This is a genomic window from Roseobacter weihaiensis (assembly GCF_020622345.1).
GTDB classification, from domain to species: domain Bacteria; phylum Pseudomonadota; class Alphaproteobacteria; order Rhodobacterales; family Rhodobacteraceae; genus Roseobacter; species Roseobacter weihaiensis.
The window spans coordinates 1-47,974 of sequence record NZ_JACNMO010000033.1 but is presented as its reverse complement, the minus strand read 5'-3'; the positions used below and the strand labels follow the sequence as shown (position 1 = coordinate 47,974).

Annotated in this window: 48 protein-coding genes, 1 tRNA gene and 1 pseudogene; 27 read left to right on the top strand and 23 right to left on the bottom strand. The window is 59.0% G+C overall.

The window, feature by feature from the left end:
• Positions 1 to 382: 382 nt before the first annotated feature.
• The 3 genes from H7847_RS23870 to H7847_RS23860 all read right to left on the bottom strand — a co-directional run bounded on the left by H7847_RS23870 (position 383) and on the right by H7847_RS23860 (position 3,056).
• The gene (locus tag H7847_RS23870; protein WP_227271999.1) at positions 383 to 1,384 is read right to left on the bottom strand and encodes an IS110 family RNA-guided transposase; all 1,002 of its coding nucleotides are present in this window, start codon (positions 1,382 to 1,384) and stop codon (positions 383 to 385) included.
• A gap of 691 nt (positions 1,385 to 2,075) precedes the next feature.
• Positions 2,076 to 2,152, bottom strand: a tRNA-Met gene (locus H7847_RS23865).
• Between the two features lie 73 nt (positions 2,153 to 2,225).
• On the bottom strand, positions 2,226 to 3,056 hold the full coding sequence (locus H7847_RS23860; RefSeq protein ID WP_227272002.1) for a glycosyl transferase: 831 nt from the start codon (positions 3,054 to 3,056) through the stop codon (positions 2,226 to 2,228).
• Positions 3,057 to 3,333: 277 nt separating this feature from the next.
• Here H7847_RS23860 and H7847_RS23855 point away from each other — a divergent pair, with 277 nt between their 5' ends.
• The 3 genes from H7847_RS23855 to H7847_RS23845 all read left to right on the top strand — a co-directional run bounded on the left by H7847_RS23855 (position 3,334) and on the right by H7847_RS23845 (position 8,905).
• Positions 3,334 to 4,059, top strand: a complete 726-nt coding sequence (locus H7847_RS23855) for an ImuA family protein (RefSeq protein ID WP_227271998.1) — start codon at positions 3,334 to 3,336, stop codon at positions 4,057 to 4,059.
• On the top strand, positions 3,950 to 5,494 hold the full coding sequence (locus H7847_RS23850; RefSeq protein ID WP_227271997.1) for a Y-family DNA polymerase: 1,545 nt from the start codon (positions 3,950 to 3,952) through the stop codon (positions 5,492 to 5,494). The genes H7847_RS23855 and H7847_RS23850 overlap by 110 nt, the downstream gene beginning before the upstream one ends.
• A gap of 81 nt (positions 5,495 to 5,575) precedes the next feature.
• Positions 5,576 to 8,905, top strand: coding sequence for an error-prone DNA polymerase (locus tag H7847_RS23845; protein WP_227271996.1), 3,330 nt, complete (start codon positions 5,576 to 5,578; stop codon positions 8,903 to 8,905).
• 309 nt (positions 8,906 to 9,214) lie between these two features.
• Here H7847_RS23845 and H7847_RS23840 read toward each other — a convergent pair whose 3' ends face one another.
• The gene (locus H7847_RS23840) at positions 9,215 to 9,667 is read right to left on the bottom strand and encodes an Lrp/AsnC family transcriptional regulator (RefSeq protein WP_227271995.1); all 453 of its coding nucleotides are present in this window, start codon (positions 9,665 to 9,667) and stop codon (positions 9,215 to 9,217) included.
• Positions 9,668 to 9,769: 102 nt separating this feature from the next.
• Between H7847_RS23840 and H7847_RS23835 the strand changes: the two genes are divergently transcribed.
• From H7847_RS23835 to H7847_RS23825, 3 genes are all read left to right on the top strand, one after another.
• On the top strand, positions 9,770 to 10,450 hold the full coding sequence (locus H7847_RS23835) for an AzlC family ABC transporter permease (protein ID WP_227271994.1): 681 nt from the start codon (positions 9,770 to 9,772) through the stop codon (positions 10,448 to 10,450).
• A complete protein-coding gene (locus H7847_RS23830) occupies positions 10,447 to 10,737 on the top strand; it encodes an AzlD domain-containing protein (protein ID WP_227271993.1) in 291 nt (96 codons plus the stop codon). Before H7847_RS23835 ends, H7847_RS23830 begins: the two co-directional genes overlap by 4 nt.
• Positions 10,738 to 11,063: 326 nt before the next feature.
• The gene (locus H7847_RS23825) at positions 11,064 to 13,526 is read left to right on the top strand and encodes a methyl-accepting chemotaxis protein (RefSeq protein ID WP_227271992.1); all 2,463 of its coding nucleotides are present in this window, start codon (positions 11,064 to 11,066) and stop codon (positions 13,524 to 13,526) included.
• 238 nt (positions 13,527 to 13,764) lie between these two features.
• Here the strand turns inward: H7847_RS23825 and H7847_RS23820 are convergent, their stop codons facing one another.
• Positions 13,765 to 13,986 carry a hypothetical protein gene (locus H7847_RS23820; RefSeq protein ID WP_227271991.1) on the bottom strand — a complete coding sequence of 74 codons (222 nt, stop codon included), beginning with the start codon at positions 13,984 to 13,986 and terminating at the stop codon, positions 13,765 to 13,767.
• 595 nt (positions 13,987 to 14,581) lie between these two features.
• Positions 14,582 to 15,886 carry a glycosyltransferase family 2 protein gene (locus tag H7847_RS23815; RefSeq protein ID WP_227271990.1) on the bottom strand — a complete coding sequence of 435 codons (1,305 nt, stop codon included), beginning with the start codon at positions 15,884 to 15,886 and terminating at the stop codon, positions 14,582 to 14,584.
• A gap of 104 nt (positions 15,887 to 15,990) precedes the next feature.
• Here H7847_RS23815 and H7847_RS23810 point away from each other — a divergent pair, with 104 nt between their 5' ends.
• The gene (locus tag H7847_RS23810) at positions 15,991 to 17,769 is read left to right on the top strand and encodes a hypothetical protein (RefSeq protein WP_227271989.1); all 1,779 of its coding nucleotides are present in this window, start codon (positions 15,991 to 15,993) and stop codon (positions 17,767 to 17,769) included.
• Between the two features lie 38 nt (positions 17,770 to 17,807).
• A complete protein-coding gene (locus H7847_RS23805) occupies positions 17,808 to 18,173 on the top strand; it encodes a GtrA family protein (protein WP_227271988.1) in 366 nt (121 codons plus the stop codon).
• Between the two features lie 97 nt (positions 18,174 to 18,270).
• Here H7847_RS23805 and H7847_RS23800 read toward each other — a convergent pair whose 3' ends face one another.
• Positions 18,271 to 18,882 carry a class I SAM-dependent methyltransferase gene (locus H7847_RS23800; protein WP_227271987.1) on the bottom strand — a complete coding sequence of 204 codons (612 nt, stop codon included), beginning with the start codon at positions 18,880 to 18,882 and terminating at the stop codon, positions 18,271 to 18,273.
• A 446-nt stretch (positions 18,883 to 19,328) separates the two neighbouring features.
• Here H7847_RS23800 and H7847_RS23795 point away from each other — a divergent pair, with 446 nt between their 5' ends.
• The 10 genes from H7847_RS23795 to pqqE all read left to right on the top strand — a co-directional run bounded on the left by H7847_RS23795 (position 19,329) and on the right by pqqE (position 26,759).
• Positions 19,329 to 20,048, top strand: coding sequence for an ABC transporter ATP-binding protein (locus H7847_RS23795; RefSeq protein WP_227272001.1), 720 nt, complete (start codon positions 19,329 to 19,331; stop codon positions 20,046 to 20,048).
• A complete protein-coding gene (locus H7847_RS23790) occupies positions 20,045 to 20,836 on the top strand; it encodes an ABC transporter permease (RefSeq protein WP_227271986.1) in 792 nt (263 codons plus the stop codon). The genes H7847_RS23795 and H7847_RS23790 overlap by 4 nt, the downstream gene beginning before the upstream one ends.
• 4 nt (positions 20,837 to 20,840) lie before the next feature.
• Positions 20,841 to 21,212, top strand: a complete 372-nt coding sequence (locus tag H7847_RS23785) for a hypothetical protein (protein WP_227271985.1) — start codon at positions 20,841 to 20,843, stop codon at positions 21,210 to 21,212.
• An 8-nt stretch (positions 21,213 to 21,220) separates the two neighbouring features.
• Positions 21,221 to 22,807: a sensor histidine kinase gene (locus H7847_RS23780; protein WP_227271984.1), complete on the top strand. Its 1,587-nt coding sequence runs from the start codon at positions 21,221 to 21,223 to the stop codon at positions 22,805 to 22,807.
• A gap of 9 nt (positions 22,808 to 22,816) precedes the next feature.
• Positions 22,817 to 23,497: a response regulator transcription factor gene (locus H7847_RS23775; protein WP_227271983.1), complete on the top strand. Its 681-nt coding sequence runs from the start codon at positions 22,817 to 22,819 to the stop codon at positions 23,495 to 23,497.
• A 106-nt stretch (positions 23,498 to 23,603) separates the two neighbouring features.
• On the top strand, positions 23,604 to 23,711 hold the full coding sequence (gene pqqA, locus H7847_RS23770; protein WP_227271982.1) for a pyrroloquinoline quinone precursor peptide PqqA: 108 nt from the start codon (positions 23,604 to 23,606) through the stop codon (positions 23,709 to 23,711).
• Between the two features lie 24 nt (positions 23,712 to 23,735).
• The gene (gene pqqB, locus H7847_RS23765) at positions 23,736 to 24,629 is read left to right on the top strand and encodes a pyrroloquinoline quinone biosynthesis protein PqqB (RefSeq protein WP_227271981.1); all 894 of its coding nucleotides are present in this window, start codon (positions 23,736 to 23,738) and stop codon (positions 24,627 to 24,629) included.
• Complete coding sequence (gene pqqC / locus H7847_RS23760; RefSeq protein WP_227271980.1) at positions 24,630 to 25,379, top strand: pyrroloquinoline-quinone synthase PqqC; 750 nt, start codon at positions 24,630 to 24,632, stop codon at positions 25,377 to 25,379.
• A 1-nt stretch (position 25,380) separates the two neighbouring features.
• A complete protein-coding gene (gene pqqD / locus H7847_RS23755) occupies positions 25,381 to 25,656 on the top strand; it encodes a pyrroloquinoline quinone biosynthesis peptide chaperone PqqD (protein WP_227271979.1) in 276 nt (91 codons plus the stop codon).
• Positions 25,653 to 26,759 carry a pyrroloquinoline quinone biosynthesis protein PqqE gene (gene pqqE / locus H7847_RS23750; protein WP_227271978.1) on the top strand — a complete coding sequence of 369 codons (1,107 nt, stop codon included), beginning with the start codon at positions 25,653 to 25,655 and terminating at the stop codon, positions 26,757 to 26,759. The genes pqqD and pqqE overlap by 4 nt, the downstream gene beginning before the upstream one ends.
• A gap of 42 nt (positions 26,760 to 26,801) precedes the next feature.
• Here the strand turns inward: pqqE and H7847_RS23745 are convergent, their stop codons facing one another.
• Entirely contained in the window at positions 26,802 to 27,779 is a 978-nt protein-coding gene (locus H7847_RS23745) for an HpcH/HpaI aldolase/citrate lyase family protein (protein ID WP_227271977.1), read from the bottom strand.
• A 101-nt stretch (positions 27,780 to 27,880) separates the two neighbouring features.
• A complete protein-coding gene (locus H7847_RS23740) occupies positions 27,881 to 28,483 on the bottom strand; it encodes a response regulator transcription factor (RefSeq protein ID WP_406676037.1) in 603 nt (200 codons plus the stop codon).
• Between the two features lie 231 nt (positions 28,484 to 28,714).
• Here H7847_RS23740 and H7847_RS23735 point away from each other — a divergent pair, with 231 nt between their 5' ends.
• From H7847_RS23735 to glyA, 5 genes are read left to right on the top strand one after another with little or no spacing between them, the layout of a single operon-like run.
• On the top strand, positions 28,715 to 29,962 hold the full coding sequence (locus tag H7847_RS23735) for an aminotransferase class V-fold PLP-dependent enzyme (RefSeq protein WP_227271975.1): 1,248 nt from the start codon (positions 28,715 to 28,717) through the stop codon (positions 29,960 to 29,962).
• 34 nt (positions 29,963 to 29,996) lie between these two features.
• Positions 29,997 to 31,196: a malate--CoA ligase subunit beta gene (locus H7847_RS23730; protein WP_227271974.1), complete on the top strand. Its 1,200-nt coding sequence runs from the start codon at positions 29,997 to 29,999 to the stop codon at positions 31,194 to 31,196.
• Positions 31,193 to 32,080: a succinate--CoA ligase subunit alpha gene (gene sucD / locus H7847_RS23725; protein ID WP_227271973.1), complete on the top strand. Its 888-nt coding sequence runs from the start codon at positions 31,193 to 31,195 to the stop codon at positions 32,078 to 32,080. Before H7847_RS23730 ends, sucD begins: the two co-directional genes overlap by 4 nt.
• A complete protein-coding gene (locus H7847_RS23720; protein ID WP_227271972.1) occupies positions 32,080 to 33,051 on the top strand; it encodes a 2-hydroxyacid dehydrogenase in 972 nt (323 codons plus the stop codon). The genes sucD and H7847_RS23720 overlap by 1 nt, the downstream gene beginning before the upstream one ends.
• A gap of 41 nt (positions 33,052 to 33,092) precedes the next feature.
• Positions 33,093 to 34,379, top strand: a complete 1,287-nt coding sequence (glyA, locus tag H7847_RS23715) for a serine hydroxymethyltransferase (RefSeq protein ID WP_227271971.1) — start codon at positions 33,093 to 33,095, stop codon at positions 34,377 to 34,379.
• A gap of 43 nt (positions 34,380 to 34,422) precedes the next feature.
• Here glyA and H7847_RS23710 read toward each other — a convergent pair whose 3' ends face one another.
• The 7 genes from H7847_RS23710 to H7847_RS23680 are packed head-to-tail and all read right to left on the bottom strand — an operon-like array spanning position 34,423 to position 39,710.
• A complete protein-coding gene (locus H7847_RS23710) occupies positions 34,423 to 35,049 on the bottom strand; it encodes an ABC transporter ATP-binding protein (RefSeq protein ID WP_227271970.1) in 627 nt (208 codons plus the stop codon).
• Positions 35,046 to 35,795 carry an ABC transporter permease gene (locus tag H7847_RS23705; RefSeq protein WP_227271969.1) on the bottom strand — a complete coding sequence of 250 codons (750 nt, stop codon included), beginning with the start codon at positions 35,793 to 35,795 and terminating at the stop codon, positions 35,046 to 35,048. Before H7847_RS23705 ends, H7847_RS23710 begins: the two co-directional genes overlap by 4 nt.
• Before the next feature lie 7 nt (positions 35,796 to 35,802).
• Positions 35,803 to 36,771, bottom strand: coding sequence for an ABC transporter substrate-binding protein (locus tag H7847_RS23700; RefSeq protein ID WP_227271968.1), 969 nt, complete (start codon positions 36,769 to 36,771; stop codon positions 35,803 to 35,805).
• Positions 36,772 to 36,797: 26 nt separating this feature from the next.
• Positions 36,798 to 37,049, bottom strand: coding sequence for a PepSY domain-containing protein (locus tag H7847_RS23695; RefSeq protein ID WP_227271967.1), 252 nt, complete (start codon positions 37,047 to 37,049; stop codon positions 36,798 to 36,800).
• 17 nt (positions 37,050 to 37,066) lie between these two features.
• On the bottom strand, positions 37,067 to 37,504 hold the full coding sequence (locus H7847_RS23690; RefSeq protein ID WP_227271966.1) for a cupredoxin domain-containing protein: 438 nt from the start codon (positions 37,502 to 37,504) through the stop codon (positions 37,067 to 37,069).
• A gap of 34 nt (positions 37,505 to 37,538) precedes the next feature.
• Positions 37,539 to 38,510: a YVTN family beta-propeller repeat protein gene (locus H7847_RS23685; protein WP_227271965.1), complete on the bottom strand. Its 972-nt coding sequence runs from the start codon at positions 38,508 to 38,510 to the stop codon at positions 37,539 to 37,541.
• A gap of 12 nt (positions 38,511 to 38,522) precedes the next feature.
• Positions 38,523 to 39,710, bottom strand: coding sequence for an ABC transporter substrate-binding protein (locus H7847_RS23680; protein ID WP_406676036.1), 1,188 nt, complete (start codon positions 39,708 to 39,710; stop codon positions 38,523 to 38,525).
• Between the two features lie 147 nt (positions 39,711 to 39,857).
• Between H7847_RS23680 and H7847_RS23675 the strand changes: the two genes are divergently transcribed.
• The 4 genes from H7847_RS23675 to H7847_RS23660 are packed head-to-tail and all read left to right on the top strand — an operon-like array spanning position 39,858 to position 42,634.
• Positions 39,858 to 40,355, top strand: coding sequence for a DUF3280 domain-containing protein (locus H7847_RS23675; RefSeq protein WP_227271964.1), 498 nt, complete (start codon positions 39,858 to 39,860; stop codon positions 40,353 to 40,355).
• The gene (locus H7847_RS23670; protein WP_227271963.1) at positions 40,355 to 40,900 is read left to right on the top strand and encodes an SRPBCC family protein; all 546 of its coding nucleotides are present in this window, start codon (positions 40,355 to 40,357) and stop codon (positions 40,898 to 40,900) included. The genes H7847_RS23675 and H7847_RS23670 overlap by 1 nt, the downstream gene beginning before the upstream one ends.
• A gap of 16 nt (positions 40,901 to 40,916) precedes the next feature.
• Positions 40,917 to 41,825, top strand: a complete 909-nt coding sequence (locus tag H7847_RS23665) for a YVTN family beta-propeller repeat protein (RefSeq protein ID WP_227271962.1) — start codon at positions 40,917 to 40,919, stop codon at positions 41,823 to 41,825.
• Positions 41,822 to 42,634, top strand: a complete 813-nt coding sequence (locus tag H7847_RS23660) for a quinoprotein dehydrogenase-associated SoxYZ-like carrier (protein ID WP_227271961.1) — start codon at positions 41,822 to 41,824, stop codon at positions 42,632 to 42,634. The genes H7847_RS23665 and H7847_RS23660 overlap by 4 nt, the downstream gene beginning before the upstream one ends.
• 12 nt (positions 42,635 to 42,646) lie before the next feature.
• Here the strand turns inward: H7847_RS23660 and H7847_RS23655 are convergent, their stop codons facing one another.
• From H7847_RS23655 to H7847_RS23625, 7 genes and pseudogenes are all read right to left on the bottom strand, one after another.
• Entirely contained in the window at positions 42,647 to 43,201 is a 555-nt protein-coding gene (locus H7847_RS23655; protein WP_227271960.1) for a PQQ-dependent catabolism-associated CXXCW motif protein, read from the bottom strand.
• Positions 43,198 to 44,046, bottom strand: coding sequence for a substrate-binding domain-containing protein (locus H7847_RS23650; RefSeq protein ID WP_227271959.1), 849 nt, complete (start codon positions 44,044 to 44,046; stop codon positions 43,198 to 43,200). The genes H7847_RS23655 and H7847_RS23650 overlap by 4 nt, the downstream gene beginning before the upstream one ends.
• Positions 44,030 to 44,539 (bottom strand): c-type cytochrome, methanol metabolism-related, encoded by a 510-nt coding sequence (locus H7847_RS23645; protein WP_227271958.1) that lies wholly within the window; start codon positions 44,537 to 44,539, stop codon positions 44,030 to 44,032. The genes H7847_RS23650 and H7847_RS23645 overlap by 17 nt, the downstream gene beginning before the upstream one ends.
• A gap of 113 nt (positions 44,540 to 44,652) precedes the next feature.
• A complete protein-coding gene (locus H7847_RS23640) occupies positions 44,653 to 46,455 on the bottom strand; it encodes a methanol/ethanol family PQQ-dependent dehydrogenase (RefSeq protein ID WP_227271957.1) in 1,803 nt (600 codons plus the stop codon).
• A 126-nt stretch (positions 46,456 to 46,581) separates the two neighbouring features.
• Complete coding sequence (locus H7847_RS23635) at positions 46,582 to 46,983, bottom strand: c-type cytochrome (RefSeq protein ID WP_227271956.1); 402 nt, start codon at positions 46,981 to 46,983, stop codon at positions 46,582 to 46,584.
• A gap of 35 nt (positions 46,984 to 47,018) precedes the next feature.
• Positions 47,019 to 47,843, bottom strand: a complete 825-nt coding sequence (gene fghA / locus H7847_RS23630) for an S-formylglutathione hydrolase (protein WP_227271955.1) — start codon at positions 47,841 to 47,843, stop codon at positions 47,019 to 47,021.
• A gap of 6 nt (positions 47,844 to 47,849) precedes the next feature.
• Positions 47,850 to 47,974: pseudogene (locus H7847_RS23625) on the bottom strand (S-(hydroxymethyl)glutathione dehydrogenase); the annotation flags it as partial.

Sequence of the window (47,974 nt, the reverse complement as noted above, 5' to 3'; positions counted from 1 at the left end):
CGCAGACCTCAAAGATGGTCTTCGCCAAGTCCAAACCAATACGCACAATTTCCATGATATGTCTCCTTGCTTTGCAAAGGCGCAATCGTCGCCGCTTGAGGGCGGCGGGGTCCATACCATTGGCTCCTGCATAGCAAGAGATTTCTGTGATTGCGACGGTCTGTCAGTACAGTCGTGTGTCCGGCCTGTTTGTGTGGCGTTTGCCACTGGCCCTCCCTCTCATCGCTGCAAGCAGCGACTGCCGGGCAATGGATGGGTTCCGCAAGCGAGGTTCCTATCGGGTTAGCGACCTCGAGGGCCGGGACATTCGTCGGAGTGTCCTTGCTCTTGGTTGACTTAGTTTCGCATCATCACATCAAGCGTCTTGCATCTCTTGGCAGGATCAGGCGATCGGCTGCCGGTATTCCTCTCCCTTGGTCAAGATTGCCCAGATGATCCGGGCGGATTTGTTTGCCATGGCGACGGTGGCGAGCCTGAAGGGCTTCTGGTCGAGCAATTTGGCGGTCCAGATGTCAGCCTTCTCCGGCTTGTTCCTCGCCATGAGCGCCCGTGATGTCATCCCGACAATCAGCAGCTTTCGGATGTACCTGTCGCCTTTCTTTGTAATGCGCCCGAGACGCTCTCGGCCGCCGCTAGATTTGTTCAACGGAGTGAGACCCAGCCACGCGGCAAAGTCGCGACCAGTCTCGAATTGTTTTGCATCGCCGATGGTGGCAACTACAGCCGAGGCTGTGATTGGGCCAACCCCCGGCATGCGCATCAACCGCCGCGCACCTGCGTCCAGCCATGCGTGCTGTTCGATCAGTTTTGTCAGCCCGTCGATCCGAGCATTGAGGCCGTTCAGCTGATGGCACATCACGCCGAGAATGCCATCTGCGATCTCGGGCATTTCTAATTTTGCTTCGGTGCCGTGTTCTCTGGCGAATTTTGAAACAGCCTCAATGCCCGTCGGCAGGATGTGACCAAACTCGCGAAGGATGCTGCGGATCATGTTCACGACCTGGCTGCGCTGGCGGACAACCAGATCCCGCGCCCGATGGATGGCGAGAACCGCCTGCTGGTCTTCTGATTTGATCTCGACGAAGCGCATGGTTGGTCGACGCACCGCTTCGCAGATCGCTTCCGCATCTGCCGCATCTGTTTTGCCGCGCTTCACGTAGGCTTTGACATAGGCCGCTGGCATGAGCCGAACATCATGGCCAAGCTTGCTGAGTTCGCGACCCCAGTGATGCGCTGATCCGCAAGCCTCCATCCCAACCACACATCGCGGCAATGTCTCGAAGAAGGCGATCAGCTTTGCGCGTTTGATCTTCTTGTTTATGATCCGACGCCCCGTGGCCGAAACACAGTGCACCTGAAAAACGTCCTTGGCCATCCCTCTCATTGATTGCGGTGCAATCAACTGCCGGTCAGCGATCCAGGCCCACGGTCTTTACTGTCATTGGGTGGCTCCTTTCCTAGCAGTCGATAACAACTGCACTTTGGCACGTTCGATGCCGGTGGAGCAGGAGCCATCCACCTCATCCGCTATGGGCCGAGATTGCATAGAGGCAATGTATTTGGCACCTACTCAGCAGCTCGAAAGGGCAAGTTGAGATGGCTGTGAGCCCCCCCGCAACCATCTGAATTCTCTAAATCTAACTCATGCCAAAGCATGCAGGCAGCCTTATCCCGTCAATTACGGCTGCTAGTATGCTAAGGTCATTGATCTCGCTGTCCGATGCATCGGCCAGTCGTTTGCGACAAAAAGGCGGTACGAGACTGGTAGGCAACATGGACCAAGGGCCTGCGCTGCGCGACTGGAATATAGGCCCGCTCTTCTGCAACCAACTTCAGCTGAAACAACGCGCCGCCCTGCTTACTGGCAGAGGAAACCTCTGTCGTGCCGATACCTGTTGAGTAAAATCGGGTCGGATCAGTGAGGAGGTTCAACAGCCTTCGGCTTTAACGACGAGCGTACGCGATTCTGCGCTGTAACTCCCTGTAGTTTGATTCCGATATGATTCCGGATGCTCAACATAATATGGGCTCCAAAAACCAAAACGCCACCAACTTATTGAGTTAGCGGCGTTTTTTGGTTGCGGGAGTAGGATTTGAACCTACGACCTTCAGGTTATGAGCCTGACGAGCTACCGGGCTGCTCCATCCCGCGCCAATTCGTAAGCCGTATTATGTCAGCGCTGCAGAAGGTGCAAGGCCATCCGGTAAAAAAAACAGCAGTTCCTTTAGTCTTTGATTTCTGGTGGGGCATAAGTGCTTGAGCGCTCCCAAATCTCTTTCACCCAGCGTGCCGGATGCACGTATTGCCGGATCGATTTTATCTTCTGCTCAGATTTCAAGGCGCGCAGAATATGGGCTAAGGGGGGCAGATGCGGGGTCTCTGCGCTATATTGACCGGCAATCGCATCTGGAGGGTTCAAACCTCCGGCAAAAATGACCACGCGTGTGCCCGGGGGGGCTTTGGGTTCCAGAAAGTAGTTCAGCGGAAAGCTGGGAATACACTCAATCCGGAAATGGCGCACCCAGCCTTTGGGCCAGAACTTGATACCGTTCGGCGCGTTCCGGGTGACGAAATGCTGCTCGAACCGATATGTATCTGCAATGCCTTGCGGATCAGCGGCAAACATCTGTTGCAGAGGAGCCAAAGCGCCCACAGGCATACGATAGACCGACGTCTGCCCCAGCTTGTGCAGAGGTTTGGCCGCATTGCGGGCAACGACGACATCTTCTGGCGCGCCAAAGGTGAAAAACGGGTCCAGCGACCCTGTGATCGTGACATCCAGATCGACGAACAGAAACGGGCCGGTGAGGTCCCCAAGCTCAGAGGCCCAGAGCCTTGATTTTGGCCACTGTCCAATTGTGTTTTTGGGCATGAACCCCGGCATCTCGGGCAGGTCAAAGCAGTCCACCGCCGGATTGACCCCATCACGCGTGTCGGTGAAGGCGACAAATCGAAACGGCGGCGTAATATTTGCCCGAACCATTTCATAGAGGCGGTTGATATAGGGAGCCCCGTATTTTGTGCCCCAATTGATGCATACAATCTGCTTGTCCATGGGCACAGCGCTAGCAGCCATAAGCAACATCATCAAGTTGGGTGATTTTGGCAGTTGGCGGTAAGGCGCCCCACCTGCGAACGACCCGATCTGTTTCCACCTGGCGGCTTTGCAAATGGCAACGGATTGACCATGCAGGCCGGGGCGTTGATCATTGAAGCCTTGAAAGCATGCTTGCGCACCAGAGGACGGTCATTGTGGGCATATGCATTTCCGCTGCCCCCCGATCAGATTCCTGTTTGAAATGAGAACAAAATATGAACATATGGGGTCGTGTATGGAAAACGATTCTTTATATGGGCAGGTTATCCGCCTGCCGCAGCGCAAGCTGCGCAAAGCGCGTACCCCAGAAGCGTTGGGGGCGCGGCCAACGCTGACGGATGTACATCCGGCAAAGCCTGGCGATCTGGCCGGGGTCGGGTTTGTGTTGTCTTTGCTGGCCCGAACCACTGGGCCGATCCTTTGGGTGCAGGATCACGCCTCCCGGCGCGAAAACGGACACCTCTACACCCCTGGCCTGAAAGCGCTTGGCGTCTGTCAACCGGTCCTGCATGTGACCGTCAATCATCCGCGCGACGTTCTCTGGGCGATGGAAGAAGGGGCCAGCTGCGGCGGGCTCTCTGCTGTTATTGGCGAAATCCACGGTGCCCCCGGAGTGCTGGATTTCACGGCGACCAAGCGGCTTGCCATGCGGGCCGAGACCTCTGGCGTATCGGTTTACCTGATCCGCAGCGGCGATCCAGGGGCCTTGAGCGCCGCGCGGGAGCGTTGGCGGTTAGGGGCCTTGCCGTCGCGCCCAAATGCACACGACAGCCAGTCACCGGGCAAACCGCAATGGCAGGCGGAGCTCTTTCGGGCACGGGGTCGCCCGCCGGGGCGGTGGATTGCACAATATGACCCGGACGCCCCGAGAGCCACAGATCGTCTCCGTCTGGTTTCCCGACCTGACGCTGGAGCGGTGGCAGCGGGTGCTAAGCCAGTACCGGACCGTGCCGGGGGATGATGTGCCCGTCATCCTGTCACGCGACGGGCCGCATGGTCCGGTGATCCACAGCATGAACCAAACCGCCCAAGGGCGCGGGATATCGACCGGGGGCCGTGTCGTGGATGCCCAGGCAATCCACCCCGATCTGCATGTGGAACCCGCTGATCTGAACGGCGATCAGGTCCTGATGCAGCGGCTCGTGCATTGGGCGCGCCGCTGGTGTCCATGGACGGCACAGGACGGCACCGATGGGCTGGTGCTGGATGTCACCGGATGTGCGCATCTCTTTGGCGGCGAGGCCGCGCTCCTGCGCGATATCACCCGGCGCTTTGCCATGCAGGGTCTGACAGCACAGGTGGCCATGGCCCCTACGCGGGGCGCGGCACAGGCCATGGCCCGATATGCTCCGGCATATTCGATTGCCGCGCAAGGTGATGTGGCTGCAGATCTCGCCTCTCTGCCCGTGGCCGCCCTGCGTCTTGAGGGGGATATGATCCGTCTGCTGACCCGGTTGGGCCTCAAGACGATCGGCGCGCTGGCCGATGTACCCCGTTCAGCGCTGATGCGCCGCTTTGCCAATATGGCGGCAGATCGCAACCCGCTTGTGCTGCTGGACCGCGCCTTGGGGCGGGCCTCCGGTCCGCTCAATGCCCCGCCGGATCATCGGCATTTCATGGCGCGCGCGCGACTGGCCGAACCTGTGATTGACCCTTTGCCGCATCTGGCAGGGCTGGTGGAGGACCTCTGCGCAGCCCTTGCCGCAGCCGAACAGGGCGCGCGCCAGCTGCAGCTCACCATCTACCGGATCGACAGCGAATACAGAACCGTTCGGCTGGCGACCGCGCAGGCAAGCGGTGACCCCGCCCATCTCCTGCGGTTGTTTGATGGCAAGCTTGACGGGATCGATCCTGGCTTCGGCTTCGATCTCATGACGCTTGAGGCGCTGCGGGTCGAGCCCGTTCCCTTGATACAGGACCGCCTTGATGGCACGCAGGATACGCAGGCAGATGTCGCAGGCCTGCTGGACAGGCTGACAGCGCGTTTGGGCAAGGACAAGGTCACATGGTCCACATGGCATGAAACCCACAAGCCAGAGCGTGTTGAGGGCCGTGTGCCGGCGCTCAGCGGCGCGCCCTGCGACCCGCCAGATTTGAGCCGCGAGCGCCCCCTTCACCTGCTGCGCCCTGCCGAAGAGGTGCAGGTGATCTATGCGGTGCCCGAAGGCCCCCCATCGCAGTTTCACTGGCGGCGCGTGGCCTATAAAACAGTGCGCTACGCGGGGCCGGAACGGATTGCGCCGGAATGGTGGCAGGACCGCGCGGGCACCCGGCTGCGCGACTATTACAAGGTCGAAGTTCAGGATGGCCGTCGTTTCTGGCTCTACCGCGAAGGCGTGATGGAGGACGGGCGGGGCGGCACGCCGCGCTGGTTCATGCACGGGTTCTTCGCCTGATGGTTCAGGTCAAATATAAACCGCCGCTGCGCGCCATCGGCCCCCACTGCGGGCGCCGTCTTGAAAAGGAGAGGCGATAGCATGCCCCTGCAAGAAGGGCATAAGCGCCGGACCTTGGGAGAAGACAACGGCTTTGTCTGGCACCCTCCGAGCGCTTATGTGGAATTCGGTCTGGCGAGCTGTTTTTCGTTTCTGCGCGCGGCCTCGGATGCGGTTGATCTGACCGCGACGGCCAACCGGCTGGGCTATGATCGCATCGGCATCGCGGACCGCAACACGCTGGCTGGTGTCGTGCGGGTACACATCGAGGCGCAAAAGGCTTGCGTCCGCCCGTTGATCGGGACGCGTCTGGTGTTGCTCTGCGGCACGGAACTTCTGGCTTACCCGCAAGACCGCGACGCCTACGGGCGTCTCTCGACGCTGCTCTCCAAGGGCAAGATGCAAACCAGCAGCGGCGATTGGCAGGACAAGGGCGAGACGCATCTGACGCTTGAGATGCTGGCCACACATGCGGAGGGGCTGCACCTGATCGTACTGCCCTCCGAAAACCTTGATCTCTTTGAGGCTAGCCTGTCCCGGCTGCTCCAAGCCCTGCCGGGGATGCGCCATATCGGGGCGTCGTTTCTCTACCGTGGGGATGACCGCGCCCGTATCAACCGGCTGGATGCGCTGGCGCACCGCCATGGGCTGACAATTTTCGCTACCAATGACGTGCTCTATCACGCACCGGATCGCCGCCCGTTGCAGGATGTGATGACCGCCATCCGGGAAGGCGTGACCGTGCCGAATGCCGGATTTCTGTTAGAGCCAAACGCCGAACGCCATCTGAAGTCGTCCGCCGAAATGTGCCGTCTCTTTGCCGGCTGGCCCCATGCCATTGCGGCCACGCGGGCCCTGGCAGACAGGATCACTTTCAATCTGACCGATCTGAAATACGAATACCCGCATGAAATCGTGCCCGAGGGCCGGTCGGCGCAGGAGGAGTTGGAGCGGCTGACATGGGAAGGCGCAGCACGGCGGTATCCGGGCGGCGTACCGGCGCCTGTCGTACAGACGATCGCCAAGGAATTCGCCCTCATAAAGTCAAAGGACATCGCGCGCTATTTCCTGACCATCCGCGATATCGTGCGTTTTGCCCGCGAAGAGGCGGAGCCGCCGATTCTCTGCCAGGGGCGCGGGTCCGCGGCCAATTCCGCCGTCTGCTTTTGTCTCGGCATCACGGCGGTCGATCCTGACAAGACAAATGTGCTGTTCGAGCGGTTCCTGAGCGAAGAACGCGACGAGCCGCCCGACATTGATGTGGATTTCGAACATGAGCGGCGCGAGGAAGTCATCCAGTACATGTACCGCAAATACGGCCGGCATCGCGCCGGTCTTTGCGCCACGGTGATCCATTACCGCCCCCGCTCTGCCATCCGCGAGGTCGGCAAGGCGATGGGCCTCTCTGAGGATGTCACCTCGAAGCTTGCAGGCACCATCTGGGGCAGTTTCGAGGGACAGATGGACGATGACCGCGCCCGCGAGGCCGGGTTGGACCTGTCGGATCCCTATCTGCGCATGGTGCTGAAACTGGCAAAACAGATGATCGGAATGCCGCGCCATCTCAGCCAGCATGTGGGCGGGTTCATCCTGACCGAACGCCCGCTGACCGAGATCGTGCCCATCGGCAATGGCGCCATGCCCGAGCGCAGTTTCATCGAATGGGACAAGGATGACATCGACGCGCTGCAGATCTTCAAGGTCGATGTGCTGGCTCTGGGGATGCTGACCTGTATTGCCAAGTGTTTTGACTTGATCGAAGCGCATTACGATCGACCGCTTGAGCTGGCGACGGTCCCGGTTGAAGATGACATGCCCGACGATCAGCGCCCGACCTATGACATGCTGTGCCGGGGCGACAGTCTGGGCGTTTTTCAGGTGGAAAGCCGGGCACAGATGGCGATGCTGCCCAAACTGCGTCCGCGTAAATTCTACGATTTGGTGATCGAGGTGGCCATCGTCCGTCCCGGGCCCATTCAGGGTGATATGGTACATCCCTATCTGCGCAGGCGTCAGGGGATCGAAACGGTCGATTACCCACGCCCTGGCCCTGAACATCCTCAGGACGAGCTTGAGAGCATTCTCGGCCGAACGATGGGGGTGCCGATCTTTCAGGAACAGGCGATGAAGATTGCCATGGATGCGGCCAAGTTCACCCCCGCGCAATCAAACGAATTGCGTCGCGCGATGGCGACCTTCCGGTCGCGGGGCACGATCGAGACGCTGCAATCCCAAATGGTCGGAAACATGATTGCGCGCGGGTACGACCCAGTTTTTGCCCAGCGCTGTTTTGACCAGATCAAGGGCTTTGGCGAATACGGGTTTCCCGAAAGCCACGCCGCCAGTTTTGCCAAACTGGTCTATGTCTCAAGCTGGATGAAATGCCATTACCCCGCGGCCTTTGCCTGTGCGCTGCTCAATTCCCAGCCGATGGGTTTTTATGCGCCCGCCCAGATCGTGCATGACGCCCGCGATCACAGCGTCGAGGTCCGCGCGGTTGATGTGAATTATTCCGACTGGGGCTGCACGCTGGAGCCTTCCAGGGACGGGTTTGCCCTGCGGTTGGGGATGCGGCAGGTGGATGGGATGCGCAAGGAGGCAGCGTTGAGGATTGTATCATCGCGTGATCGGCCCCATGCCGATCTGGCAGATCTGAAATCCCGCGCGGCACTGGATGCAGGGACGGTTCGCATCCTGGCGGCAGCCGACACAATGCGCAGTATGGGGATCGACCGCCGGCAGGCGCTTTGGCAGGCACAGGCCCTGAAAGACGCCCCCGCATTGCCGATCTTCGAGCACGCACAGACAGCAGCGCACGGCCCCGATCCGCAGGTCACTCTGCCCAGAATGCCCAAGGCCGAACATGTCGTGGCCGACTATCAGACACTGCGCCTGTCGCTCAAGGCGCACCCTATGGCTTTCTATCGCAACAGCCTGCGCGCCCAAGGATTTTCGGCCACATCAGACTTGCCTAATATGAAGCATGGACAACGGGTTTCGCTGGCCGGGCTCGTCCTGGTACGCCAGAAACCGGGCAGTGCCAAGGGCGTTTGCTTCATCACCCTTGAGGATGAGGTCGGTGTTGCCAATCTGGTGATCTGGCCCAAGATGTTCAAATCCTACCGCGCCATCATCATGTCCACCCGCCTGATGGTTGTGCATGGCCGGGTTCAGACGGATGGCCGGGTCATCCATGTGGTCGCCGACGACCTGCAGGACCGCAGCGACCGGCTTGCGGGGTTGTCCGAGGCGCCACTGCCTGAAGTCACCACGCGCGGCGATCATCCGACCCATCCCCTTCACGCTCAGGTTGGGATCAGAGGCCACCCGCGCAATGTCCGTGTCATCCCCAAGTCGCGTGATTTTCACTAACGCCACTGTCTGGGAGCGGCGCGACCGTTTTTCGCAAACACTACAACTGCCCGCAATACGGCGAGTATTTCCACCCCTTTGGCTGACGTTTTACCAGCGCAGGAGGCAGTATATTCCCCATCGGTCCTGGAAAACAAAGGGTATCGATCCCGATGCCCGCCACCTCTTTGAGAGCTTGCAGTGTACCACTTAGAATTTAGCGATTGCCTTGGTCCGCCTTGCAGACCTGAAGCCCCTTGCAAGCCCTGCGCGCCAATTGGAATTGACGTATCGGCCCCTGCTGGGTTGTAGGTTTTTGCTTCTCAAAGCTCAGATCGGCAGCTCAAGCGTGGCTTTTTCTGTTGCCACGACGATGGATGTCCTAAACTTCCTTACATTCTTGTCCGCAAAGAAAAACCGATGGGTGAAGGCCTCATAGTCCGCGATATCCCTAGCCATCACGATCATCATAAAATCGGCATCCCCGGCGATGCAATAGAAATGAGTCACCTGCCGGTCTTCCCGCGCCTTTCGCTTGAAAGCGTCAATCTGATCAAGGCGATCTCTCTCCAGCTCGACAGCAACGATCGCGGTAACGCCAAGGCCAAGCTGTTTGGGATCAAGGACGGCGACCTCTTTCTGGATCACACCCGTGTCGCGCAAGACCTTCAACCGACGCTGAACCGACGCGGTTGATATCCCGGCATGGTCAGACAGTTCCTGGATCGAGGTCTTTGCATTTTTCTGCAACACAGCAAGAAGCTTCTGGTCAACCCCATCCATGATATACAAACCTCAAGTAAAACACTCCGGTGATATTAAGTTATCATATATAGGCCCAATTGTCGGTTTTTCATATCAAGTTTTAACTCTAATCTTTGCCGAATGAAACGCGGCGCAATTGCAATCCTCCCCCTTGCTGTCGGAGCAGCCATCTACGGCTTTGCCTTTGGCCTACTGGCAGCTCAGGTCGGTTTCCCGTGGTGGGGTGTTGGCTTGATGAGCGCGAGCACGCACGCCGGATCCTCCCAGATCGTGGCAGTTGAACAGTTTTCAGCCGCATCAGCCGTATTTGGAGCGGCAATGGCGGGCGCGGCTCTCAACTTGCGTTACATCGGGATCGTCGCTTCCCTCGCCGAGATCCTTGACGGGTTGCCTTTGCGGTTAAAACTGCTTGCCATCCACCTTACCGGGGATGAGAACTGGGCGCTTACAATGTCAGAACGAACCAGATCCAAAGACATCGGAGCACCGTTTCTGATCGGATCAGGCCTCGTGATGATAAGCGTCTGGACAACATCGACTGCATTAGGTGCAATGGTCGGTGCCGCTCTGCCCGACCTTGAAAAATTTGGATTGGGCTTTGCGTTCACGGCGGCGTTTATCGCGATGGCAAGAGGGCTGTGGCGCGGGCGATCAAATGCTCTCCCCTGGACAGTTGCCTTCGGAGCTGCCGCTGTGCTCGTTCCTCTTGGTGTTCCCAAAGCCTATGCCATTGTGGCCAGTGCCTTCTGCGGCTTAGTCATATCTGTCTTGCTACGCCAAACCGAACATGCTGCGCAATGAACGGCCCCTATTGGATACTCATCCTGGTCCTCGCCCTGGTGACTTTCTCAATCCGGGTCGCAGGGTTGCTGGTTGGTGACAGACTGAAGGCATCGCGCCATGCGTGGATGCTGGACAATCTGCCCGGCCTGATTGTGGTCAGCCTCGTCGCGACCTCGCTTGCCGGACAGCCTTTTAAGACGTGGGTCGCCGCGCTGATGGCTTTGGGTATCGCCATCGCGACGAATCATGTCATCGCAACCATGTGCGCGGGCGTTGCAATCTATGCCGCGTTCAATCTGATCTGACAGCGAGAGCCGGCGCAGCACCGGTCTCCGGAAACATCCGATTTGCAACAGCCCCGCAATAGACAGACGCTGGTTAGCCCAAATCGTTGGAAGCGCGTGGCGCAAGCACCACTGTGATATTCTGTCGTCAGCGTTCCGGAACCAAGGTCGGCTTGCCTTACGGGAAACGAAGATAAGTCTATCAGATGCCCGTTTTGGAAATAGTAACCATCACTGCCCAGCTTAGGACAGTATTAGCATCTCTGAAGTATCGCTGCAGCGTCATTCAAACTCTGTCGAGGTGAATAGTGCTGAAAACTATTTTACGGTTACCGGTTGGTGGAACAATGCTGCTTCTGACGCTGTCCGGATTTCTTGTGGCATTTCTCTTTTTTGGGTTCCAGCTCAGTACTGAACTGTCCCAAAAGCGCAATATTCATCAGGACATGCGCATGACAAGCCTGAGCAGGACAATTGGCCTGCTCACGCACGAGCTCCAAAAGGAACGGGGCGCCAGTGCCGGCTTTATTGCAAGCCAGGGTACGTCTTTTGTCTCTGAACTTGCCGAACAACGGAGAAACAGCGATTCTGTCATATCTCAATTCACGGATCATGCCGATGCTGTGCTGGAGCTCGACATCTCGTCCGAGCTGCGACAGAAACTGCAACTGGTCACCGACCAAATCCAAGGTTTGACCGGCTTGCGCAAGAACGTTGACGAAGCCAGCGTGACCCTGCCCGAAGCTGTGGGACAGATTACCACGCTCAACAATACCGCGATCAGCCTGCTGGTTGAGATGGCGAAACAGGTAACTTACGCTCCTGCGGCGATAGCCTTGCAAAAACAAGCCATCTTGATGAGCGCAAAAGACCTGGTTGGGCTTGAACGCGCGACGGGCGCTGCCGGTTTTGCGAGATCCGCATCAAACAACGGCCTCATCCCGGAAGAAATCAGAACACGGTTTTTGAACCTCGTTCTGGAGCAGGATAGCCTTTTCTCTGTCTATCGCGGGCTCGCTTCTGAGGATCTCAAGAGGCAGTTATCCGACCTTACCCAGGCCGATGCTGGTAAAACAGTTGCCGAATTGCGCAATGTGATACGTGAAAATGCGCCCGAAAACGTATCCAAGGTCGATCCAGAGGTTTGGTTTACGCAAATCACCGCGAAAATCAATTTGATTAAGGCAATTGAAGATAAAGGCGCGGAAGAGATTGCCAATTTCATGCTCGCAGCGGAGAAACGCGCGAATGACACGATCTTGCGCTCCCTGGCCGTTATCTCATTGACGACAGTCATCGTGGGGTCTTTCGCAGCATATCTGGTTTCTGCTGTGCGCACATCCCTGAGAGAAATATCCGACAGGGTCAGTGCCTTTGCTGACGGCGACATTGACTCAGACATCGTCCGCGCCCCACAGGCAGACCTTGGTAAAATCAGCGACGCGATGCAATCCTTTCAGCTGGCCGAGCAAGCGAGATTGCATCAGGTAAGTGTTCAGGAAGAACTGCAAATCAGCTCCGTCGCTGGCATCGAGCGTGTCATGAGAGACGTATCGGAAGGGAAGTTTTGGCCACCCCTCAAAATAAGGCTGCGCGACCTCAGCGGTGCCTCAAGAATTCTGGGGGAAGGCATCAATCAGATCATGGAAGAAGTCGGTCGTGTCGTCGTTGAACAGAACAAGCGGGACCAGGCTGTCTTGGAACGGCAGGAAGCGCAGGCAAGAGAGCAGGAAGAAGCTGTTCGGGAGATAAACGAGATTGTCGCGGCATGTGCCGACGGGGACTTCACCAAGCGGGCAGACACGAGCAATAAAACCGGTGTCTGGCGCGAAGTTTCGGAGGGGCTGAATATGATTTCCAGTATGTCGGATGAAGCGTTGCAAGACGTTCAGAAGATTATTACAGCGCTTGCCCTTGGGGATCTCGGAAAGCGAATGGGCGACCACTACAACGGGACATTCGCGGACATCGGTCAGGGGATGAATACCTCCCTCGGCAAGCTATCCGAGGCGTTTGTCCAGATCCAGAGTGAAGTAGACGAGCTGGGGTCGGCCTCTCACCAGATGCGTGACGGCATCGCTGATCTGAAAAGCAGGTCTAGTGAGCAAGCAGACACGATTGCAAACTCTGTGGCTGCCGCTGAAGTCCTCTCGACAACAGTAAAAGACAACTCCAAGCAACTGACTCAATGCCAGGACCTTGCCAACCAAATCGGGAATCAGACTGTTTCCAGCCAAGAGATAGCATCCGAAGCTGTGGAGCAGATTGGCAGTGTTGAGAATACGTCGGAACAGATGGAGAAGATTGTTGAGACCATCGACGACATTGCATTTCAAACCAACCTTTTGGCGCTCAATGCTTCTGTAGAGGCCGCAAGAGCCGGCGAAGCGGGAAAGGGGTTTGCAGTTGTAGCTTCGGAGGTTCGGTCTTTGGCAGAGCGCTCAGCCGCCGCGTCAAAACAGATTGGTGATTTGATTTCACGGAACTTGCAATCGGTCAATGCTGGCGCTGAAAAGGTGCGCATGACCGGTGAAGCGATCGAGAAGATCGAAGTATCGATGCGAGAGATTCTGAAGCTCGTTGACGGCGTTAGTCAAGGCGGCGAGAAGCAGACCAAGGAGATTTCGGAACTCGTGATCTCGATGTCTCGTCTCGACGAAAGCGCGAAACAAAACGCCGCTCTGGCAAGGACGAACGGCGACGTGATGGAAACGCTCTCCAGAAGTGAAAAGAGGCTGTCTTTGACCGTTAGCAATTTCCACGTACACCAAGACCCTGAAGCTGACAGCTTGAAGGCAAGGGTTGCTTAAATTGCGTGATTATTGGCAAAAACTTACTCAAAATATGGCTTTAGGATAAAACTGCGTGAATTTCATTAATGTCACCAAGCTCAAATCAGGCATTTGGACCAGGCATTGGTGTTAAACTTAGCGATCAATCGCAAGCTTCACGCAGGTCATTCTACACAACATGCAACGTAAGTGTTGCATCTGATCCTTCAGTCCACGGTTTCCAATTGGGAGGCATGCAGGACTCCCGTCCGGTTGTTTAAACAAAGCTGAACATATCCGCGTCCAGATCTGTGAATTGCGTGCTGCGCAGCGTCAGACTGTCCTCAGCATTGAACGGGAACCTCACGGTGTTGCGCGATGTCATGGCGGAGAACAGCAGCTCTTGAAAGCTGTCGGTGCCTTCGATGTCGATCACGATCTGGTCGGAAGGGCGGCTGAACACCCACCAGTCAAAGCCCGTAGCGAAATCTCGGATCATGTTATGCCCGCTGCTAAAGACAAAGGTATCAACACCGTGACCGCCAACCATCGCCGATGTAGACCGATTTATCCTTAGCCTGACATAGGGTGAAGACGTTGTTGGTTGGATCTGTCAGACCGCTGACGTTGGTACCATCAAAGAAGACCGTGCTCTCATCCGCCCCAGTTCACGTACCATCCCCGTCGAGATCTTGCAAAAGCAGCACCTGATCCTTGCGCTGATCCGCAACCAGAATTCCTTTTGTTGTACGTGTAAATATGCGCCCCATTTGGCCACTCCCAAGAAAAGAGTGAGCGCCTTGCGACCAGCTGGGTACTCGATGTGATTGATATTAGATGAATGCGTCTACAGTGTTCTTGAATGATTTTGCAACAAGGTGAAAACTGATTTCTGATTAACCTCCACGTCCTCCCTATTCGTGGTGTCGGCAAACCAGTACCGAGAGATTCTGATGCGCTGCGGTTAGCTCTGATCCGGTGAGCAAAGCAATACGGTCGATAAGGCTCCGCCACAAATCATCCAGACCGCCTCTAAAAAGCGGTGATGAGGCAGGCGATGTCCAACCCGGTCATGGATAAACCAAGCGGCAAAACTAGACCTGAACACTTTTGAAGGCGCGGGAGTTCACATCCGCACTGACTTGTTGAGATAGCATGCCCCAAAGAAAACCAGTCGTAATCGTCTGCACACCAAGTGATGCGCTGATCACCGCAAAAAGCGCGGGACGCACAATTACACTGGGATCAAGGTCCCCCCATCCTGCCTGCCACCAAAAGATCAGCGATGCGACAGCGGAGATAATCCCCGCGGCCAGGAGAAGCCCGCCGAACTGGCAGGCTCTGTCGACGCTTGCCCAAGCGGCAATTCTCTCGAATCTTGGGGAGCTCGGGAGCAATTTGAAACGCACGGCAAAAAGCCGTGCGATCCCATAAAAACAAGCCATCTGGTAGCCCGACAGGATGAGCGTGGAGGCGAGGATAAGCGCTGCAATATCGAAAGTGACGCCGCCCAATGTAATGGGGCCCATCATAAGAAGCGCAAAAAGTGAAAGACCGACACTCAACAGCGCCAGTCCAGGATAATAAAACAGCCAATGTGGCGCATAGGTAAACAGAAGTTTCAAGTGAAGCCATCCATCCCGCCAACTGCGCAGGTGAGGAGGGCGCGACCGGCCATCGCGACTGAGTGTCGTCGGTACTTCTTCGATCCGCATGTCTGAGAGAGAGGCCTTGATAACCATTTCAGACGCAAATTCCATACCGGGAGTGTCGAGCCTGAGCGACAGGATCGCTTGGCGGCTGAAACCGCGGAGACCACAGTGAAAGTCGCCGACGGGAGTACGGTAGAACACTCTCCCGATGGTGGAAAGCACCGGATTGCCCAGATAGCGGTGGAGGGGAGGCATCGCACCTTCCGCAATGCCGCCCCGAAACCGGTTGCCCATGACCAGATCCGCGCCAGCGCGCAATTGGTCCACAAAATCATCGAGCTGCGAGAAATCGTAGCTATCGTCGCTGTCGCCCATGATAACGTAACGACCCCTGGCCGCGTCGATACCAGCGGCAAGTGCAGCGCCGTATCCTTTACGCGGTGCATGTACGACCCGCGCGCCAAGGCTTTCCGCCAAGGCCTGACTGCCATCACTAGACCCATTATCCGAGATTAGCACTTCGCCAGAAATCCCCGACCGAACCAGATAGCTTTGTGCCTTGCGGATGCAGGTTTCAAGTGTTTCAGCCTCGTTCAGGCAAGGCATCAGAATTGTCAGTTCGATCATTAATTTGCCCTTTGGGGTCAAGCAATGGGCCACATCGGGCATTATCACTTGGCCAACAGAGCAACCAATCATGGCGCAAATTGGGACAAACTTGGGTTTAAAGCGGTCATCAGGCGCCAATCCCACATTCCAGAACCGCCACGCTATCGCACCGAAACCGCCACAGTTTTGCCCTCCGAACGACCTATGGCTTCACAAAGGCACTAAACGTGCGTGGGGCAGGCATGAGACAACAAGAAGACAGCATGGCATCTGGCAACGGATGGTTATGGACCTTCGTTTTGATCGCGATTGCCGTGATCTGTGGAAAGGTGGCTGTTTCTGGTGATGATGCATTGGCAGAACTTGCCAGCGCCGACAGCGATGACATTATGCGGTTTTTGTCTGTCCGGGACTGGCTGGCAGGGCAAGGCTGGTTCGACATGCGCCAGACAGGCGTTGTCGCGGAGGGCGGCCTGACTTTGCATTGGTCGCGGCTCATCGATCTGGGAATTGCGGCAATCATCTGGCCGTCGTCCGTTTTCCTCACCATGGAAGACGCAGAAGCTGTGGGGATCATTTTGTGGCCCGTGCTGCTGCACAGTCTGCTTATCCTCCTGACTGCGCGTGAAGCATTGCGGAATTTTGGTCCGCGCATCGCCGCGGGGGCCGTGTTGTGCCTTTTGATGTGGCCGCTGCTCTTGCACAACTATTTCCAAGCAGGACGGTTGGACCATCATAATGTGCAGATTGTGCTGTTGACGGTTGTCGTTTTCTCGTTGCTCCGGGATCGCCCGACTTGGCGCAGCGGGGCCATTGCGGGTTTTACAACAGCATTTTCGTTGGCGGTCGGGCTCGAGACTCTGCTGGCTCATGCCCTGGTCGGGCTGTTGCTGAGCTGGCGAGCGGTGCGCAGTCCTGACGTTTTCGCCCTGCCCCTCTTGGGCTATGCTGTCACGCTCGGCTCGGGCAGTGCCCTTTTCTTTGCCGTCCAGACCACACCATCGAGTTGGTTTTATCCCCAGTGCGATCAGCTTGGTCTCCCACTCCTCCACATTCTCGCGGTTACCAGCGGCGCAGCCGCGGTGCTTGCGTTTGCCTTGCGGCGCAGACCCAGCTACCTACAACGCCTCGCTTGTGCTGGCGTGCTTTATTGCGGTGCCTTGGCACTGGCAGCACCTGCTGTGCTTGTCTGCGCCAGCGGGCCCTACGGCAACCTGCCCCCCGCCCTTGAAGCGGCGATCTACGCAAACATTCGCGAAGCGAGACCCGCGTTGCTCTTGGCGTTGGAAGCGCCGGAGACCTTCCACGTCAGTGTCGCGCCACTTCTGACGGCATTGTTGTTCGCGACCGCGCTTTGGCGTTGCGACAGCGATCAGGCACGCAAAACCAAAATCGGCACCTTATTGATCTTTGGCTGGCTTGCGGCAATCGCTACGCTCTTTCAACTCCGGATGATCGTGATCGGGGCCGCCGTTGTTCCGATACTCACAGGATATGCTCTCGGCCGGGCTTGGGACTGGCGGCAAAGGCAAATGCAGGGACAATCCGCGACATTGGTGCTGCTCGGCGTCGGGCTGCTCACGGTCTTCTATCCCTATGCCTCCCGCGTCACGGCAAGTTTTCCGGAGTCCGTCAGTGCAGGCGAGATGCAGCAGGACACCATCGCCAGAAATTGCCGGACCCATGCGGCGCTCGAAACGTTGAGCGCGCTTCCGGAAGGATCCGTTCTGAGCCCGCTGAATTTGGGGCCCTCCATTTTGCTGGCCAGTGGTTTGCCTGTTCTGGCCGCACCCTACCATCGGAGCGCGGCGGCCCTCTCCAACGGCCTCTTGCCATTTATGGCTAAGGAGGCCGCATTTCGCCGGGCCCTTGCGGGCATGGACGCCGACTACATCGTCTTGTGCCGCAACACACCACACGCGGGCTTTGCCTCAGAACTGGCAAAGGGCGATCAGGTCGACGGGCTGCAACTGGTGCCGGGGATGCATCCCGCATTGGTCGTCTATGAGGTCATCAAGTGAAGGGGCGCGCCATACCGGTTGAAAAGGATAGCTTTGCGATGTTACTGCGCTTTTTGCTGGTTGGAAGCGGCTTCAGCCTGAGCTACGCGCTTCTGAATGCAGGTCTCGTTTCTGTTGGCGCTCCGCCCTTCTGGACCGCCCTTCTGCTCTATGCGGCTGCGATCCCACTGGCCTACAGTGCGCAAAGGCAATTTGCGTTCCGAGCAGAAACGCCGCGCAGCGGGGCCTTTCTTGTGTATCTGGCGACCCAACTGGGCAGTTTCGCGCTTGTGGCCGGGATCACCACCCGTTTTGTATCTCAGGTGTTCTGGGCTGATATGGCGCTGTTTCTGGTGACCGCAGCCGCAGCAGCTGTACTGAGCTTTGCAGTGAACAAGACCTTCGCCTTTGACAGAACGGACTAAGAAATGGCCCTTGTTTAAGTTTTGAGGCCACCCAACACGACACCGCTCCACCGGACACAACTCCGGTTGGGTCAGTATCTTACGTGGCCCAGACATCTCAGGCCATGGGCGTGAGCCGCGCAACAAAATGCAGCTTTCTTCCAAACACCATGTTAAAAGGAAAGGGATAAAGCGGTATTGATGTCTCGAACCGCTCGACTTCCAAGCGGGCGGCCTCAAACCACGACATCCAACTGGCCTTTGATGCATAGTTGTAGGGCAACACCACCCCATGCGGCGCATTTCCGACCCAGTCCATCAAGCGCAAAGTCATATGGTCAAAGGCGTTTTCGCTCAGGTGATCCTTGACCAGAATGGCTTTGCGCGCGACACGAGAGGCTTCCTTGATCAAGTTCTGGGGATCATCCGTGTGGTGCAGCACGTCAACGAAAGTGACCACATCCACACTCTTATCCCCGAAAGGGATGGTGTCCCCATCAAATTCGGTGACGGGAATATGCGTTTTTGGCCGCAGCATGATGTCGATGCCTTCGATCTCGACCCCCGGTGCCCTTTGCGCAATTTGCAGGGCAATCTGGCCGTCCCCGGTGCCGACATCGACAAGACGGCTTTTGGGCGGCACCAATGCCCCCAATTGATCCGCCAGAACGCGCACGCGGCGGTCGAAAACAGCGTTTTTATGCGCGCGCCGCAATAATGAAGGTGTCATCACTCTGCCCCAGTCTTCCATTTTCTCATGATGCGAGAAAAGAATAGGGTAGCTATAGTGCAATCGGGGGGCGAAATTGTGGCAAACCTGGACAGTTTGGCGGACAAGACTGCATCCACCAAAGACAAAGGGCCGGTTGGATCTGATGACAGATCCGCAGTGAGGGTTAGGACGACATCGCTGTCCTGACAGATACTCCATGCTGCAGAACACAAAGCTGCTGCTTTGCCTGTTAAGGCCCCAAGGGTTCTTGCGCCGTAAAGGCAGCTTCGGGGCCCGCTGTGCGCCATTGTGAATGGGTGACGGAAACGCGGCCATTCGTGTTTGGGTGCCCTCGGCACGACGCGGGCGGCTTGTGGCGGCCCGGCTTTCGGGGCAAGCTGGCGGTGATGAACCGATCACTCCGGGGGTACTGTGACCGCGATCTTCTGCAAAGAATCAAATCGATGACAGGCGGGCTGGTCGTGCGCGGGCTGAGCTTTGACTACGGCCCCAAAAGGGCACTCGACGGCGTGTCTTTCGACGTACCAGCCAATCGATTCTGTGCGCTGCTGGGCCCCAATGGGGCAGGAAAGTCGACCCTGGTGTCGCTGCTGACCCGGCTTTTAGTGGCACCCAAGGGCGACATCCGGATCGCCGGTCATGACCTGCGCGCCACACCCCGCAAGGCGTTGGCCGAACTTGGCGTGGTGTTCCAGCAGCCGACGCTGGACCTGAACCTGACGGTCAGGCAGAACCTGAGTTATTTTGCTGCGTTGCATGGCCTTGCCCGCAGCGAAGTGCCGGGCCGCATTGACGCGGCTCTGGACCGGCTCGACATGCGCGCACGCGCAGACGAGCGGGCACGCGCGCTTAATGGCGGGCATCGGCGGCGCATGGAACTGGCGCGCGCCTTGCTGCACGACCCCAAGGTTTTGTTGCTCGATGAGCCCACCGTCGGTCTTGATGCCGCCGCGCGCCAGGCCATCACCGAACATGTTCATGATCTTGCGGATCAGGGGTTCTGCGTACTCTGGGCGACACATCTGACCGATGAGGTGCGGGACAGTGATGCGCTTTTGGTGCTGCATCAGGGCCAGATCATTGCCACCGGGAGCACCGGGGATGTCAGGGGCGATCACTCGTTGTCAGACTGGTTTCTCAGCCAGACCGGAGCAACCGTATGAGCGGTTTTTGGGGGGTGACCCGCGCCATTGTCGGGCGCGAGTTTTTGCGCTTCATCCATCAACGCGAGCGGTTCATCGCAGCCCTCGTGCGCCCGCTTGTGTGGCTCTTGATCTTTGCGGCAGGGTTTCGGGCGGCCCTCGGGTTGTCGATCATCCCGCCCTATCAGACCTACGTCACCTACGAGACTTACATCGTGCCGGGTCTCTGCGCGATGGTCCTGCTTTTCAACGGTATGCAAAGCTCTTTGAGCCTTGTGTATGACCGCGAAATGGGCTCGATGCGGCTGTTGCTGACCAGCCCCTATCCACGATGGTGGTTGCTGTTCTGTCGGCTTTTCGGGTCCACCGCCATATCGATCCTGCAGGTCTATGCCTTTCTGGGCATTGCGGCTGCGTTCGGGATCACCCTGCCACCTCTGGGCTACATCGCCGTGCTGCCAGGGCTCATTCTGGGGGGGCTGATGCTGGGTGCGCTTGGCCTTGTGCTCTCCAGCTTCATCTCGCAGCTGGAGAATTTTGCGGGCGTGATGAATTTCGTCATCTTCCCGATGTTCTTTCTCTCCTCAGCCCTCTACCCCTTGTGGAGAATGGCCGAAAGCTCGCCTCTCTTGCGCGATATCTGCGCGCTGAACCCCTTTACCCACGTGGTCGAACTGATCCGGTTCCTGTTTTACCTGCAGATCAATCTGCATGCCTTGGCCTGGGTGGTGCTGAGCACCGCATTGCTGAGCCTGTTGGCCCTGTGGGGGTACGACCCGGCGCGGGGTCTCATGAAACGCAAAGGGTAGGCGCGTGGCCTTATACTTCCTTATCTTCGAAAGACACGGTGCGGCAGCGCCAGCTTTTGATGTCATGGTTGGGATGGCTCGCCGCCCATTTCGCCAGCTCAGGCTGCGCGCCCATCAGACACTGTATCGGGGTAATCTCCGTAAAGACCAGGCTGCGTTCGCGACAGTCATCTACTGCCGTCGACAAACAGGCGACAAACAAAAGCTCAATCATGGATCAGGATTTCCTATTTTTATTTTCTGCTCCTATGCACGCCTCGAACATAGACTAAAGTCGGTGAAAATTGCATTAATCAAGCACTCGAAGGGTCTCTCCGGCACGATTTGCAGAATAATCGAGCGCATTTTCGGCGCAATGGGCCGCCTGCCGACATGACGGACGTGATGCCCCCTCCGACCCTTTCGCTGAAACTGCGACTTGCCTTCGGCGCGGCTCTGTTGGGGGCAGGCACGGTGCTTACGGCCCTGATCCTGTCATGGGGGTTGAACGAGGTCGCAGGCAGGCTGGACGCCGCATTGGCCTCGGAAAACCGGATGGCACGCTATTCCAGCCTCTCGACACAGGCGTCCACCTTCCTCGTGGTGGCAACGGAGGCGGTGCAGACCGGTCGGCCTACCGCCAGCCTGATCGACCGCATCACCCCCGTAACGGAGCAGATGCAGCGAACTTTTGTGCAATTGCACAGCGATGTGGAAACCGCCGTCACCGCGGCGGAGGCCTTGGGGCTGGATGAGCAATCTCGTTATGCCACGCAATCCCTTGGTATCGCGCGGATGGAAGCGATGCTGGCCACCACGCTCGACGGTCTGGCCACGCAAACGGAAGACCCCAGCGAACTGCGGCCCTACCTTGACAGCTTTGCCTCCAGTTTCGATCAGCTGTTGAGCCAAGCCGTGAATACCGAAGTGCTTTTCCGCAATGCCATCATGGCGGGCATCGACAGTCTGCGCGTCCGGCTGAACCTTGTCGCCTTCGGGATCGCCACCGCCGCCCTCCTGGCAGTGGCGGTTTTCTACTTTGGTCTGATCCGCCCGCAATTCCGGCGGCTCGACGACTTGCGGGGTGCCGCGCAGCAGATCGGGCAGGAGGATTTCTCGGTCGCCCTGCCTGTCACCCGACAGGATGAAATCGGCCAGCTCGCCGCGATGACGAACCGGACCGCCGCAACGCTCATGGCGCGCAAAAGGGACGTACAGGCGGAGTGGGCCCGCCTCAACGAGACCATCGCACAACGGACTGAAGAGCTGCGCACCGCCAATGCCTCACTGGCCGAGACCGATGAGAAGCGCCGTCGCTTCTTTGCCGACATCAGCCATGAACTGCGTACCCCGCTGACTGTCATTCTGATGGAGGCGCAACTGGGTCGCAAAGGCACGCCTGAGCCCAAAGAAGCTTTCGCCACCATTGAAGCCCGTGCCACCCGCCTCAACCGCCGTATTGACGATCTGCTCAGGCTGGCACGCTCTGACACCGGTGAGTTGGCGCTCGATCCGCAAACCACGTCCCTCTCGGCCCTGATGCGCGATGTGCATGCCGAAATCCAGGCAGAAATCGACAGTGCGGGCATGGCGCTCGATGTCGCGGAGATCCCCGATACTGCCGTGACCTGCGATCCCAACTGGGTCCGTCAGGTCATCGCCAGCCTCATCCGCAATGCCATTCGCCACGCGCGCGGCGGGAGGATGCTCCGCGTCACACCGTTCGACGACAACACCCACGCGGGTCTGTCGATCATCGACAATGGTCCCGGCATTGCACAACAGGATCAGGCCCGTATTTTTGATCGCTTTGTCCAGGGGACCTCGGCGACGGCAGGTCAGGGCTTTGGCGTGGGGCTCGCGCTGGCCCACTGGGTGATCGAGGCGCAGGACGGGGAAATCCTGCTGACAAGCCCCTTGCCCCGCGAAGAAGCGCTCGGCATCGCACCCGGCACTAAAATCTCGGTTCGCCTGCCGCGTGCAAGCGTTTAATCTGATCCCATGAGCAAGCTCCTCATCATTGACGACGACCCGGAAATTACCTCCGCTCTGGCGCGGGGGCTGCAACTGCACGGCTATGAAACAGAGACGCAGAACCGCGCCGACCGGGCGCTGGACCGGCTGCAAAGCGGTACCCACGCCGGCGCCATTGTGGATGTCATGCTGGGGGCGGACAGTGGCATCGATCTGGTGCGCGCCGCCCGTGGCAAAGGTGTCAGCATCCCGATCCTGATGCTGTCGGCGCTGTCGGAAGTGGAACACCGGGCCGCGGGGCTCGAGGCGGGCGCGGATGACTATGTGGTCAAGCCCTTCAACTTCGATGAGCTGGTCGCGCGTTTGCGGGTGCAGGAACACCGCGTGAGCGCCACGCGCCCCGGTCCTGCACGCCTGTCACGGCACAGTCGCACCCTGCAAGGGGGGGACGCCACCGTGACCCTGACGGAGCGGGAGTTCGATGTTTTGACGCTTCTTGCCGGCAAGGCGCAGGCCCCGGTCGCGCGGGCGGACATTTTTGATGCCCTCTGGGCCAGCGACGGGTCGGGTAACGAAAATGTGGTCGATGTCTACATCGGATATCTCCGCAAGAAACTCTCCTCAGCCGATTTCGGAATGGAAATCAAGACGATACGTAATCGGGGTTTCTGTCTGACAGGCCAAATGCCGCTGCTCGAAGACGGCTGACACCGACCAAAGTCTTATCATCTCTTATAAATTAAGAGTCGCTCATCTTGGCAAGCTCTGCCACGATAAATAGGTAATCCCAGATGTTTTATTGGAGGAGATGCATATGGCTTGGACAAAACCAATCATCCGCGAAATTGAGTGCGGCATGGAAATCAACATGTACGGACCAGAGAACGAGGATCGTAACGAAGACCGCGACGATCTGTTCTGATGACGGGCCGCGCGGGAGGTCACAGTGACGTTCCGCGCGCATATTCTTGGGGCGGCCGCCGGTGGGGGGCTGCCACAATGGAATTGCGGATGCGACAACTGTAAGCTCGCCCGCAACGGCAATATACCGTGCCAGAGCCAGTCGTCGCTTGCCGTGACCGCTGATGGCGCGAAGTGGGCGATCCTGAATGCCTCGCCCGATATCAGACAGCAAATGATCCATGCCGCACCGTTGCATCCGACGGGCCTGCGCGACCTGCCAGTGCGATCCGTTCTGGTGACCAATGGTGATATCGATCACGTCGCCGGGCTTCTTACGCTGCGTGAGATGCAGCCCTTCACACTGTTTGCAACGGCGGGCATCCACGAGGTTCTGGCGCAAAATCCGATTTTCGACGCCCTGAACAGCGCCGTTGTGATCCGCGAAACCATTGCACTGGAGACACCTTTTACGCTCTGCCCCGGTCTGACTGCCAGTCTGTTTCCGGTCCCGGGCAAGGTGCCGCTCTACATGGAGGGCGCGGTGGTGCAGACCGATCTGATCGGCGATCAGACCGTCGGCGTAAAACTTGAGACCGACACGAAGACTGCCTTCTACATCCCCGGCTGCGCGCTGCTGAACGATGACTTGCGGGCGCGGCTGGCGGGAGCAGACCTGCTGTTTTTCGACGGTACCCTGTGGCAGGATGACGAAATGGTCCTTGCGGGGTTGAGCCAGAAGACCGGGAAACGCATGGGGCACATGTCAATGAGCGGGGCGGACGGATCGCTTGCCGCTTTCGAAGGGATGGACATCGGGCGCAAGGTCTATGTGCATATGAACAACACCAACCCGGTGCTCCGCCCCACATCCGCTGAGAAGGCGCAAGCCGAAGCGGCGGGATGGACCATTGGACAGGACGGAATGGAGATCACCTAAATGACCCAGAGCCGCGACGATTTTGAAGCCCGCCTCCGCCAGATCGGGGCCGAAAGATACCATGACCTGCATCCTTTTCACGACATGCTGCACGGCGGTCAGTGCAGCCCCAATCAGGTGCGCGCCTGGGTGGTCAATCGCTATTACTACCAGCATTCGATCCCGATGAAGGACGCCGCCTTCATGTCCCGCGTCGAAGACCCGGACCTGCGACGCGCGTGGCGCTCGCGCATCGAGGACCACGACGGCACCGATGCAAACGAAGGTGGCATCCGCCGCTGGCTGCGTCTGGCGCAAGCGGTAGGCCTCGACCCGGACTATGTCGCTTCCTGCCGGGGCGTGCTGCCGGCCACCAGATTTGCGGTGGATGCCTACGTCCGCTTTGTGCGGGAAAAGACACTGCTTGAAGCCGTCGCGGCCTCCCTGACCGAGCTTTTTGCACCGAAAATCCACGCAAACCGCATTCAGGGCCTGCTCAAGAACTACGACTTCGCCGATGACAGCTCGCTCAGCTACTTCAAAAACCGCCTGAAGGAAGCCCCCAAGGATGTGGCCTTTGGGCTGGCCTGGGTCCTCGATCACGCGGACAGCGCCGAGAAACAGGAGGCCGCCGCGCAGGCGCTGATGTTCAAGACCGATGTGCTCTGGTCGCAACTCGATGCGCTCTGGGGTGCTTACGTGGAACCCGGTCGCATCCCGCCGGGGGCCTGGGTGCCGGATGAAGGTCTGTTACTGAGAAAGGCGTCCTGAGATGGAGACAACTGACATTCCCGCCCTGCCCCGTGGTGTGCGTCTGCACCATGACAAAGTCCGCGACGCCTGGGTGTTGCTCGCCCCGGAACGGGCGGTCACGCTGGACCCGGTCGGCCATGCGATCCTGACGGAAGTCGATGGCGCGCGCAGTTTCGGCGAGATCACCCGCGCGCTGGCGGAACGCTACAACGCACCCATCGAGCAGATCGTGAACGACAGTGCCGGGTTCCTCGACGCGCTGCGTGACCGTCGGTTTCTGGACGTGACTGCATGAAACCCCCACCCCCCATCGCCATGCTGGCGGAGCTCACGCACCGATGTCCGCTGTCCTGCCCCTATTGCTCCAATCCGGTGGAACTGTCGCGGCAGGACGCTGAACTGGACACCGACACATGGGCGCGTGTCTTTCGCGAAGCCGCCGATCTGGGCGTGCTGCAACTGCATCTGTCGGGGGGCGAACCTGCATCGCGCCGCGATCTGGTGGACCTTGTCGCCGCGGCGCGCGAAGCCGGGCTCTATACCAACCTCATCACCTCCGGCATCGGGCTGACCGAGAAACGCCTCGCAGAACTGGACGCGGCCGGTCTTGACCATGTGCAGTTGTCGCTGCAGGGCACCAACCCCGAAATGGCCGATGAGATCGGCGGCTATAATGGCGGGTTCAAACGCAAGATGCAGGTGGCCGGGTGGATCGGCAAGATCGGCTTTCCCCTCACGCTCAACGCGGTCCTGCACCGGCGCAATCTGCACCAGCTTCCCCGCGCTTTGGAGATGGCGCAGGAGATGGGCGCGCGCCGGATAGAGGTTGCCACTGTGCAATTCCATGGCTGGGCACTCAAAAACCGCGATGCGCTGATGCCCACCCGCGAGCAGGCCAAAGAAGCCACGCGGATCGTCACGGAAGCCCGCCGCCGCCTCAAGGGGACGCTGGTCATCGACTACGTGCCGGCGGACTACCATGAGGATTATCCCAAGCGCTGCATGGGCGGCTGGGGGACTTCCGGCCTCAATGTCATCCCCGATGGCACGGTCCTGCCCTGCCACGCGGCCCAGTCCATTCCGCACCTCACCTTTGACCGCGTGCAAGAGACATCCCTCAGCGACATCTGGTATGCCGGGGCCGCCTTCAACGCCTATCGCGGCACAGAGTGGATGGCAGAACCCTGCAAAAGCTGCGACCGCAAGACCATCGACTTTGGCGGCTGCCGCTGTCAGGCGATGGCCATCGTTGGCGACGCGTCGGCCACGGACCCTGTCTGCATCAAATCCCCCCACCATGGTGCGTTGCAGGCACAGGCGGACGCGCATGCATCACAAGACGACGCCGTTCTCATCTATCGCACGATGCCCGGCAAAGCGGCAGAGCCTGCGCAATAGACCTTTGCAGGCAAAGATACCCGCGCCATGCAGGCATGCGGATCATCCGCCAGCAATTTGCTGCGCCTTCTCCACAAGGACCTCGGCCTGTCGTATGGAGGCATAGTCGATCAGGCGACCATCCAGGCTGACAGCTCCCTTGCCGTCCGCTTCGGCCTGTTTCATTGCCTCAAGAATACGCTGCGCCTTGGTAATCTCTGCGTCGGACGGGCTCATCACCTCATTTGCCAGTGCGATCTGGCTGGGGTGGATGGCCCACTTCCCTTCACAGCCCAGAACGGCGGCTCTGTAGGCCGCAGCCTTGTAGCCGTCGGGATCCTTGAAATCGCCGAAAGGACCGTCAATGGGCCGCAACCCGTTGGCACGCGCGGCCACGACCATCCTCGCCAGAGCATAATGCCACATATCCCCCCAATGATTTTCGCGCTGACCGTTCTCATCCGGGTCGGTCAGAACGGCGTAATCCTTGTTCACACCGCCGATGATTGTGGTGCGCGCCCGCGTTGACGCCGCGTAGTCGGCCACGCCGAAATGCAGGCTCTCGTTGCGCTTGGAGGCAGCCGCGATCTCACTGACATTCTGCATGCCGAGCGCGGTTTCGATAATATGTTCAAAACCAATACGCTTCTTGTAGCTCTTGGCGTCTTCGATCTGGGTCACCATCATGTCGACGGCGTAGACATCCGACGCCGTGCCGACCTTGGGAACCATGATAAGATCAAGGCGCTCGCCCGCCTGTTCCACGACATCCACCACGTCGCGGTACATGTAGTGCGTATCAAGGCCATTGATGCGCACCGACATCGATTTCTTGCCCCAATCCACCTCGTTGAGCGCCTTGATGATGTTCTTGCGGGCCTGCTCCTTTTCATCTGGTGCGACGGCGTCTTCAAGATCGAGAAAGATCACATCGACATCGGATTTCGCCGCTTTTTCAAACATATCCGGCTGACTTCCCGGCACGGCGAGTTCGGAGCGGTTCAGGCGGCCCGGGGCCTGTTCGGCAGCGTAAAATGACATGTCGCAGATCCTTTCAGAACGTAATAAAGTTACCATAGAAACGGTTTCGGCGACTAAAAATGTCAAGCACAACTTTGGTCTATCTGGGTATACCGCGCAGGCTATTCCGCGTCGGGGCGCAACCTGGAGGAATAGTAAAAGGCGATGGCCTGCGCCCGATTCTTGACGCTGAGCTTGCCATAAAGGTTCGACAAGTGGAACTTCACCGTGTTGGTTGAAATCCCAAGTTCGCTGGAGAGTTCCCGGTTGGTCAGCCCTTTTGACAAGGCCTCCAGCATCGCGCGTTCCTTGCGACTGAGCTGATGGATCGGGTCTTGCTGCAAATCGCGGACGTCAAGGAAGGGGAAAACCATTTTGCCTTTGGCCACGTCCATGCAGGTTTCCAGCAAAGTGTGAACCTGGGCGGAGCGTGGCACAAATGCTGCCGCCCCGGCCGTCATGGCCATGCGCGGCAAATCACCCGAACCCTCGGCATAAACGGCAATTTTGGGGGCGTTTTCCTGTTCCCGCAGAACCTCGATCAGCTTTGCCCCTCCGATGACGGGCAGGTTCCAGTCAATCACACCGACGGTGACAGGAACACGCATGACTGTTCCCAGGAACGCCTCTGCTGTCGCAGCAGTCGCCACAAGCGAGAATCGCTCATCCCGTTCGAAAACTTCCGACATCGCTGACAGAACCAGCGGATTGCTGTCGGCCAGCATGATCTCGATAGGTTGGCTAAAAGCTTGATTCATATCTGCTAATTCCGATAAACTACCCACACGGGTGGGCTTAGATCTGGTATGCCGCCGGATACTTACCAATTTGGGTAGGTAAAACACCGCCTAAATAGATACCCAAAGGCAGGTCTAACGGGCGTTGTCCCATTTGTCGAGTTCAGTAACTGTTAATGCATCACTGGAATTCAGTTTAGCCCACGACAGGAGCGTACCATGAGCGATGTCACCGTCTTTCCGCAACTTGAAATACCCGAAACCATCGCTGCAGGCCCCGGCCCCGGCAATACAGATGCCCGGGTGTTGGCGCGCTTTGCGGGCGCAGGGCTCGCAGATCACATGCATGAGGACGTCCTGCGTGGCATGAAAGAATGCAAGCACATGCTGCGCGACGTCATGGGCACCAAGAACGTTCACACCTTCGGCGTCGCTGGCACAGGATGGAGCGGTCTGGACGTTATGTTCAGCGCGGTGATGCCCGGCGACAGCGTTGTGATGTTCGTGAACGGCACATTCTCCGGTATCGATGGTCTGACAGTTCGGATGAAGGCAGCAACCGCCGAAGAACTGGCTGCCGACCCGATGAACCCGCAGGCCGCCAGCGTGACGATCATCGATGTGCCGCATGGTCAGTCCGTCACCGGCGAAATCGTTGAAAAAGCCCTCGCGGCGCACAAACCAAAATGGGCTGCGATGGCGCATTGGGAAACGGGTTCGGGCCGCATCAATGACATTCAGGGCTTCTCTGATGCCTGCGAGAAACATGGTGCGATGGGGCTCGTGGATGCGGTCTCCTCGCTTGGTGTGGAAGATTTCCGGATCGATGATTACCCGGGAATACACGGCTGGGCATCTTGCCCGCAAAAGGGCATTTGCTGCCTGCCGCTCACCTATGCCCCGGTCTCTTTTACCGACCACTACATTGACATGTTGAAGAAAACCGGCACCCGCACCTTTGTGCATCATCCAATTCTTGAAGCACGTCATTGGGGCATCGTGGATGGTCAGGATGTCGAAAAAGGCGCCTACCACCGCACGCACAGCGCCTATGCGGTCGCGGCTTTCCATGAGGCACTGCGCATCACGCTTCAGCAAACCGTGGCGCAGCGTGCCAAGGACTACCAGTTCCATGAAGCAGCACTCAGAGCAGCGGTCACAGCCATGGGCTGCACCGTGACGTCCAATATGACATCCCTGATCGTGCTCAACCTGCCCGAGGCAATGGCGGGCCGGGAGATGGAATTGGTGCAGCACTGCCGCGCGCAGGGCTTTGGTATCTGGCCGACCCTGTCTGAGCCTGTTCAAATCCGCATCGGCATCCTGAACCTGCTGAACGAACAGACCATTTCGGACATTGTTCGGCGCTTTGGCGATGCCATCACGGACCTTGGCGGTACGGTGGACCATGGCCGGGTGTCCTCTGCGCTGAACGAGTACTACGGCCGGTCGATCGCAGCGGAGTAAGGACTGAAACAAAACGCTACTGGGAGGATGCGTTATGGATATCCACGAGTATCAGGCCAAAGAACTGCTTGCCCGCTTCGGCGTGGCAAGCCCGGAAGGGGCACTGGCCTATAGCCCGGAACAGGCGGCCTACCGCGCCCGCGAACTGGGAGGCGATAAATGGGTCGTCAAGGCGCAGGTCCATGCCGGGGGGCGTGGCAAGGCCGGCGGTGTGAAGCTTTGCCATAGCGACCGCGAGATCGAGCAGACCTGCGAAAATCTCTTTGGACGCAAGCTTGTCACGCATCAGACCGGACCGGAAGGCAAAGGCATCTACCGCATCTACGTCGAAGCGGCGGTCCCCATTGATCGCGAAATCTATCTGGGCTTCGTGCTCGACCGGAGCTCGCAGCGGGTCATGATCGTTGCCAGTGGCGAAGGCGGCATGGAGATCGAAGACATCTCGGCGGACAAACCAGACTCGATCGTGCGCGCAATCGTTGAACCGGCGGTGGGCCTGCAGGAATTCCAGTGCCGCCAGATTGCATTCAAACTCGGTATTGATCCGTCCCTGACCCAGCAATTTGCCCGCACACTTCTGGGCTGCTACCGCGCGTTCACCGAGCTGGATGCGACAATGGTGGAGATCAATCCACTGGTGATCACAGGCGACAACCGCCTGCTTGCCCTGGACGCCAAGATGACCTTCGACACCAACGCGATGTTCCGTCACCCTTACGTGGCCGAATTGCGGGACAAGTCGCAAGAGGACCCGCGGGAATCGCGCGCCGCTGATCGTGGCCTCAATTACGTCGGCCTCGATGGCAACATCGGCTGTATCGTGAATGGTGCCGGGCTGGCCATGGCCACGATGGACATGATCAAGCTCGCCGGCGGGGAGCCTGCCAATTTCCTCGACATCGGCGGGGGGGCCACGCCGGATCGGGTCGCCAAAGCGTTCCGTCTGGTGCTCTCCGACAGCAATGTGCAGGCCATCCTCGTGAACATCTTTGCGGGGATCAACCGCTGCGACTGGGTTGCCGAAGGGATCGTACAGGCCCTCAAGGAGGTCGAGGTGGAAGTCCCCGTGATCGTGCGCCTGGCCGGTACCAATGTCGAAGAGGGTCAGAAAATTCTCGCCCGCTCCGGCATGCCGATCATCCGCGCGACAACGCTCTCGCAGGCCGCTGAGCGCGCAGTCGGTGCCTGGCAGAACGACCTGTCTCAAGGTGTGAAGATGAGGGCCGTCACATGAGCATTCTTTTGGACCGCGACACAAAGGTCATCATCCACGGTATCACCGGAAAGATGGCGCGCTTCCACACCAGGGAAATGATGGATTATGGCACCAACGTGGTCGGCGGCGTGGTACCCGGCAAAGGCGGAGAGACGGTCGAGGGCCTGCCGGTTTTCGACACGGTAGAAGAGGCGGTTGCAGAGACCGGCGCCGAGGCCAGCCTTGTCATCGTGCCGCCCCCCTTTGCCGCGGACAGCATCATGGAAGCCGCCGACAGCGGTATCCGCTATTGTGTCTGCATCACCGACGGCATCCCTGCCTTGGATATGATCCGCGTGAAGCGCTACATGTACCGCTATGCCCGAGAAAAACGCATGGTGCTGACCGGCCCGAACTGTGCAGGCACGATCAGTCCGGGCAAGGCGCTTTTGGGGATCATGCCGGGCCATATCTATCTGCCCGGACATGTGGGCATCGTTGGCCGCTCGGGCACACTGGGGTATGAGGCGGCCGCGCAGCTGAAAGAGCGCGGCATCGGCGTCAGCACGTCGGTGGGTATCGGAGGTGATCCCATAAACGGGTCCTCGTTCAGGGACATTCTGGAACGCTTTGAACAGGATGACCAGACCCATGTCATCGCACTGATCGGCGAGATCGGCGGCCCGCAGGAAGCCGAAGCCGCCGCCTACATTCGCGATCACGTAACCAAACCCGTGATTGCCTATGTGGCCGGTTTGACGGCCCCCAAAGGCCGGACAATGGGTCATGCCGGGGCCATCATCTCGGCCTTTGGTGAAAGCGCCAGCGAAAAGGTTGAAATTCTATCGGCCGCGGGGGTGACGGTTGCCGAAACGCCCGCCTCGATCGGTGCAACAATCGCCCAAGTGATGGAGGCCGCCTGATGCAGAAACCTTCTGTTCTGGTCACCCGCCGCTGGCCGGCTGCCGTCGAAGCGCGGCTTGCTGAAAACTATGACGTGGTGCTGAACCGCGACGACAAACCGCTCAGCAGCATGGAGTTTCGCGAGGCCATCCGCCAGTATGACGCGGTGCTGCCCACCGTGACCGACAAGATCGGGGCGGACGCTTTTGACGTTGCGAAACCGCGCACCAAGATCCTCGCGAACTACGGGGTGGGCTTTACCCATATCGATGTTGGCAGTGCCAAGAACCAGGGGATCGCCATCACCAACACGCCGGATGTGCTGTCAGAATGTACCGCCGATCTGGCCATGACGTTGATGCTGATGGTCGCGCGCCGCGCAGGCGAAGGCGAGCGGGAGGTCCGGGCAGGCAACTGGACGGGATGGCGCCCAACGCATCTGGTCGGGCGCAAGGTGTCCGGCAAGGTCCTCGGTATCATCGGATTTGGCCGCATCGGGCAGGAAATGGCACGCCGCGCGCATCATGGCTTTGGCATGGACATTGTTGTCTACAATCGCTCTCTCGTCCCGGCAGAGGTGCTGGCGCGCTACAACGCCCGGCAGGTCGACACGATTGAGGATTTGCTGCCGCAATGTGATTTCGTCTCGCTGCATTGTCCCGGCGGTGTTGAAAACCGCAATATGATCAACGCGACCCGGCTGAACCTGATGAAGCCGGATGCCTACCTGATCAACACCTCCCGCGGCGAGGTCGTGAATGAGCTGGCCCTGACGCAAGCGCTGATGTTCGAGACCATCGGCGGCGCGGCGCTGGACGTTTTTGACGGCGAGCCCCGGATCAACCCCGATCTCGCGCAATGCGACAACCTGGTGATGCTGCCACATCTGGGCAGCGCGACCAAGGAAGCACGCGAAGCCATGGGATACCGTGTCATCGAAAACCTGAACGCCTTTTTCAGCGGGCAAACCCCGCGCGACCGGGTGGCCTGAAAAAAACCTGCCCTGACCCTGTTTACCTTCGGAGATCCAATATGAATGCCCCCTTCAAAGACAACGGCTTTTTCACCACATCGCTGGCGCAGTCCGACCCGGCTGTGGCAACGTCGATTTCTTCGGAGTTGCAACGCCAGCGCGAAGAGATCGAACTGATCGCATCGGAGAACATTGTCAGCCGCGCGGTGCTTGAGGCACAGGGCAGCATCATGACCAACAAATACGCCGAAGGCTATTCCGGTCGGCGCTACTATGGCGGCTGCCAGTATGTCGACATTGCCGAAGATCTGGCGATTGAACGAGCTTGCGCGCTTTTCAGCTGCGCGTTTGCGAATGTGCAGCCGAACTCCGGGTCGCAGGCCAATCAGGGTGTGTTCCAGGCGCTGCTACAGCCCGGTGATACGATCCTCGGCATGTCACTGGACGCAGGCGGGCATCTGACCCACGGTGCCAAGCCCAATCAGTCCGGCAAGTGGTTCAAGCCCGTTCAGTACGGTGTCAAGCCCGATACGCTCGATATCGACTACGGCCAGATCGAAGCCCTGGCGCATGAACACAAACCTCAAATGATCATCGCGGGAGGATCGGCCATTCCGCGACAGATCGATTTTGCGCGTATCCGCGAGATTGCCGACAGCGTGGGCGCCTACATGCTGGCGGATGTGGCGCATTTCGCCGGGCTGATCGCCGCCGGACAATACGACAGCCCCTTCCCGCACGCCCATGTGGTCACCACAACCACGCATAAGACCCTGCGCGGCCCGCGTGGTGGCATGATCCTGACCAATGACGAGACGCTGGCCAAGAAGTTCAACTCCGCCATTTTCCCAGGCATCCAGGGCGGCCCGCTCATGCATGTGATCGCAGCCAAAGCCGTTGCTTTTGCAGAGGCCCAGCAACCCGCTTTCAAGGAGTACATCAGCCGCGTGATCCGCAACGCCCAAGCCATGGCCGACCAACTCCACAAACGGGGGCTGGAGACCGTTACCCACGGCACGGACACCCATCTTTTGCTGGTCGACCTGCGGCCCAAAGGCGTCAAAGGCAACGAAACCGAAGCCGCCCTTGGACGCGCCAACATCACCTGCAACAAGAACGGGATTCCCTTTGATGACGAAAAACCCATGATTACCAGCGGCATTCGTCTGGGCTCCTCCGCAGGCACAACCCGTGGGTTTGACGAACAGGACTTCCGGGATATCGCCGACTGGATTGTCGATGTGGTTGAAGGGCTTGCGGCCAATGGCCCGGACGGAAACGCTGACATCGAAGCGACCACGAAGGCCAAGGCAAAAGCGCTCTGCGCGGCTCATCCGATCTACTGAGCCGCTGACGACATATTTAGAGCGGGTGAAAACCGCGCGCCTTTCATCCCGCCTGATCCGCGACCGAAGAGATACCCGCCACGATGGCTCCGGCGGGATGGCTTCGTAACGTCAGGACACGATCTGCCAACCGGTCCGCTTCCCGCATGTCGTGGGTCACAAAAAGCGTGGCCGGGTGATGTTCGGCGATCAGACCTTCGGTCAGTTTCAACATCGTCTCGGCGGTTTCGGTATCCAGCGAGACGAAAGGCTCATCCATAATCAACAGCTCCGGCGCGCCGCAAAATGCCCGCGCCAGCGAAAGTCGCCGCTGCTGGCCAAGCGAAAGCTGTCCGGGAAAGAGGCTGTCTTTGCCCTCCAGACCGACGCGGGCGAGCATGGTGCGGGCGGCCTCCGGGTTTAGCTGCGGATGCAGCAGCAGCAGGTTTTGCAGGACGGATCGCCACGGCAACAGGGTCGGCTCCTGAAAGACAAAAGCTGTCGCCGCTGGCCTTTCCACATTGCCATCAAACGCCGCGTCCACACCCGCCACGATCCGTAACAGCGTGGATTTGCCGATCCCCGACGGTCCGACAATGGCGAGTGTTTCCCCCGGTGCCACGCGAAAGGTGAGCGGGCCAAGCACGGGTGTGCCGGCAAAATGTTTTGACCTGATATCGACCGTTATCATGCTGTCCGCCATCGTCTTGCCCGACGCTCGAACGGTTGCAGAAAGAGCCATTCAAAGAGCAGCATGACGCAAATGAAGGAAAACGCGTAAACCAGGACCATCGCCACATCAAAGAGCTGGAAGTAAAGATGGATCTGAAAGCCAACGCCGGAGGAGCGTCCCAGAAACTCGACCACCAGCACGATCTTCCAGATCACAGCCACCCCGGAGCGGGCCGCAGCGGCGATGAAAGGGGCAAGTTGCGGGAACACGACGTGCCGCATGCGGGCCAGCCACGACATCCGGTAGACCTTGCTCATCGCGTCAAGATCAGGATCGAGCGCGCGAGCACCTTCACGGATCACCACGGCGACATTGGGGATCTTGTTGAGCGTCACCGCTGTGATGGCAGCGGCCTCTGTAAGGCCGATCCACAGGTAGCACAGCACGATCAGCACGAGGGCGGGAAGGTTCAGGAAAACAACAAGCCAGGGGTCAAGCCAGGCGTTCACCGCCGCAGATCGGCCCATGATCAAGCCCAGAGCGGTTCCCAGCGTCATGGCAAGCGTGAACGCCCAGATGACCCGGATGATGGTTGCGCCGAGGTGGGTCAGCAGCTCGCCAGATGCCACTTCCTGCTGGAAGGGCGGCCCCAGTTGCCAAGGGGTTGGCAGTATCTGGGTGTCGTCGGTCAGAAGAGCTGCAACCACCCAGAGCGCAAGCAACCCGATCATGGAGAAAACAGGAGTGAGCCGCGCGCCGGTCATTTTCGCATTACTGGACGTCCGCGAAAAGACCATCCGGCACGGATGTGGCAGCGCCCACAAGCTCCGGACCGCCCAACTTCTGCATCAGCCCAAGCATGTCATCCGCGGCCCTGGCATCAATCGGCCCCCGCGCCGGAATGCCCGCGATCCAGTCAGATTTCAACTGCTCGTATTGCGCCTCGGATTGCGCGTTCATACGGGAGCGTATGGCCTCCCAGGCCGCGTCCGACGTGGCCAGCATGTCCTTGGCAGCCCGGCTCGCCTCGAAAAAGGACTGCGCCAGATCGGGATGTTCGTCCAGAAAACTCTCCCTCATGTAATACCCCAGAAGCGGTGTGTCGGTGTCCAGACCGAGGGCTGCCCCTGCCTCTTCCACCGAGATCAGCTCGCGCATGCCTGCCGCCTTGTTCTTGGCCAGAAAGTGCCAGAAATTAATGGCGCCTGCGTATTCATCCCCGGTTGCCGATTTGAAGATCAGAGGCGGCGCGCCGTAGACCTGCTCCGTTTCCGCTTTCAGATCGAAACCATACTGCTGTTGCGCATAGGCCCGCAGGATCAGCCAGGATTTGTCCAACGGACCACCGGCGATGCCGATCTTGCCGTCCCTGAGGTCCTCCAGAGACTGTGCGGTGCTGGTCTCGGGCACGACCAGCCCGCCCACGGCGCGCGAATAGGGGATAAAGACATAGTCTTTGCCCGCCGCGCGCTGACGGGCGACCCAAATCCAATCGGCAACGGCCATGTCGGCCTCACCGCCTTCAACCGCGATACGCGTGGCGCCATTGTCCGCAAACGGCTGGACCTCCAGCACAAAGCCGTGCTGCCGGTCCAGCCCGTTTTCAGTGATCGTCGCCAGTTCCCAATTCACCGTGCCGATCTTGAGCACAGCGGCGCGAATGGTCGGCATGTCATCAGCGAGCACAGGTCCGCTGAATGCCATCACCAGCGCGCAGAACAGTCGGCTCAGGCGTCTCATCGCGTTCTCCCGCGACCGGGCGCGGCTTACTCCGCGCGTCGGCTCACCTCGTTGAATTCCTTGTCCAGCTTGATGTCGAACTGATCGCCTCCTTTGCAGATCACATCGTCAAGATCGTAACCATCCTCTTCGACCTCGATGTCGTCAGGGTCCATCTGGCACTCGATCGAGGCCAACATTGCTTCGATTTTTTCGACCGTCTCGGCATCCACAGCGTCTTCTGCAAAAGCCGGAGCCGACATCAGGGCGACGGCCGCCACTATCAGGGTGAATTTCATATCAAGTGATCCTTCTTTTATTGAATGGAAAGAGTGACGGATTGCGCGTCGCCGGTAGATCCGGGAATGCGCAACTCGTGACGACCAGGTTTGATGGCGATAAAGGACAGCTCAGCCACACCGGCCTTGTCGAACTCGATGCTGTCGATTGCCATGGGCCGGATTTCGATGCTGTTGATCACGATCTCATTCATCCAGATTGCCCGGAAAAAACTGGCGCCCTCCACGGCAAGTTCGGCAGACCCGTCGGCCGTAATCTCCAGCTTGTAGTAGGCGCCGGACTGTAATTGCACGTCCTCCCCCAACGGTTGGCCAGAGGCCAGCGTCAGCTTGATCGTCTCGCCCCGGTTGCATTTGGCCAGCAACCCGGCGAACCCCAGATCATCACACAAGGGTGCGGCGACCACTGGTGTGCTCATCATGGCCATCACAGCAGCCATCAACAGTTTTCTCATCTTGGTACTCCCCTCTTTATGTCTTTGAACGAGACTATTCGATGGTCACAACGCCCCAGGGCTGTTGTCCCACCTGAATGGATCTTATTGCTTGTTCCTTGGCGACATCGATCACGGTGATATCGTTGGAATTGCCGTTGGTGGTCAGCAGGTATTTCTCATCCGGTGTGAAATCGAGCTGCCAGACCCGCTGGCCCACAAGGATGTAATCCAGCACCTCAAGGCTTTGCGCATCGACCACCGCGACGCGGTTTGCTGGCCCGAGCGCGACAAACAGACGTCTGCCATCGGAGGTCACCTTGGCCCCCACGGGCTGCAACCATTCAGGCTGCACACCTGCGACCTCAAAGGAAATCTTGTGCACCAGCGTGGGGGTGCCATCCTCGGCGATATCCATGACCGACACCGTGCCGCCAATCTCGGAGGTCACAAAGAGCCGGGACCCGTCAGCGGTGTACTGGGCATAGCGCGGCCGCTGATCGACCAGGATATTGTGCTTGATCGTGTAGTCCTCGGTTGAGATGAAATGCGCCATGTTCGTCGTCTCGGAGGTATTGACGACAAATTTCGCATCCGGGCTCATGCCCATGCCTTCAGGCTCCACCCCCACGGGCACTTCAGCCAGGATCGTGCGGGTTTCCGTATCCGTCACCGTGACCAGATTGTCATCCTCATTGGCGATGTAGAGCCGCTTGCCCGAGGGTTCCAGAATGAACAGCTCCGGGTCGGGGCCCGAGGGCAGGCTGGGCAGTTCCTCATAGGTGGTGGAATCGAAAACGCGCACGAGGTTGTCATCGGAGGCGCAGACATAGATCACGCTGCCATCAGGGCTCGCCGTGATCCCGCGGGGACGGTTTCCGGCGAAAAACTCCGCCTCCACTTCCCAGGTCTCCGTATTGACCACCGTGATGGTGTTGCCGCGCTCGTTCGAGATGAACGCCTTTCCGGCATAGGCGGGCACGGCCATCAGGACGGCAAGCGACGTTGAGAGTAGCAAGGATTTCATCGGTGTCTCTCCTTATTCAAAAGCGGTGCAGCGGGATTCGGGCCGGTCGAGGCCCATCGTGTCGAGCGGGGATGTCTGATGCAGAAACCCTTCCTGCGGGCTGACGCTGACGGTGATCATCCCGTCATGCAGCAGGATCGGCTGTCGCAGCTGACCATTCCAGTCGCGGAATGTCACCTTTTGACCTTTGAAGGCCGCCAGCTCAAATTCATCCGAAAGCGCGTAGTTGCGCACGCCCTCGGGGTCGGCGGTGTTGGCGCGGGTCACGGCCTCACCGACGACACGCAGGGCCAACCAGACGTTGTAATCCTCTGCTCTGACGTAGCGGCCTGTGAGCGCTTCGAACCGAGTCTGATATTGCATCGCACCGTAAGCTTCATGCGCGCCGTGAAACGATGTGGGTACCAGCCCGCCGGAGCCCAGCACCGGGCGCGGTGTCCACAGGTGATAGCTCAGGAACCGGGCAAAATAATCCGTCTCATCGGCGGCAATCACGACGTCATGATCTTCGGCACGCTGGGTAAAGGTGGGCAATTGGCGCTGGACCATGACATAACCGGAATCCGTCCGCCGCGACCCGCCGGTATCCTCAAAGGACCGGTCCTCGACGATCCGTGCCCCGAATTTGCCCGCCGCCTTGCGGTAAGCCTCCGCCAGAGCCATATCCTGCGGGTTACTGCCGGCAATCAGGAACCAATCCGTCCATTTTTTCCAGACGGCGAATTGCGCGACTGCGTCCGCCTTCATCCCGTGCGAGGGGGCTGTGTGCAGCAGGTTGGCCCGGCAGGCGTCATCGCGCAGCCCGTTGTCGGCAGCCCGCGCGTTGAACACCAGCGCCCCCGCCTCCGCTGCCTGGTCCGTCAGCCGCAGCAGATCCTCCTTGCGCGACTGCAAGACCACCAGCCTGATCCCGTCCTCCAGTATTTTTGCCATGGCCGCGTCCGCGTCTTCAGGCGGCACCGCCACGGTGATGGTCTCATACGTGTGGCCCAGAAACCCTCCCGTGGTGCCATTGTCCTCATCGGCCAGAGCCGCCCCGGCAAAGCCAAGATCGTCCGGCGGCAAGTCATACCGGCTGACAGGCAAGAGTGTGGGGTAGTCAATGCGCAGCACGGCTGCTTTGACCTCAATGGCCAGAGCCGCCCCCGCAGACAAAAATACAGCAAATGCCGCCGCAAGCGACGTGTGCAATCGAAACACCTGATCCTCCCTTGTCCGGGCGTTTTGCCGGACCTCCCGTTTTCCCTGCCAGAGCTGCGGTCAGAACCGATACTTTTGGCCGGGTTGTGAGAAACAGCCTAGCAGCCGCACGATAAAGCACGATTCTTATTTTTTAAGAATGGACCTATGCGACTGATCGTAATTGCTTTTCTTGCAGTAAACAGTCTTGCGGGAGCCGGTGCCCACGCGCAGGAGCGCGTGGCCTTCTTTGGCATGACCTTGCTGGACACGTCTTTGCAGACCGACGGCGGCGATGCGGCCCCACCCGAGGTCGCGCGGATCGCTCTGCTGGAAGAGATGGTGCGGGCACGATTCAAAGACGAAGGATACCTGTTGGTCGACATTGAACCGGCGCGCAAAGAAATCGACCGGGTGGTCAATCTGGCGAAATGCTACGGCTGCGACACCCGCATCGCCACGCAACTGGGCGCGGACTATGCGCTGGTCGGCGAGGTGCAGAAAGTCTCCGACCTGATCCTCGCGATCAACCTGCAACTGCGCGCGGCGGATACGGGTGAGATGGTGAAAGGTGGCGTGGTCGATATTCGCGGCAACACTGACGACAGCTGGACACGTGGCATGCGCTACATCCTGAAAAACAGATTTTTCGTGGAGGAGAAATGATGAAGAAACGTATTTTCCTGGGGGTCTGCCTCGCGGCGATGACCCTGCCCGGGCTGGCGCTGGCACATGGTCCCACCCGGCAAAAGATCACGCTCACCACGCAAGTGGCCGCAAATCCAGCAGAGGTCTGGGCCGCGATCGGCAATTTTCAGGACATGTCCTGGCATCCCGCCGTGCACAGCACCGCAGGCGAGAATGGCAACGCCATTGACGCCACACGGGTGCTGACACTTGGGGCAGCAGACGGGCCGACAATCTCGGAAATCCTCTACAAGTTCAGCGATGAGAAGATGAGCTATTCCTACCGTATCACGGAGGTAGAGGTCGACGTGCTGCCAGTGACGAATTACTCCTCTCATTTGACCGTGATGCCGCGCGAGGCCGGGGGATCGGTGATTGAATGGCGCGGTGCGTTTTATCGCGGCTATCCGAATAACGATCCGCCGGAAGAGCTGAACGACGCGGCCGCCATCGCCGCGGTCTCAGCGGTTTATCAAGCAGGTCTGGATGCGTTGACGGCGAGGTTCGGTGCGTCCGGTTCATAAGCTTGGACCTGCGCTGATGCTGGCAGCCCTTCCGGTCGCGGCAGAGGAGGTCGCTTACATCACCTGTCAAAACGGTGACGCTCTCAGCGTGATCGATCTGGCAGCGGGAACAGAGATCGACCGCTGGCCGGTGCCTGGCAAACCCGCAGGCGTGGCCGTGTCGCACGGTGGGGTCTTTACCGTTTCAGCAGACAGTAAAACCCTACGCAAACATGACCCGCATTCAGGGGCAATCATAAAAAGCACCACACTCGACGGCGGGCCCATCGGCGTTGCCCATGACGCAGCGCGGGGGCAGCTTTTCGTGTCAGACTGGTACAACGCAAGGATCTGGGTACTGGATGACAGCAGGCTGGCCACAAGGGATGAACTGACGGTCGGGGCCGCTCCCGCAGGTCTTGCGATCTCCGAGGATGGCCGCTTCGTCGCTTCGGCCGACCGGGACGCGGATCAGGTATCAATCTTCGATGCAGATACGCTTGATCTGCGACACCGGGTCGATGTGGGTACCCGGCCTTTCGGCCTGCGGTTTGCGCCGGACGGGCGGTTGTTCGTGGGCAATGTGGGCAGCAATGATCTTACCGTGATCGATGCTGCCGGCGGCGGCGTGCAGGCAACCGTGCCCGTGGGTGAGCGGCCCTACGGCGTGGCCTTTGCCAAAGGTCGGGCCTTTGTCACGAACCAATATGAGGACAGCGTCAGCGTGATCGACCTAAAGACGCTTGAGCCCGTGGCCACGCTGACCACCGGTGAATACCCCGAAGGCATTGATACCAGCAGCGATGGCACACGGATTGTCGTCGCCAACTGGTTTGATAACTCCATCACAATCTTCGATGCAGAAGCCCTTTCTGTGCTAAACGAAATAGACACCTGTGACGGCCCCCGCGCTTTTGGCGTGTTCTTGATGGGAGACAGTGAATGAAACATCTTGGATTGACAGCTGCACTGCTCTGCTGGGCAGCCTTGCCCGCCCTGGCAAACACCGACAGTTGGACCGCGGTAAAGCAACAGCTTTATGGTGAGCGCGTCATGCTGAGCGGAGAAGGCATCATCGCCATCGACGCCCCCTACCGGACCTATGATGACGCGCGTACCGATCTGGCCGCGCAGATCAAAGCCCCGCCCGGTGCGCAGATTACCAAGGTCACGGTTGTTCTGGATGAAAACCCCATGCCCGTCTCCGCCGTGTTTGACCTCGATACCCCGCAGCCGGGGTTCTACTTTGACATTACCATGCGGGTGAACGGCCCGACGCCGATGCATGTGATCGCCGAAACCTCGGACGGCCGCTTGTTCGTGTCGGAGACCTTCGTGAAAACCTCCGGACAGGGAGCCTGTGCCGCCCCGCCCGGCACCGACCCGGAAATCGCGCTGGCCACACTCGGCCAGATCAATATCGATTTGGCGGGCACTGTCTCCGGGGTGGAGGGCGGCAGGCTCACCAGCCTGGCCGCGCGTCTGGGCCGGATGGATGTGGATATCTCGCATCCGTCGCATTCCGGCATGCAGATGGACCAGATCTCGTTGCTGTTCATCCCGATGCGCTATGTCGAAAACATCGAGATTGATCTGGATGGTGCGGGGTTTGTGGACCTGACGGGATCGATTTCCCTGTCGGAGAATCCGCGTCTGGGGCTGGCGGTGCCGCAAAGCACCCGGTCGGTGGATGTCACCATGACCGATACCGATGGCACGGTGAGCCATGTGCACAAGGAACTGGCCGGTTTCTGAGGCCGCGCTGTCTCAGTCTGTCTGGGATTGGCCTTCCAGCGGTTCGACCCGTTCCAGCGGATAGTCCCATAACTGCCAGCCGTCGGTCCCCTCGGGCAGCCAATAGACGGATCTGTACCCCCATTCGAGCGCCCGCTTGGCGGCATTCCAACTCATCCAGCAGTCTTCGAGACAGAAGAGGACAACCGGGTGCGCCGGATCGCCCTGTGTGGCCTTCTCCAGCCCGGCCCGGAAGTACCCTGCCGTGACATCGGCAATCGCCCCGTAGCCCACGTTCGGCAACCAGATCGCGCCGGGGATAGAATGGCGCGGCTTGTCACGCCAGATCGTCCCTTTGGGAAGGTTGCCGGGTTTGGGCGGCTGCGGCAGAACATCGATGAAGGCCGCCCCACCCTTCGACCAAAGCGCATAAGCACCTTCCGGGCCCACCACTGTGACACCTTCCAGCGTTGCAGGGACAGGGGCGCGGTAGTGATCCATGCGGTAACCGGGTGGCTCGGGAACCGTTTGCGCCCAGCCTGCGTGCGGCAGCGCCAGAAGCGCCACCGCGAGCAGGGCTTTGATCAATTGGAAATCTCCATGACTTCGGTGCCAAGATCGGTCACCAAGGGCACACCCGCCTCCGCCAGCAACGCGTTGATCTCGTCCTGATTGCGCCGGATCAGAGAATTCAGCTGACGTTGCCACACTTTTTCGCCAATCCGCACCCCCATGGTGATGCGATAGAAGAGACGCGGTGGTAGTTCTTCCTTGACCAGCGGGATGACTTTGAAGTCCGGATAGTCAGCCTTGACCAGCGGCCCTCCGAGCGGCCCCCACAGAACCGCCCCGTCAATCTCGCCCGCCGCCAGATCATCCAGCATATCGTTCGCGGGGCTTTGATGTCGGCGATCAACGACGAGGTTGTACCCCTTCGATTTGCCGATCAACCCGTTGCGCGCCAGATGCGCTGCCGGGGGTGTTCCGGCGACGACCCCCAACCGGCGGTCTTTGAGGGCAGGGTCTGCAAGCGACTGCACCGCCGCCAGATCGCTGTCTTGCGGCACGATCAACGTATAGACAGAGGTGAAGTAGTGGTTGGTGTTGAGCACCAGTTCATGACCCTGCGCATAGCCCATTATCACGTCGCATTGCTTGGCCATGAGCGTATTGCGGATAAACCCGGTGGCCATGGGATACCAGGTGTATTGCACGGGCAGATCGAGCTTTGCCGCGACGAACTCGGCCAGCTTGTTCTCGAACCCGGTTTCATCCTTGGCGGACATGGGGTAATTCGCGGGGTCTGCACAGACACGCAAGGCGTTGTTGGACACCAGATCGGATGTCTGTGCACCTGCAGACCCCGCAAGGGAGAAACCCAGGAAGAGGGTTACAGCCAGGTTTCGAAATATGTTTTCAGCCCATGCAGGCATTTTCATCCTCACGGATTACGTCGGATTTGGCTTCCTTCTTGGCCGGGCGCCCACGGGGCACCGCATCAAGGCCGCGCGCCTTGAGGTAGACGTAGATATCATCAAGGTAGCACATCACGTTCCGGTTATCACCAAAGTGCGGCATCACCGAATTGCCGTTCTGGCGACCATTCACGACGACGTCGAAAAATTCATCATAGCCAAGGTCAATGGCCGCGTTCTTGACCGCCGGCGCATAGGTCGAGCCCTCGCCGTCGGGGCCGTGACACACGTGGCATTCCGCGTGATACCGGCGGAACCCCGAAAAGGTCAGCCAGTCGACGGTACCGTCTTCCGCGATGTTGAACGTCGGCACATCGTCGCTGTTGAAATACCGGCCATCCTCACTGTAAGCGACCTCGTAGAGTGCCGGATCGACCGGCTCTTCGGCGCTGGCCGTGACCGGCAGACCTGCGGCCAGACAAAGCGCCACAATACCATATGTGGTTTTCATGTTTCTCACCCATTTTATCTGGGGCCGCGTGTCGCTGTCGCCCGATTGTTTGTTGGACTGGCGCGGCCTTTTGAAAAGCCGCGCCAGTCTTTGGGTCAAGGCATTCGCCAAGGTCAGTTTGGCAGTGCAAAGACCGTCAGTTGACCGCCCAGAGCCGTGTAGTCACTCAGCGCGGCATAGCCGCCGACAGCACCAAGGCCGTCATTGGGATTGGTCAGACCCGCCGCAAGGCCGATCCCGGCCCAGCCGCCAACACCCGACAGGATACCGACATACTGCCGCCCGTCATGCTCATAGGTCATCACGTTACCGATGATGCCCGAGGGTGTCTTGAAGCGGTAAAGCTCCTCACCCGTTTCAGCGCTCACTGCTTTCAGGTGACCTTCGAGCGTGCCGTAGAACACGATGTCCCCTGCCGTTGCCAGTGCACCGGACCAGACCGAGAACTTCTCGGGGATGGACCACAGGATCTCACCTTTGAGGTTATCCCAGGCGATGAAGTTGCCCATGCCACCATGGCTGTCCGGTGCAGGATACATCGACAGGGTCGCACCCACATAGGGCTGACCTGCGGTGTAGCTCACCCGGAAAGGCTCATAATCCATGCAGACGTGATTTGTCGGCACATAGAAGACTTCCGTTCTGGGCGAATAGGCCGCTGGCTGCTGGTCCTTGGTGCCCAGGGCCGCAGGGCAGATGCCGGTGGTGTTGACGTCCTCGCCGTTCTGCGACGTGGAATATTGCGCCACAACCGCCGGACGACCATAGGTGTCGGAGTTCGGATCCATGTCGACGCCCGTTGTCCAGTTCACAACCGGGTCGTATTTCTCCGCTACCAGCAGTTCGCCGGTCACACGGTCCATGGTGTAGGCCAGACCGTTGCGATCAAAGTGGGTGAGCAGCTTGCGCATCTCGCCGTCAATCTCTTGCTCGGTCAGGATGTTCTCGTTCACACCGTCGTAATCCCACTCGTCGTGCGGGGTCATCTGGTAGAACCACTTGGCCACACCGGTGTCGATGTCGCGGGCCATGAGGGTCATGGACCAGCGGTTGTCACCAGGACGCTGTGCCGGGTTCCAGGTCGACGGGTTGCCTGTGCCGTAGTAGAACAGGTTTTCATCCATATCCGCCGAGAACCAGCCCCAGGTGGTACCACCGCCGATCATCCACTGATCGCCTTCCCAGGTGTTGGTGCCGGAGTTTTCCCCCACGGGCGTGCCCAGATGGGTGGTGTTCTCCGGATCAACGAGGATGTCCTCATCCGGGCCCATGGAATAGGCGCGCCAGACCAGCTCACCGGTGGCCATGTCATAGGCCGTCGTGTGACCCCGGACACCGAATTCACCGCCCGAAATGCCGACAATAACCTTGTCCTTGACCGGCAGCACGGTGGCTGTGTTGGTCTCTCCGATGGAAGGATCACCGTTGATGGCTTCCCATTCCACGGCACCCGTTTCCGCGTTCAGCGCGACAACTTTCGTGTCGGCCTGATGCAGGAAAATCTTGTTATCCGCGTAGGCAACGCCCCGGTAAACCGTGTCACAGCACATCACCGGAATGACATCCGGATCCTGCTTTGGCTCATATTTCCAGAGGATCTTGCCCTCATTGGCCAGATCAAGCGCATAGACGATGTTCGGGAACGGCGTGTGCACATACATCACGTCGCCGATCACCAGCGGCGAGCCCTCATGCCCGCGCAGAACCCCGGTGGAAAATGTCCAGGCCACCTGCAGATCGCCCACGTTGTCCACATTAATCTGGTCAAGCTCGGAATAACGGTGGTTCTTGTAGTCACCGGTCTGGATGGCCCATTGGCTGGCATTGTCCATCTGTGAAATGAGATCGTCGTTTGCATAGGCCATACTGGCGGCGCAAAGAGCGATCCCAGACGTCAAAAGCGATAGCTTTTTCATCAAAGTACCTCCCTGGTATGCGGCAGGATTGCCGCGTGAATGACACTCAGACCCGGTACCGGGCTTGGTATCAGTTCTTTCCAACACGGCCGAACTCTCCACCGGCCGCACAGGAAATTCTTGAGCTTACGAGCCTTCCGCTGGGAAGCTCGCAAGATATGCAATCACGTTCGCCCGGTCTTCTTCCTTGCGAAGGCCGGCAAAGGACATCTTGGTGCCTTTAGCGTAGTCGCGCGGCTTTTTGAGGAAAGCGTCCATCTCTTCAACCGTCCAGGTTTTGCCGTCGGCACCCAGCTCCATCAAGACGTCCGAATAGCCAAAATCCGGCACGGCAGCTATGGCACCACCGAAAACGCCATTCAGGACTGGGCCGACCTTATTCTCGGCACCCTCGCCCACCGCATGGCAGGCCTTGCACTTGCGGAACACTTTCTCGCCTGCTGCCGCATCACCCGTGATTTCGCCCTCCGCGAAGGCCACTGCCGGCACCACCATCAGACAGGTTACCGCAAAAAACTTTCTCAACATGTCGTCCCTTCCATCGTTTGGACTTTTACGTGCTGTCAGTTCAACCGGGCCGCGTGCCAGCGCACATGGTCCCGCGCAAAACTGTTCACAAAGAAATACGAATGGTCGTAGCCTTCTTGCATCCGGACCTGTCCGGGCTGCCTGCGGCGCGCCATCACGTCGGCCAGCGATTCAGGTTTGAGAAGATCAAGGAACTGGTCCCCCGACCCCTGATCCACAAGCAGATCGCCTTTCCAGCCGTGTTCCTGCAGCAGCAGCGTGGCATCATGTTCGGCCCAACTGCTTTCGTCATCACCCAGATAGGCGCTCAGCTGTTTGCGCCCCCAGTCCGACTGGGTCGGATTGGCGATTGGCGCAAAGGCCGACAGCGAGTCAAAAAGACCTGCATTCCGGATAGCGATTGTAATCGCCCCATGCCCGCCCATCGAATGGCCGGTGATCCCGTGCTTGTCCTGAACCGGCAGGTTATCCATCACGATGGAGCGCAATTCGCTGACAATATAATCGTACATCCGGTAATGCGTCTTCCAGGGGTTCCGCGTGGCATTGAGGTAAAAACCGGCCCCCTGCCCCAGATCGTAGGCGTCGTCATCGCTGACCCCATCGCCTCGGGGCGAGGTATCGGGAAAGATCACCGCCAGACCATGCTCGGCGGCATGTTCCTGAAAACCACCCTTGGTCATGGCGTTCTCGTGGGTGCAGGTCAGCCCACTCAGATACCACAGCACCGGCACCGGTCCGACCTCTGCCTGGGGCGGCAGGTACGCGGCAAAGGTCATCTCACAGCCGCAGGTGTTGGACGGATGCTTCAAGACTTTCTGCCTGCCTCCGAAACTCCGATTTTCCGACACCAGCTCCATATCAGCTCAAAACTCCACGACGGCGCGGATTGATTTTCCCTGGTGCATGAGGTCGAAGCCGTGGTTGATCTCGTCGAGGGTCAGCTTGTGCGTGATCATCGGGTCGATCTCGATCTTGCCGTCCATGTACC

Coding starts and splice junctions, on each gene's coding strand:
- H7847_RS23730 (WP_227271974.1), top strand. CDS start 29,997: ATGGATATCCACGAGTATCAGGCCAAAGAACTGCTTGCCCGCTTCGGC.
- pqqD (WP_227271979.1), top strand. CDS start 25,381: ATGGAGACAACTGACATTCCCGCCCTGCCCCGTGGTGTGCGTCTGCAC.
- H7847_RS23710 (WP_227271970.1), bottom strand. CDS start 35,049: ATGATAACGGTCGATATCAGGTCAAAACATTTTGCCGGCACACCCGTG.
- H7847_RS23870 (WP_227271999.1), bottom strand. CDS start 1,384: ATGAGAGGGATGGCCAAGGACGTTTTTCAGGTGCACTGTGTTTCGGCC.
- H7847_RS23690 (WP_227271966.1), bottom strand. CDS start 37,504: ATGAGAAAACTGTTGATGGCTGCTGTGATGGCCATGATGAGCACACCA.
- H7847_RS23790 (WP_227271986.1), top strand. CDS start 20,045: ATGAGCGGTTTTTGGGGGGTGACCCGCGCCATTGTCGGGCGCGAGTTT.
- glyA (WP_227271971.1), top strand. CDS start 33,093: ATGAATGCCCCCTTCAAAGACAACGGCTTTTTCACCACATCGCTGGCG.
- H7847_RS23835 (WP_227271994.1), top strand. CDS start 9,770: ATGAAACGCGGCGCAATTGCAATCCTCCCCCTTGCTGTCGGAGCAGCC.
- H7847_RS23775 (WP_227271983.1), top strand. CDS start 22,817: ATGAGCAAGCTCCTCATCATTGACGACGACCCGGAAATTACCTCCGCT.
- H7847_RS23675 (WP_227271964.1), top strand. CDS start 39,858: ATGCGACTGATCGTAATTGCTTTTCTTGCAGTAAACAGTCTTGCGGGA.
- pqqC (WP_227271980.1), top strand. CDS start 24,630: ATGACCCAGAGCCGCGACGATTTTGAAGCCCGCCTCCGCCAGATCGGG.
- H7847_RS23840 (WP_227271995.1), bottom strand. CDS start 9,667: ATGGATGGGGTTGACCAGAAGCTTCTTGCTGTGTTGCAGAAAAATGCA.
- H7847_RS23695 (WP_227271967.1), bottom strand. CDS start 37,049: ATGAAATTCACCCTGATAGTGGCGGCCGTCGCCCTGATGTCGGCTCCG.
- H7847_RS23810 (WP_227271989.1), top strand. CDS start 15,991: ATGAGACAACAAGAAGACAGCATGGCATCTGGCAACGGATGGTTATGG.
- H7847_RS23700 (WP_227271968.1), bottom strand. CDS start 36,771: ATGAGACGCCTGAGCCGACTGTTCTGCGCGCTGGTGATGGCATTCAGC.
- H7847_RS23830 (WP_227271993.1), top strand. CDS start 10,447: ATGAACGGCCCCTATTGGATACTCATCCTGGTCCTCGCCCTGGTGACT.
- H7847_RS23855 (WP_227271998.1), top strand. CDS start 3,334: ATGGAAAACGATTCTTTATATGGGCAGGTTATCCGCCTGCCGCAGCGC.
- fghA (WP_227271955.1), bottom strand. CDS start 47,843: ATGGAGCTGGTGTCGGAAAATCGGAGTTTCGGAGGCAGGCAGAAAGTC.
- H7847_RS23650 (WP_227271959.1), bottom strand. CDS start 44,046: ATGCCTGCATGGGCTGAAAACATATTTCGAAACCTGGCTGTAACCCTC.
- H7847_RS23845 (WP_227271996.1), top strand. CDS start 5,576: ATGCCCCTGCAAGAAGGGCATAAGCGCCGGACCTTGGGAGAAGACAAC.
- H7847_RS23705 (WP_227271969.1), bottom strand. CDS start 35,795: ATGACCGGCGCGCGGCTCACTCCTGTTTTCTCCATGATCGGGTTGCTT.
- pqqA (WP_227271982.1), top strand. CDS start 23,604: ATGGCTTGGACAAAACCAATCATCCGCGAAATTGAGTGCGGCATGGAA.
- H7847_RS23685 (WP_227271965.1), bottom strand. CDS start 38,510: ATGAAATCCTTGCTACTCTCAACGTCGCTTGCCGTCCTGATGGCCGTG.
- H7847_RS23660 (WP_227271961.1), top strand. CDS start 41,822: ATGAAACATCTTGGATTGACAGCTGCACTGCTCTGCTGGGCAGCCTTG.
- H7847_RS23825 (WP_227271992.1), top strand. CDS start 11,064: ATGCTGCTTCTGACGCTGTCCGGATTTCTTGTGGCATTTCTCTTTTTT.
- H7847_RS23640 (WP_227271957.1), bottom strand. CDS start 46,455: ATGAAAAAGCTATCGCTTTTGACGTCTGGGATCGCTCTTTGCGCCGCC.
- pqqE (WP_227271978.1), top strand. CDS start 25,653: ATGAAACCCCCACCCCCCATCGCCATGCTGGCGGAGCTCACGCACCGA.
- H7847_RS23740 (WP_406676037.1), bottom strand. CDS start 28,483: ATGCTGGCCGACAGCAATCCGCTGGTTCTGTCAGCGATGTCGGAAGTT.
- H7847_RS23795 (WP_227272001.1), top strand. CDS start 19,329: ATGACAGGCGGGCTGGTCGTGCGCGGGCTGAGCTTTGACTACGGCCCC.
- H7847_RS23820 (WP_227271991.1), bottom strand. CDS start 13,986: ATGATCCGAGATTTCGCTACGGGCTTTGACTGGTGGGTGTTCAGCCGC.
- H7847_RS23645 (WP_227271958.1), bottom strand. CDS start 44,539: ATGAAAACCACATATGGTATTGTGGCGCTTTGTCTGGCCGCAGGTCTG.
- H7847_RS23720 (WP_227271972.1), top strand. CDS start 32,080: ATGCAGAAACCTTCTGTTCTGGTCACCCGCCGCTGGCCGGCTGCCGTC.
- H7847_RS23805 (WP_227271988.1), top strand. CDS start 17,808: ATGTTACTGCGCTTTTTGCTGGTTGGAAGCGGCTTCAGCCTGAGCTAC.
- H7847_RS23860 (WP_227272002.1), bottom strand. CDS start 3,056: ATGGACAAGCAGATTGTATGCATCAATTGGGGCACAAAATACGGGGCT.
- H7847_RS23780 (WP_227271984.1), top strand. CDS start 21,221: ATGCCCCCTCCGACCCTTTCGCTGAAACTGCGACTTGCCTTCGGCGCG.
- H7847_RS23735 (WP_227271975.1), top strand. CDS start 28,715: ATGAGCGATGTCACCGTCTTTCCGCAACTTGAAATACCCGAAACCATC.
- sucD (WP_227271973.1), top strand. CDS start 31,193: ATGAGCATTCTTTTGGACCGCGACACAAAGGTCATCATCCACGGTATC.
- H7847_RS23800 (WP_227271987.1), bottom strand. CDS start 18,882: ATGACACCTTCATTATTGCGGCGCGCGCATAAAAACGCTGTTTTCGAC.
- H7847_RS23670 (WP_227271963.1), top strand. CDS start 40,355: ATGAAGAAACGTATTTTCCTGGGGGTCTGCCTCGCGGCGATGACCCTG.
- H7847_RS23850 (WP_227271997.1), top strand. CDS start 3,950: ATGACCCGGACGCCCCGAGAGCCACAGATCGTCTCCGTCTGGTTTCCC.
- H7847_RS23635 (WP_227271956.1), bottom strand. CDS start 46,983: ATGTTGAGAAAGTTTTTTGCGGTAACCTGTCTGATGGTGGTGCCGGCA.
- H7847_RS23665 (WP_227271962.1), top strand. CDS start 40,917: ATGCTGGCAGCCCTTCCGGTCGCGGCAGAGGAGGTCGCTTACATCACC.
- H7847_RS23745 (WP_227271977.1), bottom strand. CDS start 27,779: ATGTCATTTTACGCTGCCGAACAGGCCCCGGGCCGCCTGAACCGCTCC.